The organism is Helicobacter sp. CaF467b (assembly GCF_022664765.1).
GTDB classification, from domain to species: Bacteria; Campylobacterota; Campylobacteria; order Campylobacterales; family Helicobacteraceae; genus Helicobacter_D; species Helicobacter_D colisuis.
The window spans coordinates 1,087,577-1,140,962 of sequence record NZ_JALAIY010000001.1; the positions used below are offsets into that span (position 1 = coordinate 1,087,577).

Genomic DNA, 53,386 nt, shown 5'->3' on the forward strand with positions numbered 1-53,386 from the left:
CCGCCTAGTAAAACCGCTGCACCTTTTTGCTCTTCTTTTAAATATTGACTAAGGGGAGTAATTTTTCCGCCATTTTGGCAATAAATCTCAAAAAACTCTCTTAACATTAACAAACCCTCTTTACTACAATTGTCCAATCCACTTCATTAAAACGCAAGGAATTTAACAATTCATTTCCACTTTTTGCTACAATATCCGCACTTTTTTGCACATTTTCAAATTCCAAGACTTCAAACAAAAAAATCCCTACTTCCCCCATTTCTAGCTGTGTTTTCAAGATCTCTTCCAAACGCCCTCCAAAATCATTCTTTAAATGCCTTAAATCAAAACGCTTCATCGGTCAATCTCTCCAAAAACAATATTTGTATTACCAATAATTGTTACCACATCTGCCAAATAATGTCCAGGCAATAAATCCTGTAAAACTCCAGTATGAAAAAAGCTAGGAGTTCGCATTTTTACCCTATAAGGATAAGGTTCTCCCTCAGATCTAATAAAAAATCCAAGCTCTCCCTTAGGCGATTCTGTTGGCACATATACTTCACCAACAGGGGGACGCATACCTTGTGTTACCAAAACAAAATGTTGCATTAATGAATAGTTTTGTGTCATAATTTGCTCTTTTGGTGCAGAAAAATAACGCACATCTTCACACATTAATAAAGAATCTGTCTCTTTATATTTTTCAATCAACTGATACAAGATTCTAATGCTTTGTCTCATTTCTTCCATATAAAGCAAATAACGCCCATAGCTATCATTACTATAACTCACTGGAATATCAAATTCCAATTCATTATAAAGCTCATAGGGTTCTTCTTTTCGTATATCCCACTCTATTCCACTACCACGCAACATAACTCCACTAAGACCCCAACTCTTTGCCATTTCAGGACTAACAACGCCCACATTTTCTAAACGCATTCTCCAAATACGATTCTCACTCAAAATCCCCTCATACAAAGCAATTTGTTTTGGCAAAGAATCCAAATATACCTTAAGCTTATCACACCAATCTAGCGGCAAATCTAATGGAACCCCCCCAATTCTAATACTTGAATGTGTCAATCTAGCCCCACAATAATCTTCAATCAAGTCAATTCCAAATTCTCTCTCTCTAAAACAATAAAGAAAAATACTCATCGCTCCAACATCAAGGGCGTGCGTGGCAAGCCAGAATAAATGAGAAATAATTCGATTAAGTTCCAAAAGCATTGTTCTAATCACTTGCGCCCTGCGAGGAACACTTACTCCAAGTAACTTCTCAACACTCAAAGCAAAAGCATAATTATTTGAACTTGCGGCAATATAATCCATTCTATCTGTTGTTGGCAAAAATTCATTATAAATCATATTTTCTGCCATTTTTTCCATTCCGCGATGTAAATAACCAACTTCTGGAGTTGCTTTAATAACTTTCTCACCCTCTAATTCCAAAATTAACCGCAATTGTCCGTGTGAACTTGGATGCTGAGGACCAAAATTTAACACCATCGCATTATCGCTAATTCTATCAAAAGCAACATTTTCATAAAAAGGCATTAGCTTATTTGGTTGTTGCATTTTATTTCCTTTTTTCTAATTGTTTGGAATTTTTAGGATCGAGTTTGGATACAAAAAGCACTCCATCTTCTTCTTGGTAGCAAATAGGCTTTTCTCTCTCTTTATTTCTATCAATCTCTTCTCCATAGCCAACTTCATAACCAAGTCGCGAGAATCTTGTCGTATCATAGCGATCAATTCTAGCTGAATCTCTTTGTTCCCTGCCAATAACCTCACGATATTCTTCACCAAAAATCGTATCCACTTCATACCATTGGGCGTTTTCATCACCTTGCAAAGGATAACTTTTTAAAAGCGGATGACCCACCCAATCATCTGGCATTAAAATTCGTTTTGGATAAGGATGATTTTGGGGTAAGATTCCAAACATATCATACATTTCTCTCTCGCTCCAATTAGCACTTTTAAAAAGCCCACTAACAGATTGGATTTTTTCGCCTTTCTTTAAGAATATTTTCACGCGCAATCGCCTCTTTTCTTTTATATTAAGCAATTGATAAAAAATCTCAAATCCTCCCTTTTGCTCCAAATAATCCATAGCACTCATTTCACTTAAAACTTCATAACCCAAAGCTTTTAATTTTTCCAAACATTCATAAATCATCTCCGCTTCCACCCAAACAATTGGAGTTCCACGCATTACATAAGCTTCAGCAACCCTGCAAACTTCCTCTAGAGCTTTTAGCTCTTTTAGCACCGATTCATCAGTGATATTTTCTTTAGGAATCTGCGGTGAAACATAAAAACGATCTTTGTAATAAACCTGCTTTTGTGCATTAGTTTTTGGCTTATATTCTCTCATTTTAATTCCCTAAATTAGCCGCTTTGGCATTTTTTTATGATTGGCTTTTTGTTTGCGGATTTTTTGTTGCAATACCATAAGGGCATATTGCAGTGTTTCAGGTCGCGGTGAGCAACCAGGCAAATAAATATCCACAGGAATGATTCTATCTACCCCTTGCACAGTGGCATAAGTGTTAAACATTCCACCCGTATTAGCGCAACTTCCCATAGAAATTACCCACTTAGGTTCAGGCATTTGATCATAAAGTCGCCTTACAAATTGTGCGTGTTTTTTGGTGACTGTTCCTGCAATAATCATCACATCGCTTTGTCTTGGAGAAGCCCTAAAAATCGTCCCAAATCTATCAAAATCATACCGACTAGCCCCCGTTGCCATCATCTCAATAGCACAACACGCAAGCCCATAAGTCATAGCCCACAACGAATTACTTCTACCCCAATTAACTAACTTATCCACACTGCTTAGCGCAATAGGAAGCCCCTTATGTCTTAAATAATCTACTTCATGCTCTGCCATTGCAATGCTCCTTTTCTCCATGCATAAACAAATCCCACAACTAATAACAAAAGAAACAAAATCATCTCAACAAAACCAAAAATACCCAAAATTTTAAAATCTACTGCCCAAGGAAACATAAAAATAATCTCAATGTCAAACAAAATAAACAATAACGCCATTAAATAAAATTGCGATGAGATTCGGTTAGGCTGCTTAGTAGGAGCCAATCCACATTCATAAGGGGCTAATTTCAGCTTTTGTGTATTTTTGCTTGCCATTTTTCTTCCTATAAAACGAGAAAGAAATGTCATAGTTAAAAAAAGAGCAAAAGTAAAAATAAAAATTACAAAAACACCAAAATATGGGTGCGCTACATCCAAATGAAACATTTACATTCCTTCTAAAAAATATCCTTTTATATTATCAAACTTTTCTTAAAAATAAGAACAAGAATCTATCTGTTTAACTTTTTTAAACACTAAAGTTTTGCCAATATTCTATTTTTTCTCAATCTCCACAAAAACACAGAAAACAAAAACACAAAAAATTAACTTTGATTATTTTAGAATACAGATAATTTAAGACTGCAAATAGTGCAATCTTATTTATTTTTTAGATTTAAAATGCTATCAATTTTATCTTGAACATCCCCGCTATATCCTATTTCTTCAGCTTTTAGCTTATCATTTTTAAGGATTTCAGGCACCACTTCTTGCCTTTGAATATTCTCTTGCAAAACTTCTAATTCAAAATTATGATAAGTATAAATCATTTGTGTAGATATTACACCTTTTAAGCCTTCAATCTTTTTTAATGTTCGTATTTCTTCATCAACACTACTTGATTCAATAGTAACAACAATCTTACCACTCTCATCTTTGTAATGACATTGTGTCTGTGGAATCTCTTCAATCTCCCCCCAAAGCCTTTGAATATCTCCCCCCTTACACATCACCACCAAACTTGAAACATTAAAATCTTCTATTTTCTCATTTTGCATACTTTTCCTTTAAGGCAATTTCCAAAACAAAATATTCTTTTCATCTTCAGCACTTATGATTCTTTTGTCATCCACAAAAATAATACTATTTAATAAGCTATTATGCCCCTGCAAAATAGCGACCTCTTCTTTGCTTGAAATCTTAAAAATAACAATATCGCTCATCTCATTTTTCATATAAGCCCCAAACTCTCCACTCGCACTTAGCCCTACACTATACACCAAAAACTCCGCTTCCTTAGCATAGCTTTGCGAATTCTTTAAATACACCCCTGCTTTTCTGTCTTGTCCTGCTGTAATCACAACTAGTCCATTTGAAGTAGAAGCCATCTTGGCTTCATAAACATTATCTTTATTTATTCCGCTTAATTCTTCCAAAACTTCTCCGCTTAAAACTTCCCCATAATACAAGATTCCAGATTCACAAGAAACAAGAAACTTTGTCCTATCTTTACTTAAAATAAAATCCGAAAAAGTCGCTTCTGAAAGCTGTTTTTGATAAATCACTTTTTTATCTTTTAAGTCATACAATACAATCTCATTACTCATTAATCCTAAAAAAATCCTATCTTTATCTACAAAAGCTGCTTTTTTGACATTTAAGACTAAAGGTAGTTTTTCCAGTTTTTCTTCAAAAATAAAAAGATTCTTTTTTCCATCACTCCCCTCGCTATCAATCAAGAATCGCTGATCAAAAAAATCCACAGAAAACACCTTAGGCGGATAAGAATCGCCAAAAAAATTACTAATATGGGGTAGCTCTATAAGGGTTTTTTGGGAAATATTTTGGAACTTAGAATCAAAGTTAATCTCCACCACTTCACCAAAATCTGTTGCCACAAAAAGTCTATTATCTATATAATTCATATCAATAATATTGTTTTTTAAACTTAATTGATAAAAGGGATTTACCGCAAAAGCACTCCCCAAAAACCACAAGAATAAAAAAATTATTTTTAGCATTTTCTTTCCTTTAGAGTAATAGCTTTAGTTGGACATACACCAAGACAAAACCCACAACCAATGCAATTTTTATTAATTACAGGATAAAACATTCCTATAAAATCAATGGCTTTTTGGCTCCCAAGCACACTTTGACAAACTTCTTTGCAAGTATAACACATCGTTTTATGATAACCTAAACATTGAAGTTCATCAATACATACTTCAAAATTCCAATGACTCTCACTCTCTTCTTTTAAAACTTCATTAGGACAAGCCTTTGCGCACTCACCACAAAGCTTGCACCCCTCCAAGCTAAAATCCACATAAGGAATTTCATCACACACCTTTATAATCCCTTTTTGACAAATTGTTTCACACGCTTCTACACAAGGCTTTTTGCAATCTTTGCACATTTTCTCAAAAAGAGATTTATCTTGATTATAAGGGGGGAGTGGAAGCCAAAAATCACTTTCCTTTTTCTTCCCACCTTTTAATAAAAAGCTAAAAAAATCTCTACGATTTTCTCTCACTTCACACCTTCATTTAAAACATCAAGCAAATTAGATTTTGTATTACTATTTTCTTGACGAAAATCAGCCTTAAAGTTATTTTCAACTAAAGGTGCTGCATTTACTTGTGTTGTGTGGCAAATCACACAATTAAAGCGATTCTCATCCATTTCCCCATGCAAGTCTTTATTATTTCTTAAATCATAGAAATGAGATTTAGGCATAGCTGTTGCTCCTACTGCTTCTGCAATCTCGGGCAAATGGCAACCCGTGCAAGAATTATTGTCTTTTGTAATAGGCAACATTCCATCAAGATTGTGTGAAATCATAGGAGGGGCATTTTCAAAAGCACGCTCAATTAGTTCTGATTCACCCGCTACCTTACCTTCATAATCATAAGCTTGAATTTGTGCTTCCTCATTAAAAAGTGTCGTTTTTCTCAAACCTATTTCTTCAGCAGAATAACCCTGCATACTTTTGCAACCAATAAAAGCTAAGGAGAGTGCGCTTACTCCCACGATCATTATTGTTTTAAAATTCATCTTATTTCCTTTTTTGCAAAATCTAAAAGATTAAATCTAAGGGCATTATCCCCACAAACTTCAATACACCTTCCACATCGAGTGCATTCTCCACCTATAACCTTTCCACTCTCTTTTCCAATCAATCCAAGTACTTGCTTTTCTGGACAAATCTTTTTGCATTCCATACAATGTGTGCAAGAATCCAAATCATATTTCACCTTCAAAAAAGCAAATTTACTTACTAGCGAGTAAAAAGCTCCAAGCGGACACAAATGACCACAAAATCCATGAGATACAACAAATAAATCCAACAAAAACACTAAAAGCACTGCAAAAGCTCCAAAGCCCATACCAAAAACAATTCCACGATGAATCATTCCAATAGGACTAATAGCTTCAAAAGCTGCCATTCCAAATAAGCTTGAGAGAATCAAAGTCAAAAACAAAACAACATAGCGTATTCTTCTGCTTAAATAAAGCGGTGCATAGCTGATATTTAAAACTCTGCGCAAATAATTTGCCAAATCCGTAACTAGATTCATAGGACAAACATAAGAACAAAAAGCTCTCCCAACAATCAAACCATAAAAGACAAGAATAATTAATCCACCCACTAAAGCATTGATTCCAACTATCGCTCCACTAAATAAAAGTTGCAAAATAGCAAAAGGATCACTCAATGGAATCATCTCAAAAAGCAAAGAGCCACTAAGATTGCCCTGCAAAATCTTAATCCCTGCATAATTACCCAAAACATATAAACACAATAAGCCAATTTGAGCAATGCGTCTTAAGACCAAAAAACGATACTTTTTCATCATAGCTCCCCACTATTAAGGTAATCTTGCACTTCTTGCAAATTCTCTTTATCTTTTTTTAAATGGTGCAATGTCGCATTTTCCAATCTCTTTTCATCTTGCCTTTCCCAGCCTTTAATGTAATTTGTGCCTACTGCTCCCAAAGCAATTTCCCTAGGCATTACAATAATGGCTGCATCTTGTGTTACACAGGCTTTTTCACATTTACCACAACCAGTGCAAACCTCACTTTCAACAACAGGTAGCAAGTAAGAATGCTTTCCAGTTCGCTCATTTCGTTTTAGCTCTAATTTAATCGCCTCGCCTATCAAAGGACAAGCGCGGTAACACGCATCACATTGAATCCCCCAATAAGCCACACAATGCTCTTTATCCACAATAGCCACACCCATTTTTGCTTTATTAATCTCCCATATTCCATCACTCTGCACCAACTTCGGCTCCAAGGCTTTTGTAGGACAAATAGCTACACAAGGAATATCAGGACACATCTCACAAGGAATCTCTCGTGGAATGAAATAAGGCGTTCCAATGGGCTTCCCACTTCCTGCGCTTGCAAGCTTTAGGGTATCAAAAGGACAAGCCTCAACACAAAGCCCACATTTAATACAATGCTTTAAAAACTCTTTTTCTTCTAAAGCACCCGGTGGTCGTAAAATAAGAGGATTAGCTTTGCTTTCCTTTAAAAAAGCACTCCAAACTAATCCACCCACCATTGTCATTGCGACTGCTTGTGCTGCTTGAATAAAGAAAACTCTTCTTGGATTTTTGTTCTCCATAGATTTTATGCCTTATAAATTTTCACTGCACACTTTTTAAAATCAGTTTGCTTAGAAATTGGGCAAGTCGCATCAAGACAAACTTTATTAATATACACCTTTTCATCAAACCAAGGCACATACACTAAGCCCATTGGAGGTCGATTTCTACCTCTCATATCCACTCTTGCCTTGACTTTTCCTCGTCTTGATTCAACCCAAACTGCATCATTTTGCTGAATACCTAGTTTCTCTCCATCTTCTGGATTCATATAGCACAATGCTTCTGGAACTGCACGATAAAGTTCTGGCACTCTCATCGTCATTGTTCCACTATGCCAATGTTCTAACACACGACCAGTACTTAGCCAAAATGGATATTCTGCATTTGGCATCTCTGGTGGATCCATATAAGGGCGGAAAAAGATTTTTGCTTTGTTTTTAAGCGAATATTTTTCACTTGTTTTGGGCGATTTTAAATCTCCCCTTGGCAATTCTTTTGCAAAAGCTCCATAGAAAGCAAACTCTCCATTATTTGCTTTTCTTGCATAATAGTCATATTTGCTATTAAATCTCCATTGTGTTTCTTTACCATCTACTACAGGCCATCTTAAACCTCTAACTCTATGATAAGTATCAAAATCCGCTAAATCATGTCCATGTCCGATACCAAATTTACGATATTCCTCCCAAAGATATTTTTGCACAAAAAATCCATAACCTTCAAAAACTTTGCCATCACTGCCAATTACTTGTCTTTTATCACCAAATACTTCAGAGTTCAATTCATTTTCCAATATTTTATCATCGGTTTTATAGCTTTTTGCTTCTTTGTTAGCATAAAGCACTTCATAAAGTGTTGTATCTTCACTATATCCCATTGCTTTAGCTTCTTCTAGCACATTTGGCAATGTAAGTTTATCATTGATTTTCTTTTCACCCCATACTTCTTTTAGAGTGAATCGTTTTGAAAATTCCATCATCTGCCAAGTATCGCTCATTGCATTTCCTTGTGGCAAGACTTGTTGTTTCCAATGTTGTGTGCGGCGTTCAGCATTTCCATACGCACCCCATTTTTCATAAATCATTGCAACTGGCAAAATTAAGTCTGCTACTTTTGCACTAATTCCCGGATAAGCATCTGAAACCACAATGAAATTATCCATTTCTCTAGCTGCTTTAATCCAATGATTTGCATTAGCAGTATTTTGCCAAGGATTATTAACTTGCACCCAAGCCCATTTAATCTTACCATCTTCTAAATTGCGCATAATTTGCATAAAATGCGCCCCAATTTGAGGATTGATAGTTCCACTTGGAAGTTTCCAAATTTTCTCTGTAATCTCTCTGTGTTTTTTATTTCCTACTACCATATCTGCTGGTAATCTATGTGAGAATGTCCCCACCTCTCTTGCTGTTCCACAAGCACTAGGTTGTCCTGTGAGAGAGAATGCACCACTTCCGGGTTTAGCTTGTTTTCCTAGCAACATATGAACCATATAGCTTTGCTCATTCACCCAAGTTCCTCTTGTGTGTTGATTCATACCCATAGTCCAAAAGCTAACGATTTTTCTATTTTTATCTACATAATAACTTGCTAGTGTTTTTAATTTTTCTTTAAAGGATTCTAAACTTTCTTTTGAATCACCTTTTGCAATTTTAGCAACAAAATCAAGCGTATAAGGTTCTAGGGCTGTTTTAAAATCTTCAAAGGAAATTTCCCAGTGATTCCCAGCACTAGCAGCGTGTTTATTTTCCATTACTTCACCTGCTTTCATACCCAAATAGCGTAAAGTAACTCCTTCATTCTCACTTAAAACTTTAGATTTCTCTTTTGCTGCTATATCAAGCTCTTTTGAATCGTATTTGGCGTGTTTAATATCTGTTCTCATACCATAACCAATATCAACAAAACCTGTTGTGAAAATACAATTCTTTTTCACAAAGTTCCAATCAATTGATTCTGGGTGATTATAAACAATCTCTCTTGCAATATAATTCCAAATAGCCAAATCCGTATGTGGAGTAAAAACAATCTCTGTATCTGCCAAATCTGAAGTGCGATTAGAATAAGGAGTAAGATTAACAATGCGCACCTTATTAGGTGAAGATAGTTTCCTATCAGTAACTCTAGCCCAAAGAATCGGATGCATTTCAGACATATTTGCACCCCAAGTTACAATAGTATCTGTTAATTCAATGTCATCATAGCAACCAGCTGGTTCATCAATTCCAAAAGTTTCCATAAATCCCACAACCGCACTTGCCATACAATGTCGAGCATTAGGATCAATATTATTACTTCTAAAGCCACCCTTGATGAGTTTTACTGCCGCATAGCCTTCTTGAATCGTGTATTGCCCAGAACCAAAAACACCAATTCCTGTTGGACCTAGCTCATTATAAGCTTCTTTGAACTTTTGTTCCATAACATCAAAAGCTCTTTGCCAACTCACTGGTTGGAATCGACCATTTTTATCAAATTCACCTTGTGCATTGACACGCAAAAGAGGTTGAGTTAATCTATCTTGCCCATACATAATTTTGGCATTAAAATAACCTTTAATACAATTCAAACCTCGATTTACGGGTGCTGCTGGATCGCCTTTGATAGCTACGATTTGCTCATCTTTAGTAGCAACCATAATTCCACAGCCTGTTCCACAAAATCGACAAACTGCCTTATCCCATTTCCAACCACCTTCAACTTCTTTTGCTATCAAAGCTTGAGGTGCTGGAACTGCAATACCTGCAACACTTGCCGCACTAACAGCTGCTGCTGTCTTCAAAAACTCGCGTCTTGTTTGCGCCATATATGCCTCCTTAATTTGCTTAGCATTTTTAATGCAAAAGAATTATAGCACTTAAGGAGGATAAAAGATTTGATTTAAGTCAATATATATATTTGTATATTTCGTATTTATGGGGGCTAAAAGCCCTTTTGGAATAAGAAAGATTATTTAATCATAAAGCGTCTTAAGGCATCTTCCACTTCTACTGGATTAGATTTGGAGATAAATTCATCAGCTTTTAAAGAACGCGCCATATCTTCATTGCTACTCCCACTCATCGAAGAATTAACAACAACAGGAATATTGGCTGTTAGTGGATTATTTTTTACCTGTTTAATAACCTCAAATCCACTTGCCTCTGGCATCTCTAGGTCGGTAATCACAATTCCTATTTTGGAAATATCTGTATCTTTAGCAAAAATATAATCTAACAATCTCTGTCCATTAGGGAAAGTTTTATAATTCACACCAAGTTTATTAAGAATATTTTGCATTGTTTTAATAACACTTGGAGAATCATCTGCTAATAAAACTTCATTACTTGTTACGATTTGTTTGATTTTATCAATCTCATCATTCTTCTCATCTTCAATCCATGGGAATACATCAACTAGCATTTTTTCAATATCCACCACTTGCACCAAGCGTCCATCAAAATAGCGTGTTCGGCTTACTAATTTGCTATTTAATCCGGAATTCCCAATGCCTGCACTTTGCTCTATCTCTGTCCATTTTTTGTTCAAAATCCGATCGGCTTCATAGATTCTAACACCCACCGTCCATTTAGAAAATTCACAAATCATGATGACTTCATCATCGCCCTCTTCTCGTTTAATTCCATAAGGCTCAAGGTTTTTTGTTTTATCTCTTGAATCATAATAAAACCATTTTTTCAAATCAATCAACGGAATAGTTAATTCTCTAATCGTAATCAACCCCTCTACCAACGAACTCCCCCCGTGAGAAACAATCGTAATTTCACCTCGGTATTTCACCACTTCACGAATCTTAAAAACATTCACTGCATATAAATCTTTATCTTTTTCTAGCCTAAAACAAAGAAGCTGTAATTCGTTATTTCTATGGAGATTGGTTATTTGATCAACATTTGATAGATTTGACATTTTAGCGCCTTACTTAAAATTTTATTTAATTATAACATAATTTAAAATAAGAAAATTACTGATTTTTGTAATATTCCCTAAAAGATTCACATTCTTTTAATAATTTTTCTTGCGAACCATGTGCAATAATTCTCCCACTTTGAAAGAAATAAATCGTATCAGCCAAAGAAACTGTAGAGAATCTGTGAGCAATGATGATTACGATTCTATCTTTGATAATCTCACTAAGCGCATCTCTAAATTCCTCCTCGGTTTTATTATCTAGCGCACTTGTGGCTTCATCCAAAATTAAAATCTCTGGATTCTTATAAAGTGCCCTTGCAATAGCAATCCTCTGTCGCTGTCCTCCACTTAGATTTGCCCCAAATTCTTCTAAAATCGTATGGATTCCATTAGGGAGCGATTCTACATAATCCAAAATTCTAGCTCTATGTAGAGCTTCTTTTACCCTTGTCTCATCTATGGCACTTCCATAAGCGATATTTTTTGCAATGCTATCATTAAAAATAAAAATTCTCTGTGTAACAATTGCCACCTTTGTTCTTAAACTTGCTTGAGTAAAATCTTGAATATTACAGCCATTAATATTTACACTTCCTTTATTTGGTTCATATAAACGCAGTAGCAAATTAACAAGCGAACTTTTACCCCCTCCGCTACTTCCCACTAAAGCAATACTCTCACCCTTGTGAATTGTAAGATTAATTTTACTTAAAGCTTGTTTTTCTCCATAAAATAAATCCACATCTTTAAAGATAATCTCTTTTACTCCATCTTGCAATATCTTGCTTCCATCTTTGATTTTGGCTTTTCTATCTAGCATTTCAAAGATTCTATCTCCTGCAGCAAAAGCTACTTGGATTTTAGCATAAAGACCACTTACGCGCTTAAAAGGAGTATAAAGCATAAAAAGTGCTGTTACAAAAGAGAAAAACGCCCCTGTGGAAATCTCATTATTAATAACCTTATGCCCCCCAATAAAAATCACCACAGCAATTGCGATTGCCCCTAAAGTTTCCATTAATGGCGAAGTTAATTCTGAAACACGCACCGTTTTCATGGAAAGGTTAAAAAGCTCCTTATTGTGTTTTGAAAATTCTTCTTTTTCTATGGTTTCTCCCGAACTTGCTTTAATAAGCTCAATATTATTAAAAATTTCTATTAATTTTGCAGACAAATCAGCATTTTTTTGTTGCATTTTTGTAGAAGCATAGCGCATTTTTCTTGCAATAAGCGCGATAGGATAAAGCGCTAAAGGCATAACTACGAGCCCATAAAAAGCCAATTCAGGACTTTGATAAATCACCACCCCAACAAGCCCCAATATAGTCAAGCTCTCTCTAATGCCTTCAATAAAGTAATTTGACACCGCACCCTGCACCGCTCCAATATCGCCAGTGATTCTAGAGATTAACTCTCCATTGCGATAGCGATTAAAAAATTCCATTTCAAAAGTTAGCATTTTACTTAATAAAATCTCTTTTAACCGCCTAACAATGTCTTGACCTACAAAACTCATATAATAAGTTTGTATATAAGCGCCAAGTCCCTTAGCAAAATAAGCTAAAACTACAAAAAAAGGCAGAATCTGCAACATAGTAATATCTTTTTTAATAAAGATATCATCTAAAACAGGCTTAACTAGGTATGCACTAGCACTACTTGCAGTTGCCACCATAATTGTCCCTACAATAGCATAAAAAAAATAAAGTTTATATTCCCTAATGTAAGGATAAAATCTTCTTAAAAAAATCTTCATTAAAAAATAATCCCATTTTGATTTTTATTTGGATTGTATCGCAAAGGTGATTTATCGGTATAATAAATCATTTCACCCTCTATCACTTGACTTCTCACACCCTCTGGTATTTTAAATTCTCGTTCCAATCCCGGATCAATTGTCAAAATCCGCTCAAAGAAATATGCAAAGGTTGATGCAGGTGCAATCCCCCCTGTTTCTCCAGCTCCCATTGCAGTATTGTCATCTTTACCATACCAAACCACTGCTTCGATGCTAGGTGAAAATCCACAAAACCACGCATCAACATTCTCATTTGTTGTTCCTGTTTTACCTGCAAGCTCAATTCCATTAACCTTAGCTCGTCTCCCTGTCCCATTTCTCACAGCATCTCTTAACATATCCACCACCAAAAAACTTTGTTGTGGAGTGTTTAAATCAGTTATTTCCTCTTGAAAATAAGTGGTATTTCCTTGATTGTCGATAATTCTATCTATTAATCTAGGCTCAATCACTCGACCATAATTAGAAAATACCATAAAATTTTTTGCCATCTCCAAAGGCGATGAACCAAAACTTCCAAGTGAAATTGTCAAGTCTTTTGGGACATTACTAAATCCATAATTTAAAATTTCCCCATAAATCTTATCAAACCCAACTTCCTCCACTAAGTTAATGGTTGCAAGATTTAATGATTTCCGCAAAGCTTCTTTTAAGGTTACATAACCATTGATATTAGGCGTATAATTCTTAGGTTGCCATTTTTTGCCCACACCACCATTTCTGTATTCGTAAGTTCTTGTAATATCTGGAATCCTATAGTTTTGTCCAAGTCCCGAATTCAAAGCACTAAGATACAAAAAAGGCTTTACACTACTGCCAATTTGTCTTTTACTTTGTGTTGCTCGATTAAAATGGCTTTTTTGATAATCCACACCACCAACTAATGCAAGAATCTTGCCTGTTTTATTTTCAAGCACAACAAAAGCACCATTGAGTTTTTCTTGTATTTTCTCATCATTTTTATGGCGAGATAAAATCTGCTCATATCCAAAAAGTAAAGATTCTTGGGCAATCTCTTGATAGTCCAAATCAATATTAAGATAAATTTTATAACCAGCACTTTTTAAATCAGCGACATCTTTTAGCTGCCGTTGCACTTCATCCACCACATAAGGAGAAATATTTTGTGTCAAAGTATCATCATACACTTTTGGAGATTCTGCAATACCTTTATCTAATTGCTCTTTACTAATCCAGCCCAACTCTTCCATTCTTTGCAAAACATTATTTGCCCTTGCCAAAGAAAAATCATAATTTTTTGTAGGATCATAAAAGCTAGGCGCTCTAGGCAAAGATACAAGAATTGCAATTTCTTTTAGCGTCAATTCATCCATTTCTTTACGAAAATATCCCTGCGAGGCAGTTTTGATTCCATAAAATCCATGCCCAAAATAAGTGTGATTCAAATAACGCTCTAAAATTTGTTCTTTGCTTAAAATTGTTTCTAATTGAAAAGCCAACAACACTTCTTTGAGTTTGCGCTCAATAGTCTTATCCCTTGTTAAAGCAACATTTTTTATAAGCTGTTGAGTAATAGTGCTACCACCTTCCACATAACCACCACTTTTGATATTCTTTAACATAGCGCGCATAATCGCATCTAAATTAACCCCAGGGTGTTCAAAAAACAAAGTATCTTCTATGGCTAAAAGCGCTTCAATAAGGCGCGGTGGAATCTCTTCAAATTTTGCATAAAAACGAAACTCTTTATCAAATAAATTAGCAATCAAACGCCCTTTTCTATCAAAAATCTGCGTTGTAATGGGAGGATTGTATTCCACAATCTTGTCAGTATCTTTATGAATTTCATAGTAGAATTGTGAAACAAAAATAATAATTGCAATAAAAGCGATAATGCATGAAGCAAAAAAGATTCTTAAAAAAATTTTCATTAAAATTCCATTTTAGACAAAAGATAAATATTTCAAAAAGATTCTAGCATACATTTTTTTAAGAAAAGTTTGCGCACTTCTAGGAGATAAAGCCCTCTATTTGTTTGTATTTTAGAGAATTTTTGTAATTTTATAGCCCATTCTAGAGTGATTTTTAATCAAATCATAATAAGTCTTTCTACGCAAATTATTGATGTGCATACGCAAAGAATCCATTGTCATTTGCTGCCCTCTCCAAACTTTTTTGCGGAATTCATCATAAGTTACTGGGAAATTTTCAGCTTTAATAAGCAATTCTAAAATGCGACATTCCCTTTCAGTTAATTCAAAAATTGCATAACCCTTCACAATAGACTTGTCTTTTCTGCGATAAAACACACCTTGCCCCAAATCAATCATTTGTTCTTTACAAAGCTGTTTGTTGATGGAAAGCAACAAAACAAATAACTCTTCTAAATCCACTACCTTTTTGATAAAATAAGCAGAATTTAGTCCAACAATTCGAGAAATCTTTTCTTCATCGCTATAAGCAGTCATAAAAATAACCGGAAATGTGGAATTAACTTTTCGCATTGACTCCACCATTGTAATGCCATCAATTTTACCTTCTAAATTAATATCTGTTATTACTATATCAACCACATTGTTTTTAAACAGCTTTAAGCCTTCTTCTCTATTGCTTGCAGTTAGAATTTTACGACACCTACGCTCCAATGGCATCTTCAATAAATCAAGCGCAATCTCATCATCCTCAACAATCAAAATCGTAAGACTACCAAGCGGCTCTAATAAATCTGGAGACATAATTTCTTTCTCCCAAAAGTTAATAAAATTAAGCTGGAAAAATGATACTAAAAAAGGCTTAAAATATCAACATTTACCCTCACAATTACAACAATTTTTTCCAAAAGTTTTCATAAATTCACAATATAGACAACTCACACTTCTTTTTGTGCAAACAATAGGAATTTCTTTCTTTTTTGCTTCATTGCGAAATTTTTTCATTGTATTGTGGTTTAAAAAATTAGTTAGCATTACCAAACAATCTGTATTTTGAGGAATATCTTTGTGATTAATGCTCTCTTTTCTAGCATCCCAATGTGTAACTTTTTTGCAACCAAAATTACTCAAAACAGCCCTAATAGAAGTAATTTCATCTCCACCGATAACCAAAATTGACATGATAAATCCTTATAAAATAAAAATTAACTAAATTTTTGAAATTTACACTCCTGTAATATAAAAATAAAATAATAATCATTATTATCTTAATAATTAATAAAAACAAATATCATTTTATTTTTGATTTAATGCTATGATTCTGCTATAATCCCTAAAATTCTGAATAAAACTATTTAAAAGGAATTAATTATGAAAAAATACAAAGAATCTCTTAAAACAATTATAGATAGATTGCATCTTTCTATCAAAAAAAACAACCTTAAAAACTCCAAACAAAGAGAGTATATCCTAAAAGTAATTTATGAGGATGGGGGACATTTAAGTCCTGAAGATATTTTTATTGCCATCAAAAAAACCTGTAAAAACGCTAGTATTTCCTCAATCTATCGCATTTTGTCATTTTTAGAAAAAGAAGGTTTTGTGCATTCTATTGAAGTAGATAAAAGTGGCAAACGCTATGAGATAGCAAGTGGTTTGCACCATGATCATATTATTTGTGTAGAATGTGGAAAAATTGAAGAATTCTGCAATGAAGAAATTGAGAATTTACAAATTGAAGTCGCACAATCCCACAAAACAAAGCTTGTAGGACACGATATGCTTTTGTATGTTGTGTGTGAATCTTGTCTAAAAAAATAATTTTATAGAGAGATTCTTATGTTTTAGAGATTACGCTCCCTAATCTCTTTTACAATATCCACTTCCCAAAAGAAATCCACCCAGTCTTTTGTTTCGCGCAAATAAAAATCCGGCTTAAAACTTGCTGTTGGTTTATAAAAAATAGATGCTGTTTTAAAGTCAATATTGGAATTAATTTCTTGTAAAATATTTTTAACCTTTATCATACTTGTGCCACTATCAATAATTTCATCCACTATTAAAACCCTTTGATTTCCATAAAGTTCTGGAATATTAGAAATTCTCACTTCTTGTTGCACTCTATTAAAAAATGAAGCTGCATTAATACTATATACCATTCGCAAATCCAATGCGATTCCCAAAAAATGAGCCATTGTCAAGCCACCTCTTGAAATTGCCACAATTCCATCGGGATTAAAATCAATTTTTAAAATCAATTCTTTTATATCCTCTTTAAACATCTCATAACTATAATATTGCATCATTTCCTCCTTAATAAATTTTAATCTCATTATACAAACTATCGCGTTCAACTGGAATAAAACCAGAATCTTTAATTTGTGAAATCAATTCATCTCTTAAAATTCCATTAGCACTCTTACTCCCCGCTGCACTTTGTATAGCTTCTTTTTGGATTGTTCCATCAATGTCATCAGCTCCAAACTCTTGCGCCACCAACGCAAGATTTAAACCTAAAGTCGCCCAATAAGCTTTGATATGGGGAATATTAGGAAGTAAGATTCGACTAATGGCGATTGTCTTTAAAATCTCTTGCCCACTAGGAAAGTTTTTAACTTTCAAAAAATTATTCTCTTTTTGATATACCAAAGGAATAAAAGCATTAAAACCTTGAGATTTTTCTTGCTGATGATAAAGACGTAATAAGTGATCAATTCGATGTTCTCTACTTTCAATATGCCCAAAAAGCATTGTTGCATTAGATTTTTTTCCCAAAGAATGCCAATACCCATGAATCTCAAGCCATCTTATTGAATCCACCTTTCCTTTGCAAATTTTTTCTCTAATTCCTTCATCAAAAATCTCCGCTCCACCACCAGGCATTGAATCTACGCCATTTTCAACCATAAGCTCCAAAACTTCTTGATAAGATTTATTAGAAATTTTGGACAAAAAATTAACTTCCGCGCCTGTAAGTGCTTTGATATGAATTTGTGGATATTTCTCTTTGATTGTTCTAAAAAGCTCTAAATACCATTCCAAATCCAACTTTGGATTGTGCGCACCTACAATGTGAATCTCCAATGCACCATTATTAACTGCCTTTTGAACTTGTTCTAACGCTTCTTTTTTGCTTAAAGTGTAAGAATTTGGATTCTTTCTATGTGCCGAAAAAGCACAGAATTTACAAATATCTGAACATTCATTAGTCGGATTTAAATGGCGATTGGAATTAAAAAAAGTCTTTTTACCAAAATACTCTTCTCTGATAGCTCCTGCCATTTTTCCCAAAGTAAAAATATCTAAATCATATAACTTTAATGCTTCTTTTGGAACTAAAAATGACTTTAATATTTCATTTTTACTCATTTTTTTCCTTTATCAGAGTTACCAAAAACTAAAATTTTATATAGAATTATACACAAAGTTTCTTGCTTTATTTAAAATAATAATAAATCAAAATAGATAATTCTATATAAAAATAATCAAATGCTAAACTTCCTAAATCATTAGCAAATTACATAAATTAAAAAATTATTTTTTAATCATCTTTTAACTCTTTGTTTTATAGAATTTTGGCTTTTACTAAAATTCTTATAAGGAATATCTATATGCCCACCAATGAACTTTTTTTAAAAGATAATACACTCATTACCTCCAAAACAGACTTAAAAGGTAAAATAACCTATGGCAACAAAGATTTTATTCACTATGGAGGATATAAAGAAGAGGAATTTTTAAACAAACCTCATAGTCTTGTTCGTCATCCACAAATGCCAAAAACAGCATTCAAACTTTTATGGGACTACCTTAAAGAAAAAAAGGAATTTTTTGCTTTTGTATGCAATCTCTCCAAAACAGGAAAAACCTATTGGGTCTTTGCCAATGTTACACCCTCCTATGATGAAAAAGATGAAGTGGTAGGCTATTATTCTGTGCGAAGACGCCCAAGCAAAGAAGGCGTAGAGACTATCAGTAAAATTTATAGCAAACTTCTTGAAATAGAAAAAACACAAGGGGTTAATCAAGCTATTCAATTCACTTTAAATTTCCTAAAAGAAAATAACATAACTTGGGATGAATTCATTATTAATTTGCAAAACAAAGGAAAAACAGGGGGATATAGATGAAAAATCTTTTAATTATTGCGATTATTTTAGGCATTGTGGGGTTGGCTTTAGAAGCTATTTTTGTTGGCTTATCCATCAATCTTATCACTTTTGGTGTTCTAATTATTCTTCTAATATTTATCTATTTCAAATCTGCAAAAAAATTAGATTTCCTTCAAAGGATTATTAAAATATCAGCACTTTGGCAACAAGGAAAATTTGAAGCAAGAATCATACATATCAAAGGAGACAATGACTTATGCACTTTTGCTAATAATATTAATAGTGTCATTGATAATCTTGAAGCCTTTATGCGTGAAATTTCTACCGCCATTCGATGTTCACAAGAAGGCAAATATTATCGCTTAGCCTTTCCACAAGGATTAAATAGTGCGTTTGCTGCAAATATTGAAAATATCAATAAAGCCTTAATGAAAATTGAAGAAAATGCCAAAGATAATCTTTCTAATTTCCTTGCCAAATCTTTAATGGATATGAGTTTAGGCAGTCAAAATGAAAATTTAACAAAAATTTCTTTAGATTTGGACAATGATATACAAAATATGAGCATTGTAGATGAAAATGTGACAAGTATCACAACTTCAGCAAAAAATTCACAAGAGGATGTTGTTTCTATCACCAAATCCATTGATGAACTTATGGAAATTATCAATGACAATTCTATCACTATCGAAAGTTTTGCCCAAAAATCAAAAGATATTGATTCTGTAGTTGAAATCATTAGTGATATTGCAAATCAAACTAATCTTTTAGCGCTTAATGCTAGCATTGAAGCAGCAAGAGCGGGAGAACATGGAAGGGGATTTGCAGTAGTAGCCGATGAAGTCAGACAACTTGCAGAAAAGACACATAAAGCCACTAATGATATTTCTATCGTGGTGCAAACTATGCAGCAAGAAATCGCTAGTATTCAAGACAATTTCAAACAAGTTTCAGAATTTGCAAACTCAACACATAATCATATTATGCATTTTAACTCTATCTTTAGCTATATGGAACAAACCACAAAAACGCTTAAAGAGGTTTTTGAAAACCTTTCCAATAAATTCATTTTAAGTGTTTCAAAATTAGAACACATTGTTTATAAATCTAATCTTTACTTGAGTTTTAATCTCAAAAAACAAACTTGTAATTTCGATGAAATCAACCCTATCTCCAAACATCTAGATAATCAAGAGAAAATTCAAGCAATCCACCTAGATATGTCATCTCTCAACAATGCAAAAGAAAAATTAACTCAAAATACAAACATTGCATTAGAAGAATTGAAAAAACCGCTTACCAAAGAAAGTGTTGATGCAATCATTCAAACTTTTGATGAAATTGAAGATGATTCTAAAAAAGTAATTAACCTTTTGCAAAATAACTAAAATCAATTACCTTTATGAAGCAATCCAGCTTCATAAAGGAAAATTGAACCCTCATAGGAAATATTTCTCATCACATCTTTTTTGGCATAGCTAAGATATAGGTTTTCTTTTGCACGTGTTACTGCTACATAAAAAAGTCTTCTTTCTTCTTCTAAACTTCCACTTTGATTCATTAATTTTTTATTAGGAAATCTCCCCTCCATTAAATCAACAATATACACTTCACTAAACTCCAAGCCCTTACTTGCGTGAATGCTTAACAAATTCACGCCCTCCCCTTCACTCATTTCACTAGAACCAAGCATCATAGCGTTTAAAAATCTTCCAATTTCTTGATAATGACTTGCCAAATCCCTCAACAAAAACATTTTTCTTTCAATTCTCTCTAGCGATTCTTGAAATTTTTCTTCACTGATTCTGCCATCTTTGTTTATTGAGCGCTCTTTTGCTAACTTTTGTGCCACCTTTTTAAAGATAGGTAATTGAATGATTTTACCAATCAAAAAAGCAGGTTTATCGCCCATATTAAAACTATTAAAAAAGAAATAAAGCGAATCGAGAAATTCAGCCCCCTCTTTAGTGAGCTTAGGATGGCTTAAAATAGAATTATGCTTAAAATCACTCTCCAAGTAGCTAAATCGCTCAACATTCCCCATTGCAAAAAATTCATCAAAAAGCCCCAATTGAGTATTTTGAGTGATTTTTTTATATGGCTCTTTGATATTTTGATTTGGCTTTAAAAGCCCCTTTATAGCATTGCCTTCACCCAAAATCAACAAAGCCTCATAAATATCCTTTGCCATAGCATTTCCAATCCCCTTAGCATGACTTAAAACATGGATAAAAGACATCATATCTTTAGGATTATAAAGCAATGAACAAAGGTTTAAAATATACGCCACTTCTTTAGAATCAAAAAAACTAACACCACCTTTTCTGCGTGTTGGAATCCCAACTTCCCTTAAACTCGCTTCAATTCCATCTGCACTAGAATTATTTCTAAAAATAACTGCCACATCCTTATAGGGACGATTAGAAAGTTTAATTTTATTGGCAATACCTTGATATTGTAAAAATAATTCATCATAAACAAGCAAAGTTGGCATTCCAAAATTTTGTGTTTTAACAACTTCCAAAGTTTTAGGATAGATTCTAGGGTTTTTTTCAATCACGCGATTAGCGAGGTTTAAAATCGGAGCTGTTGAGCGATAATTTTTTGTTAAACTATAAATATTTCCATTGGGATAGCGATCTTTAAAACTCCCAATTATGCTAATATCTGCACCATTAAAGGCATAAATACTTTGATCATAATCTCCCACACAAAAAATAGATGGGGGGTTAAGGGTTTGCAAAATCGAATCTTGTAATGGATTAGTATCTTGGTATTCATCAACTAAAATCTCTTTAAAGCAAAGCTTATCTTGCGCTACCTCTTCTTTATAAAAAAGCAGTAAATCATTGTAATCAGCATAATGATATTCTTTTTTAAGATTCTTAAATTCTTCCCAAACATCCAAATAAATCTCCACATAAGGCGCTTGTTCTGAATTTCTATTTTGCAACCAAGTTAAAAAATCATCGCTTATTGTTGCATTTTGAAACAGAGAAAAAATATCATATAAATAATTCGCTCCATAAGGCGGAGTTTGAGAGATATGTGTAAATATTCTTTTATCATAAAGACTCTTAAAAAGCACCTTAAGCTCTCTTGGTTGTTTTAAAATGATTGAATTTTTATTTTTCAAATAACGATAAGCCACCGCATGAAAAGTGCCCGCTTCAATTTGTTTAACAATTTTAGAATCAAATCTCAATTCCAGTCTGTTTAGCATCTCTTGTGCGGCTTTATTGGTAAAAGTAAGTAGCAAAATTTCATTAGGCAAAATCCCACTTTCCAAAAGATGAGAGATTCTGCCTACAATTGTAGAGGTCTTACCAGTCCCTGCTGAAGCAATGATGAGATTATGCCCACTAGGAGCTAGTGATGCTTCCCTTTGTTGATCATTAAGCTTAGAGAGAGGCAATCTAAATTATTCTTTAATATAATCTTTAATTGATTCTGCTACACCAAAATTTGGGTAATCTTTTGCTGTTAGAATCACTTGCGCTAAAGTGTGATTGTCATAGTTTAAAATAATTGGCGCTAGGAAATTAATGCGAATTTCAGTTTGCTTTTCTCTCACAAACACACAAAAAACTTTTACTTTAGAATCTGTTTTCATATCCAACAAAGCTTGAATACCTGCAGGAACTTCAAAAGAATACTCTCGCACTTTATAAGGGTTAATTAAAAGCAATTCAGTATCTCTTCCTTTCAATGACAAAAATGCCAAACTTCCATCATCAATCTCAGCAAACTCCACTTCATTTACATCTTCAAATCCTAAAATATGAGATTTAACAATAAACTTTTCACCTTTCATATCAAACTCCTTTTGTAAATTAATTTTATCATTTTACCACTTTTTTAACTCTAAAAACTCAAATTCCATTTATAAAGTTCTAGTTTTTTGGTAAAATTCAAAATTTATTTTTCATTAGCAAAAACTATTCCAACTTTATATCATTAACAAAAGGGCTTTTATGCAGGAAAAAACAAATACCACCTACAACCCCAAAGAAATTGAAGAGCAATATTATGATTTTTGTGAAAAATCTGGCTATTTTGAAATCAATGGCAACGCCACTATACAAAAAAATCAAAACTTTTGTATCATGCTACCACCCCCAAATGTTACAGGAAGTCTTCATATTGGACACGCGCTCAATCATACACTTATAGATATTATTGTCCGCTATAAACGAATGGATGGGTATAAAACACTTTGGCAAGCAGGGCTTGATCATGCCGGAATCGCAACACAAAATGTTGTAGAAAAGCAACTTCTAGCACAAGGCATCAAAAAAGAGGAATTAGGAAGGGAAAAATTTATACAAAAAGTATGGGAGTGGAAAGAACAAAGTGGGGGAGCAATATTAAAACAAATGCGCAAACTTGGAAGTTCTCCTGCATGGAGCAGAACCCGCTTTACTATGGATGAGGGTTTGCAAAATGCTGTTAAAGAAGCTTTTGTAAAACTTTACAATGAAGGCTTTATTGTGCAAGGAAAATACCTTGTTAATTGGTGCACACACGATGGTGCTTTATCAGATATTGAAGTTGAATACAAAGAAAACAATGGAAAACTCTACCACTTACGCTATTTTTTAGAAGATTCTAAAGATTATATTATCGTGGCTACAACGCGTCCAGAAACCTACTTTGGGGATACTGCTGTTATGGTCAATCCACAAGATTCCCGCTACAAAAGTCTCATTGGCAAAAAAGTAATACTCCCACTCCTTAATAAATCCATTCCCATTATTGCTGATTGCCATGTTGATATGGAGTTTGGAAGTGGTGCTGTTAAAGTAACTCCCGCACACGATCCAAATGACTATGAAGTTGGGAAAAGACATCATCTAGAACAAATTACTATTTTTGATAAAAATGGAATCTTAAATGAGTTTGCTGGTGAATTTAAAGGGTTAGAAAGACTAGAAGCACGCGAAAAAATTATCACCAGACTCCAAGAATCAGGCTTTATTGAAAAAATTGAAGATTATAAGAATCAAGTGGGACATTGCTATCGCTGTGGAAATGTTGTAGAGCCTTATATTTCTAAGCAGTGGTTTTTAAAAAAAGAAGTAGCAGCAAAAGCCATTGAAAAAATCAATGCCAATGTAAGTAACTTTTTCCCACCACAATGGAAAAATAATTACAATGCTTGGATGAGAGAATTGCGCGATTGGTGTATTTCAAGACAACTTTGGTGGGGACATCAAATTCCTGTGTTTTATTGTAATTCTTGCAATCATCAATGGGCAAGCACAAATCCACAGACCAAATGCCCACAATGCCAAAACACACAAATTCATCAAGATCCAGATGTGCTTGATACTTGGTTTAGCTCGGCTTTGTGGCCTTTCTCTACGCTTGGATTTGGAAATGGAGAATGGGGAGAGGGCACATTGTGGCAAAAAGATGACTTAAGAGAGTTTTATCCTAATTCTCTTTTGATTACAGGCTTTGATATTTTATTTTTTTGGGTAGCTAGAATGTTAATGATGGGAGAACACCTTCTCTCTAAACTACCTTTCCCAGATATTTATCTCCACGCCCTAGTCCGTGATGAAAATGGACAAAAAATGAGCAAAAGCAAGGGCAATGTTATTGATCCTTTGGAAATAATTGAAAACTACAGCGCTGATGTTTTACGATTTACTCTAGCAATTCTTTGTGCGCAAGGTAGAGATGTAAAACTCTCAAGTAATCAGCTTGAAATTAGTAAAAATTTTACCAATAAACTTTATAACGCTGCTAACTTCTTGCTTCTTAATACACAAAATTTCCCCAATCTCTCTGAAATAGGAGAGCTAAAAACTCCACTAGGGAAATATATGGCAGAACTTCTAAGCAACACCACAAAAGAAGTGCGAGGCTATCTTGATGCTTATCGCTTTAATGATGGAGCAAATGCACTCTATCGTTTCTTGTGGGGAGAATTTTGCGATTGGGGTATTGAGCTTGGCAAAGCTGATAAAGATTCTATTGTAGAATTAGGTGCAATCTTTAAAGAATCAATGCTTTTATTGCACCCTTATATGCCTTTTATTAGCGATTACTTGTGGCACAAGCTTGATGGTAGCACCCTAGAAGAAAGCGGATCTATCATGATTAAAAACTATCCAAACTTCCATTATCAAAACACACAAAATTTCAAAACCTTTGAATTAATTTTAGATTCTATTGTTTCTATTCGCCGCGCTAAAACCACTATCGATCTAGCCAATCAAAAGATTCCAAAAGCCTACATTAAAGGAAGCTTTATTCTACCACAAGATTTCATTCAAACCTTTAAAAATTATGTTTGCAAACTTGCTAAGGTTGAAGAATTAGAAATCACAACAAAAAAAATACCTCATTGCGTTGTGGATATTACACAAAATCTTGAATCTTATCTCCCTACAAAAGATATTGATTTAACACCAATTATCACAAAATTACAAAAACAATTAGAAAAAACCCAAAAAGAAATAAGTAAATTACAATCTATGCTAAATAATGAAAAATTCCTTGCTAATGCACCACAACAAGTGCTCAAAAGCAATCAAAAAGCCCTTGTTGAACAACAAGAAAAATTTCAAAAAATACAGCTAGAATTAAATTCTCTACAAAGCTAGTGCTTGTAGAGATTTTGATAAATTCTTAACATTGCAATAAAAAGTGCTGTAATAGCAGGACCCAATACAATACCCCAAAATCCAAAACTAGATAATCCTGCAATAATAGCAAAGAAAATTAACATTTCATTAATTTTCACTGGAGTTTCTATTAAAATTCGATTAATAAATGCAATCATAAAAGGCTTCACTCCATTATCTGCAAGAGTAGCAATAACAATGATTGAATACAAAGTGATAACTATGGCATTTGTCATATTCCCCAAATATATTTCATAACACACAACTGGAAGCCACACTAAAGTCCCACCCACCACAGGAATAAGCGAAGCAAATCCATAAAAAACACCCAAAAGAATTGAATCGTAACGATAAAAAGCCATTAAGATTCCAAAAAGCACACCTTGTAAAACCATAGATAAGATCGATGAATAAAACACTACACTAATAACTGCACTGACTTCATCATAAAGAGTTTTAATCTGCTGCTTTTCAATGGGAATAATCTCTAAGCAATATTTTCCTAAGGCATTGCCATAATAATAAAAGAAAAACAAAAACACAATAATAAAAACAGCATCACTTAAAAAATAAGCACTATTTGCAGAAATTTTTGCAACAATACTAAGTGCTTTTTTGAAAAATTCTGCCCAATTAATACTATTAACACTTGCTAATAAATCATTAATTTGTTGCTGAAAGACTACAGGTAAATACTCCAAAAAATCCTTCCCTGCAACTGATATTTTTACTTGCATATCTGTAAAAAATTGTTGCAAACTAGCCAAATCTATATTACCCACAAAGGAAGCTAGATTAATTGCCACATAAAAGATGGGAACAAAACATAAAATAAGCAAAAGCAAGGTCATTAATAGCGAAGTTAAAAAAGTGGATTTTATTTTTTTGAAAATAATTTGAAAAATATTATGTGTTGCAATAAATAGCAAAAATGCTATTAAAATATTCATCAAAAAGGGAGAATACAGCTTAAGCAACGCAATAAGCGTTAAAATAAAAGCTGTGAAAAAAAAATAAATCCCCTTAAAAGATTCTTTCATTATTTCTCGTTATTCATTACATTTTTGGGTGGATAAATAAAAACACTCTCTCTAATTACTTCAATTTTTTCTTCGGAATCAAGCGCATATGCCCTAATCTTTAGAGGAATATGAGTATCTTTTTCAGAATCTTTGGCTAAATTTTCATCTGTATAAAGCACTACAACTTGCTTAAGTTTCTCACCAGATTTAATATAAAATGGCTTAGATGGGCGTTTAATCTTTATCATATCATTACCCTCTATTTCAAAATAAAATTCATATCCATTGCGATTAGTATTTTGGAATAAAAAGATATAAGAATTTTCCACTCTATAATTATCTCTCATTGTATAAAGCTCACTGCGGTTAATATTTAAAAGCATACTCTCTTTGGTTGAACTCATATACAAAAGCCCTACTAATACAATCACTAATGCTGCAAGATAAGCAATGGTTTTAAATCGCATATATCGAACTTTTTGCTGTTTTTCAATAGCTTGTGGGCTTGTCCAAGAAATCAAGCTTGGTTTGCCTAGTTTTGTCATAACCTTGGTGCAAGCATCCGAACATTCCAAGCAATTAATGCATTCTAGTTGCATACCTTTTCTAATATCAATATGCGTTGGACAAATCTTCACACAGGCTTCACAACCAGTGCATTCAGCATTTGGAGTTTCTGGCTTTTTCCATAATTTAATCCCCTTAGAATCAAACACAACTCCACCACGCCTATAATCATAAACTGCCATAATAGTATCATTGTCATACAAAACACTTTGCACACGACTATAAGGACACATATAAATACAAAAATTCTCTTTAATAAAAATAATATCTGCAATCAAAAAAATCGTGATTCCAAGCCAAAACATATAAAGATATTTATGCTCTAATGGATTTTGAATATAAGCAAAAAAATCACTAGGAGGAATAAAATACCACATAAAATTAGCTGCTATAATCAATGCTAAAATTACCCAAATCCCAAAAGCGACTATCTTTTTAAGCTTATTTATTCCCAAAGACATATCCGGATCTATTTGGCGATTCTCCATTCTTTTGCGCAACCCTAAAATCTTTGTCTCCAATAAATCTCGATACAAAACCCTAAAAATCGTTTGAGGACAAGCCCAACCACACCACACACGACCTGCAAGAGTTGTCAAGAAAAAAATTATCAAGAAAAGCAAAATCAACAAAAATGGCATTAAATACAATTCTTGCATATCAAAAGCAATGCCAAAAAGATGCAATTGTTTGTGATCAAAAGAAAGAAGAAAAATTTGATTCCCATTAATCTTAATAAAAGGAATACAAAGGACCATGATAGTGGTTATAAGATAAACCCAATAACGCTTTTTGTGATAAAAATGCGCTTTAATATTTGATTGTAACTCCATAGAGACTCCATTGTTTTTGCGGATATTATACTACAATTTCACCGCAAAACGCGCTAAAAATATTTTTAATTTAATATATAACCTTTTATGAAAATAGCTAGAAATCTTGCAAATCAAACTATTTTTAGATAGAATACTATTCCTAACAAAATTTTATATGTAAGGTGGTGATTTAGATGCCAGGAATAAAAGTAAGGGAAAATGAATCTTTTGATGATGCTTACAGAAAGTTCAAGAAACAAGCCGATAGAAATCTTGTTGTAACTGAAAGTCGCGCAAGAAGATTCTTTGAACCAATGACTGAAAAGCGTAAAAAGCAAAAAATTAGCGCTCGCAAAAAAATGCTAAAACGCCTTTATATGCTTAGACGCTACGAATCAAGGCTCTAATTTAACTTAACTTTTGGGAATCTCCCAAAAGTTGTACTAATTGATTTCTTTTAAACTCCAAAAATTCCATTCAGATCTTCTATCAATCTTTTTTAATATTTTATGGAATGCTATTTGCTTTTATTTTTACATATAAATTTCTAGTCTCAAGGAAATAAAATGAATATAACCGATAAAAATAGTTCAATGTGGGGTCTCTTAAGCCAATCGTACGATGCGCAAAATAACAATGCGAACAATAACATTTCAGGCTATTCTAATCCATTAAAAAGTGATTCTGTTTTTGGCACCCAAAAAGTCTCCAAAACAGATTCTAGTTTATTTAACCAAGAAGGCAACTTCTATGCACCAAGCCAAATACAAGATACGCTAGAAATTAGTCAAGAATTATCTAGCATTCAAAATTTTGCGACTAATTTTTCAGGGAATCTAGAAGAACTTGGAGATGCTATGCTTGAAAATAAACTTCTCAATAAGGAAGAAAAAATGGGATTTGATATTCTCTCCAAGCTCAACCCCAATCTTGATTCCAAAACCACTCAAAATCTATTAGATAACTCAAATTTAAGCGATGAAAATCGTAATTTACTTGCTAATGTGGATAAAAAAATTAGCGCTGTTAGATACTTTGGAGGATTTTAATTTCCTCCTTTGTTTTTTGGCATTTTATACATTAAACCTAAAATGCATCACATCTCCGTCATTCACTACATAATCCTTACCTTCAACTCGCATAGCACCAGCTTCTTTAGCCTTAGTTTCTCCACCATACTTGATAAAATCTTCATAAGCAATAACTTCAGCCCTAATAAAACCTTTTTCAAAGTCATTGTGAATAACACCAGCTGCCACAGGAGCTTTATCTCCTCTATGTATTGTCCAAGCTCGCACTTCTTTTACACCTGCTGTAAAATAGCTAATAAGTCCAAGCTTAGAAAATCCCAAATGAATCACAGAATCTAAACCGCTCTCTTTAATTCCTAGCTCATTTAAAAATTCTTCTTGCTCTTCATCACTTAATCCCACTAATTCTTCTTCGATCTTAGAACAAAGCTTGATTACCTCACAACCATTTTCCTTAGCATATTCACGCAAACTCTCTACCATCTTATTATCTTGTCCAAGACCACTCTCATCAACATTAGCACCATAGATAATTTCTTTGTTAGTCAAGAATCGCAATTCTTTATCCAAAGCAAAAAATCTTTCATCTTTATCCTGAAAGCTTCTTACAGGATTTCCTTGTTCAATATGCGCTAAAAGCATTTGCGAGATTTCTAGCATTGCCTTTGCTTCCTTATCAGTTCCACTTTTAGCCATTCGTGTTAGCCTCTCAATGCGTTTCTCCAAAGTCTGCATATCTGCAATCAAAAGCTCTGTTTCAATAATCTCAATATCGCGCAAAGGGTCAATACTTCCCTCTACATGTGTAATATTAGAATCCTCAAAACACCGCACAATATGTAAAATCACTTCTGTTTCTCTAATATTAGCTAAAAATTGATTACCAAGCCCCTCTCCCTTACTTGCACCCTTTACTAAACCTGCAATATCCACAAATTCCACCACTGAATGCTGAATGCGTTCTGGATTTACAATTTTAGCTAACTCCTGCAGTCTTTTATCAGGAACTGGCACAACAGCTTTGTTTGGTTCAATAGTACAAAAAGGATAATTTGCTGCTTGAGCATTTTGTGTTTTAGTTAATGCATTAAAAGTCGTTGATTTGCCAACATTAGGCAACCCCACAATCCCAATTGATAATCCCATTTTTATCCTTTATTTTACTTTACTTTTGATAAATTCTACACATGCGCGCACTCCAATCCCACTTGCCCCAAAAGGATTCACCCCCCAAGCTTTCTCCACATATGCAGGACCTGCAATATCTAAATGCAACCACTTATCCTTAAGCGATTCTTCAACAAATTCTCCTAGGAACATTCCAGCAGTAATTGCACTTCCATAACGACTTGATGGAATGTTGCATAAATCTGCAACTTCAGATTTTAAAAGTTTCCTTAAATAAGGGTTAAAAGGCAAGATTCCTGTTAATTCTCCAACCCTAAAGGCTACTTTGGCAAACTCCTCTTGAAGTTTTTTATTATACCCCATAATTCCACTTGTATAATCGCCCAATCCTACAACACAAGCTCCTGTTAAAGTCGCTAAATCAATGAGAAAATCCGGCTTTAAATCACTTGCAAAACTCAAACAATCTGCTAAAACCAATCTTCCTTCTGCATCTGTATTGCGCACTTCAATTGTTTTTTGATTCCTAGCCCTTAAAATATCATCAGGCTTATAAGCATTACCTCCAATCATATTTTCAGCCAACCCTAAAATTCCATGCACTTCTGCTTTAATTCCAAATTTTGCTACAGCTTCTAAGATTCCAATAACTGCACACGCACCGCTTTTATCGGCTTTCATTGTTGTCATATAATCACCAGGCTTCAAGCTAAGCCCACCACTATCATAGGTAAGCCCCTTGCCCACAAAAACAAATTTAGGCAATTTTTGTCCTTTGATATCCTTTGGTTTATAGCTTAAATGCACCAAATAAGGCTTATGCACACTTGCTCTTGCAACTGCCAAAAACGCTTCCATTTTTTCTTTTTTTAAAAACTCTTCATTATAGATTTGACATTCAAAGCCTATCGATTTTGCAAGATTTTCTGCGTATTTTGCTATATATTCTGGAGTAGCTTGTTGAGGCGGTGTATTAATCAAATCTCGAGTGTGATTTATACTTGTAGCCAAGATTTCTGATTCTAAAATCTGCTCTTGTAAAATCTTTTCATCTAATTTATTCGAATTTAGATAAACCTCTTTGAGAGTTATTTCATTTTTCTTGCTTTTAAATTCTTCATAACTATAAGCTCCAAGCAAGATTCCAAGGCATATTTTTTTAATCTCTTCTTCTTTTTCTACTTCTATAGAAATCGATTTGATTTTCATTTTTTTTAAACTACAAATCGCATTGGCAATCGCATCGCTTAGGGCATTAGGAAATTCGTAATCATACTTTTCTAATCCTATAAAAAACTTCTTACTTTGACCAACTAAGCAACTCCCTTCGCCCTCAAAACCATAAAACTCTAATTCCTTTTTTTCATCTTTGCTAAGATCTTTTGGAATCACTCTGTCCTTTAAAAGTATGATTTTTACTTCCCCTTGTTTTTGACTTGCTATGATTTTCATTTTTTCTCTCCTGTAATTTTTCGCTCCACTTTTTGCGTAACTTTATGTAAATAATAATAAATACCACCTCCAAGCAGAATTGCAAAAGGAATAGCAACATAATAATGCTCTTTACCATAATTTACCAATGCCAAAAGCTGCTCTCCAAAAAAATAAGCCAATAAAATTGTAATAGCAGCCCACACCATCGCACTAACAAGATTAATGAGAGCAAAAGTTTTAGCACTATAGCGTGTTACTCCAATACTCATAGGAATGATTGTTCGCATTCCATATAAATATCTCTGCGCAAAAATAATGGGCCAACCATAACGCTGTAAAAGTAAATGCGCAAAGGCAAACTTTCTTCGTTGAGTTTTAAGTTGTTTGTAGATAAATTGCTTATTATATCGCCCAATATAAAAATAAATCTGATCTCCCACAAACCCACCAAATCCAGCTACTAAAATTGCAATGGGAATTGTCATATGTCCAGTATGGCACATAATTCCTGCCATAATAAGCCCAAGCTCTCCTTCTAAAATACTCCAGAGAAACAAAATAATATAACCATACTCTTGAATCCATTGCGTAAATAATGCTTCCATTTTAAAAATCTTTAAATAAAAATTTTTGGATTCTATCAAAACTTTGCTTAATAAACCCAGTTATATAAATTACCCAAAGAGATTCTATTAATGCAAGTAAATTGATATTTTTTCTATATGAGAGATTTTGTTTTAAAATGCCATTAACAATAAATTTCACACATTTTTTCTCCATAAAAAATTATTCTATTTTAATGTAAAATAGCATATAATCAATTTTAGACTGGTTTTTATTTAAGTTTTTTAAAAATACAATTAGTCTTAATTTCAATTTATGTAAAGGATTCAAAAATGAAAAAATATGTGTTTTTGCTATCAGCTGCCTTTAGTTTTCTTTGTGCAAATGGAATTGACACAGAGAGTGTAAAAGTGGAATTTGAAGGCTATAAAACTTCAGAAATGGTAGGCACAAAGGGTGTCTTTAAGACTGGTAAATTCATGTTTGGAAAAGATAATTCTTCTATTAGCTCACAACTAAAAAATGCCAAGGCAGTGCTTTCTACAAAAGATATAGATATGCACGATGATAATGGCATCATTACTACAAATATTGTCCAGACATTTTTTGAGGTTTTAAATGCTAATTCAAACATTCATGTAAGTTTTGAAAATGTAGTTGAAGGTAAAGATATGGGCGTAATTACTGCTAAAGTAACCATCGGAAAGGAAAGTGACCTAGTTCCTATGACCTATAAAATTAACGATGGCAAACTTGTGGCAAAGGGAGATCTTGATTTGCATGCCTTTAAAAATAGTAGCAAAGCCTTAAAAGCATTAAGCGATGTTGCACCAGGACACAAAGGCATAAGTTGGCCTCTAGTTGAAATTGTTTTTAGTGCCGATATGAAATAACAAAACCTTAAGTAGATTTTTTATCTACTTAAGAAATAATGATTTTATTAATCGCTTTGAAACTCTAAAGCAATAGAATTAACACAATGTCTAGTATTTTTAGCAGTAAATCCCTCTCCCCTAAAAATATGCCCCAAATGCCCACCACATTTTGCGCAAACAATCTCTATTCTTCTGCCATCGCTATCAAGTTGCTCTCTAACTGCTCCTTTAATACAAGAATCAAAGCTAGGCCAACCACAACCTGAATGAAATTTATCTTTAGATTCATATAAAGCGCTACCACATTGTTTGCAACAATAAATCCCCTTTTCAAAAAAATTCTCATATTTTCCACTAAAAGGTGCTTCAGTGCCTTTATGGAGAATTACCCTTTGCTCTTGTTCATTTAGTTTTTTATACATTTTCATCCTTAAATTGCAAAATATTTCGCTTCTTTATGTGGAACAATCAAAGCCGAAGTTGTTGCCTCAGGACTCATTTGATAAGTTTCACTAAGTATAATGCCAAATTCTTGTGGTTTTAATAAATTAAACAAGCCTTTATTTAAAGCTAAATCAGGACACGCTGGGTAACCAAAAGAATATCTCTCTCCCTCTTTCTCTCCTAATCCAAGCTCACGCCTTACTCTTTGATGCACAAAATCAGCCAAAGCCTCTGCTAACTCCACACCCAAGGCATGTGTGAGATAGTATTTATGGTATTGATTATCTTTATAGAGTTTTTCTTCAAAAGGTGCTAAGTTTAATCCACTTGAAACTAAATGCAAGGCACAAATATCACCTTCTTTATTAAAATAATCCCCTAAACACAAATAAGGTTTTTTAGTGCTTCTAGGAAATAAAAAAGATTCTGCATTACTAAAATCTGCACGATCGCTTAATTCCAAAATCAAACCCTCTTTTTTATCATCAGGAATCCTAGTGCGCGTATGATAATAACCATAAAGCACCACAGGAGCAAAAATATTTTTTTCAATAAATTCATTTTTTAGGGACTGAAAAAGTGGCTCTAATTCCTTTTCTTTAAGCTTTAAATATTCCTCTTTTTTTAGCTTACTATAACCCCATCGGTGTTTAAAGAGCAAGTCTTTATCAATAAACTCAAAAATGCTTTGAATCTCATCGTTACTTAATTTTAAAGCTTTTCTTCCAAAAAATGGTGGATTGTAGCTTTGATAAGAAAAAGTCAATTCACATTCCATAGGGTAAAAAATCTCTTGTTTTACTTCTTCTAACTTTTCTAGTTTTTTTGCCATTCTTTGCTCTAGCCTAGAATCTTCACTTTTTCCCTTTTGAGAGGGTAATGTAATATCACTAAAATCTCCACTTTGAATAATCTGCATTGCCGCCACACTATCAAAGGCATCTTTGCAATAAAAAATGATTCCATCATAATTAGGGCGACAATACTCATCTACAAAGTTTCGATTCAAGGCTGCTCCACCAAGCATAATAGGAATTGTGATTCCAAATTTTTTTAATTCTTCTAAATTTTCTTTCATAATCAAAGTGGATTTTACAAGCAACCCACTCATACCAATACAATCCACTTTTTCTTTTTTAATGACTTCTAAAAATTTCTCCAATTCTGCCTTAATGCCAATATTAATCACATTAAATCCATTATTGCTTAAAATAATATCCACAAGATTCTTGCCTACATCATGCACATCGCCCTTAACCGTCCCAATCACTATAGTTGTTTTATGTGTATTAGTTTTTTTAGGCAAAAATTCATTAAGATAATCCACGCTTTTTTTCATTACTTCTGCACTTTGCAAAACAAAAGGCAACTGCATCTCACCATTTCCAAATTTCTCGCCCACTACTTTCATCGCATCAATTAATATTTCATTGACAATTACTTCAGGATCAATCTCATCTTTTGCGCTTGGTAGAATCTTTTGCATTGCGCTTAAATCCCCTTCAATGAGATATTTTGCAATTCTCTCTTGTATGCTCAAAGAAAAATCCTCTTCTGTTTTTTCAAAGCCTAATCCAGATTTTTTTTCAAAATGGCTAATAAAATCATATAAAACCTGCGGACTTTTTTGAGTGTTAAAGATTAAATTCTCACAAACTTCTATATCCTCACTCTCCAATCTTGCATAAGGAATAATATGCGCAACATTTACAATAGCAGTGCTTAAGCCCTTTTTGATTGCATGATGCAAGAAAACAGAATTAAGACAAACCCTACCCTCTTTACTTAATCCAAAAGAAATATTAGAAAGCCCCAAAGTGCTTCCTGCTTTAGGAAAAAGCTTTCTAATTTCTGCAATAGCTTCTAGCGTTTCAATCCCTGCTGTGAAATATTCCTCATCTCCACTACCAATAGTAAAGGTGAGTGGATCAAAGATAATGTCTTCTTCTCTTAAATGATGAATCTCAATAGCTCTTTGCATCATTCTTTTGGCACACTCTACTTTTCTCTCTTTAGTTTTACACATTCCTTGCTCATCAATGGTTAAGCACACAAGCACGCAACCAAACTTTTTAGCTAAACTAGCCACTTTATCGAATTTTTCAATACCATCTTCTAAATTTGCTGAGTTAATAATGCAACGCCCACCAATTAGCTTTAAGCCAATCTCTAAAGCATTCACTTGCGTAGAATCAGGCATTAAAGGCAGAGGGATTTTTGTGGCATATCGCATAATAAGCTCTTGCATATCTTTACTTTCATCTCTACCAGCAAATGCCACACTCACATCAAGCACATGCGCACCCCGCTTGACCTGCTCATTCCCAACGCCTAAAGCTCCCTCATAATCTTCTTTTAAAAGCAATTCTCTAAAGGCTTTAGAACCTGTTGCATTTGATCTCTCACCTATAAGCAATGGTGCAGGTTCTTGCGCCAACTCACAAGCTCCAAACAAGGAAGCTACACTTGGTTGATATTTTCCTTGTGGAGAAAGTGGAATCTTGCCTCTTGTTTTAGCAACAAGAGCTGAAATATGGCGTGGTGTTGTCCCGCAACAACCTCCAAGCAAAGCAACTCCAGCAATATTCAAAAAATCACTCTCAATCTCACTAAACTCCTCTGCTTCCATAGGATAATAAGTTATTCCGCCTTTATTTTGTGGTAATCCTGCATTTGCATGAATAGAAATAGGAAATTTACTAACCCTGCTTAATTCTGTTAAATATTTTTTAGCTAAATCTGGACCCAAACCACAATTAATCCCTAAAGAAAAAATCTCAAAAGGCTCTAAAATATAAAAAAGAGTTGCAATGTCTGTTCCAATAAGCATAGTTCCATTTGTTTCAATTGTGGCTGAAACCATAATGGGCAAATTCTCATCAATTTCTTTAATAGCGTGCAAGGCTGCTTTAATCTGCAAAGGATCTTGCGCGGTTTCTAAAAGCACCAAATCCACATTAGCCTCCTTAAAGCCTCTTACAGCTTCACAATAGCCCAAAAACATAGAATCATAATCAATATGCCCTAAACTTGGTAACTTTGTCCCAGGTCCCAAAGAACCTGCCACAAATAGGGCATCTTTTTGATTCTCCAATGGCGTGTGTGCTTTAATACAATCCTTTGCTAATTGCACGCCAATTCTAGCAATCTCCCTAGAGTGCTCTTGCATTTCATATTCAGCCAACACCCACTCCATAACCCCAAAAGTATTACTCGTAATAATATTAGCACCTGCTTGAAGATAGCTTGTATAAACTTCTTTAACTACTTCAGGGCTGAAGAGATTCAAAGCTTCTGTGCAACCTGCCAAACTCTCTCCTTTGGCATTTTTGCCCCATTCTACCTTTTCTTTTTTTTGAATCTCTGTCCCCATTGCTCCATCAATAATTAAAACCTGTTTCTTAACAATCTCTTGCAATCTTATTTTCATTATTTTCCCTTACTTTTTGTGCTTACTTTTTTGAGCCAAATCCAGATTCCACCAAATAAAATAAAAATAAATATTGGCGCTAAATATGGATATTGTCCTAGCAAATCCATTCCCCCAAGAATCACCTCTCCTAAAAAATACCCAGCAAGTCCAATGCTAACACCCCATAATATCGCACCCAAAGCATTATAAAGGCTAAATTTCATAAAGCCGTAATTTGTTAGCGCCACAGCAAAAGGAACAAGCGTTTTTAGACCATAAATATATTTTTTGACTATCAAAATAATTGAGCCATATTTTCGCATCAATAAATGAATGTAAGCGAGTTTTCTCTTATGTTTTGAGAGATAAGGCATCATTCCTTGCTTTTGATAACGCGCCAAATAAAAAAGCAATAAATCACCCAAAAAATTTGCCACAATTGCCACTGCGATACTTGCTATTAAATCCATTTTACCCGCATAACTTAGCACAGCAGCTCCAACAAGCGCCACAAATCCACCGCCTAAAGAATACAAAAACAAAATTACATAGCCATATTTCACAATTAAATCAATCGTTTCTTGCATTTTTTCCTCATACTTTTTAAATCAATTTTAAATTATAACAAATCCTTATTGTTTTTAGTGAATACTAAAAACAATTCTTATCATTTTAATAATCCACGCGACTCAAAAATAAGCCATTAGAAGGTGCAGGGACACTAAAGATTTTCTCACCAAGAAGTTGTCTCTTTAAATCCTCTATTCCCAAATTCCCCTTATCAATTTCAAGCAAAAATCCAACCATAAGCCTAATTTGTGAGCGCAAAAACCCATTTCCCCAAAAAGAAATCAAATAAAAATCTCCTCTTTTTACAAGCTTTGCGTGAAAAATCTCTCGCACACTACTCTCACACCCACTACCACCATTTTTCATAAAAGCCCCAAAATCATAAACGCCCCTAAAAGCATTCAAAGATTCTTGCACCAATAATGGATTTTTCAAAGGATAAAAATGTGAAAACAAAACCCAAAAAGGTGAATACTTTTGAGAAAGCACATAGCAATACCCTCTTCTCTTTACACTAAAGCGCGCATGAAATCCGCTCTCTACTTGCCAAATTTGCTTAATTTTAATCCTAGGATAAAGTTTTGTATTTAAAAGCTGTTTTAATCTATCAAAATCCCTATGAAACTCTGGAATATCAACAGAAATAACTTGCGCACTAGCATGCACACCCTTATCAGTTCTCCCACTCCCCACACAAAGATCAAAAATCCCAATGCTTCTAAAAACTTCTTCTAAGACTCCGCAAATTGTAACTTGATCCTTTTGTCGCTGAAAACCAAAAAAATCTCCGCCATAATAAGTAATCCGCATTGCAACTTTTATCATCTAATAATACTTTTTAATCACTCTCTCAAAAAGCAAATAACCCAACAAAAGCCATATTATTGGAAATATAAACATTCCTAAAAGCGGTAAATAATTTGCCATTAAATACATTAATGCATAAAAAATCCCAATCACTCCCATTGCTTGTAAAATAGTATAATTTTTTTGATAACGCGGATTTTTTATTCCCAAAAGCGGAAAGAAAAATAAACTAACTAGTGGAAAACAAGACATTATAACATACATACTTAAATTTCTTAAAGTCTTTTTTTGTCGTTCATTTTCATAAAAAGCCCTCTTCCAATAACCAATCACTCCCAAATCCACTTCATCAATAGCAGTAATGCTACTACGAATTATCAAAGTATCAAACAAAATCTTCTCAACAAAATCTTCCTTAGGGCGATAAATCGATCCTTTTTCTAAAATTGCCTCCACAACCCCCATTTGATTAACAATCTTTGCATTATCCGAAAAGATCATTCCGCCTTCTTTGGCAAAAGACAATAAAACAATATCTTCATAGCTCAAATCTTCCTTACTCTTTTGCACATACACAAGCCAATCTCCAAGCTTCTGCCCAAATTCTCCTGCTTGAAGATTAATATTAATGCTATTTTTACGCTCTTCTAAAAACTGCCTATAGGCTGTATCACTTAAAGGAGTTAAAACCAAGGAAAGAATAAAAAGTGAAAAGCTCACTAAAATAGCAATGGGTAAAAAAATCTTAATAATTCTACTTGGATTCATTCCCAAAGCAAATAAAACTGGTAATTCATAATCAAAAGAAAGCCTTGAGAGAGAAAGCGTGCAAGCCACAAAAAAACTTAAAGGTATCACAAAAAAAATCATTAATGGCAAAGTATAAAAATATAAAGAAAGTAGCTCAAAAAAGCTAATTTTCACAACAAAAGTAACACCCGCAATGCGAATAAAAATCACCACAGAAGCAATGAAAAATAACACAAAGAAAATAGGAAAGAAAATTTGTGCAAAGCTATGGAATAAATAATTTTTGATTCGCAAAAAATATCCTAATTTAAGTTTTAAAAGTCCATATTTTACACAAAATACTCTAAAAATTTACAAAAAACATCAAAAGATTATAATACATATTTTAATAAAACCGCACTACAAAATCCCAAAAACAAAAATGGCACAAAAGGCAACATTGATTTTTTGCTTAACAAAATCCATATAAGCCCATAACAACTCCCAATCACAATAGACAATCCCCCCAACAAAACACCCAAACTCGCTCCAAGTGTTCCAAAAACAACAATATCGCCCTCCCCCATCACTTCTTTTTGCAATAAACTCCCTATAAACAACCGCAAGAAACTTGCAAACCCCATAAACAAAAGTGCATTTAGGCAAGATTCAGCAAAAAGCTTTTCAACAAAAAAAGATTCCCCAAAAAACCCACCAAAACAAATTGCCAATGCAAGATTGAAAAAATTTAAACTATCAGGTATTTCTAAAAACTGCCAATCTATCACACTTAAAACATAAAAAAATAAAAATAAGAAAAATCCAATCACACCCAAGATTCCAAAATAATAAAAACTAAAAACTCCAAAAACTCCACCCAAAACTTCACTAAGCAAATACCACTTAGGAATCTTCTCATTACAATAGCGACATTTGCCACCTAAAATCAGATAAGAAACAATAGGAATTTTATCTGCAAAATAAAGATTTTTCTTACACTTAGAACAAAAAGAAAAAGGTAAAACAATACTCATATTTTGTGGAATCCTAAAAATCAAAACATTAGCAAAAGACCCAAAAATAGCACCTAAAACAAAAGTAAAAACAATCTCCATACAACCAACCTTAAAATATGCTACAATTTTACATTAATTTTTGGGGATTTCATGCAAACAATTGCAGTTTTTGGCGGCTCTTTTGATCCGCCACATTTAGGGCATTTAAAAGTCATACAAACTATTTTTAATTCCTTAGAAGTGGAGAGACTTTTTATTGTCCCTGCTTTTTTAAACCCCTTCAAAAGCCAATCCCTTTTTTCCCCGAAGAAACGCCTAGAGTGGATTAAGATTTTAGTTCAAGATTTAACTTTACCCATCACACTTTTAGATTTTGAAATCCAACAAAACAAGCCAACTCCAACCTATGAAACAATAAACTTCATTCAACAAACCTATAAACCAAAAAAAATCTACCTCATCATTGGCGCAGACAATCTAGAGAATCTCCCTAAATGGTATCATTACGAAAAATTAAAAAATCAAGTAGAATTTGTTATAATTCCAAGATTAAATTACAAAATTGATTCTAATTTTAAAATTTTGCCTATGCAAACTATTTCCATTAGCTCAACACAAGTAAGAAATTCTTTGCAAAAGCAAGATTTTAAGATTCTAAAATCAATTCCAAAAGCTATTGCTCAAGATATTTTAAAGGAATTCCATTGCAAGAAAATAGACAACTAGTTATAGAAAATATCATACAAATCCTAGAAGATAAAAAAGGCGAAAATATTGAAGTCTTTAATTTAAAAAATACTGATTATTTTGTAGATTATGTTATCATCACAACCGCTTTTGTAGATAAACACGCCCTTGCCTTGCTTGATTCATTAAAAAAAGATTTAAAACAAAAAGATGAAACTTTTTTCCATGTTGATGAAGAAAATCCAGAATGGATTGTTGCAGATTTAGGCGATATTATTGTGCATATTTTCACAGAAAATCAACGCAAAAAATTTAACTTAGAAGAATTTCTCTCTAAAATGGCAACACAAAAGAATCAAGAATCTTAAAAAAAGCTACTTGCAATCTAAGATTCTAGTTTCTTATAAGCTTTTTAATCTTAAGTCAATTAGGCTTTGTTATCTTTATAAACATTTAATGCCGCAAAACTTTGCGAAGTTGGCATCATCTCTAAAGTATTAATATTTACGTGTTTTGGCAAAGTTGCCACCCAAAAAACTGCCTCTGCAACATCTTGTGGTTTAAGTGCATTAGAATCTTTATAAAGTGCTTCTACTTGCTTTATATCCCCTTTAAATCGCACCAAAGAAAATTCACTATCACTAGTAAGTCCAGGTTCAATATCGCTTACTCTCACATTTGTTCCTGCTAAATCTGCTCTCAAATTAAGCGCAAATTGTCGCACAAAAGCCTTACTTGCCCCATAAACATTACTCCCAGGATAATGATATCTACCAGCAATCGAACCTATAGTAATAATATGACCGCTTTTTCTCTCCACCATTTGTGGCAATACAAGATGCGTTATGTATGTCAAAGCCTTAATATTTACTTCAATCATCTGATCCCAATCTTCAATATTACATTCACTTGCTCTCTGAAGTCCTAATGCTAATCCTGCATTATTCACTAAAACATCAATTTCTTGATATTCTTTAGGTAGTGATTTTAATCCTAATTTCAAGGCTTCTCTATCGCAAATATCACAAACTATTATTGCACAATTCCCAATTTCTTTTTGTAATGATTCTAATTTTTCTTTGCGTCTTGCTAGAGCAATTACCTTATGCCCATTTTTTGCAAAAATCTTTGCAATCTCTCTACCAAAACCAACAGAAGCTCCTGTTACTAAAACAACCATTTTACACTCCTTTTTATTGAATTTTACATTGCTGTATTAATTTAAAATGCTCAGAAATCTCTTTTTCTTTTTGAATATCCTCTTGCGCAATTTCACCTATAACCATTTGAGCATTTTTGCAATCATTAAGTTTATAATAACCCCACGCTAAAGAATCTAAAAAGTAAGGATTCTTTGGTTCTTGCTTCAAAGCTTCTTGCACACATTGCATCCCTTTTTTTATATCCAAACTATGATCAATTAGCAAATATCCATAATAATTCCAATATAAAGCATTATTGGATTTTTTTACCACCTCTTCAAATTTATTAGTTACTTGCCTTAAAAGTATTATGTTATTGCGATTCTGCGCATTTTCATAAATCAACATTGCTTCTAAGGCAAGATAATCTACATTACCATTTTCTGCATAGAGTTTTTGCAATAGCGCTATAGCCTTTTTATGTTCTTTTGTAAGGCGATAAATTTCCAATAAAAATTCATCTCTTGATTGAATATTTGGATTTTGCTCCAAAAATTTTCTTGCTTGATTAAAATAATTACCTTTAAAATAAATCTCTAAAACAAAACGAGCATATTTTGAATCGTGAGTTGCTTTATAGAGATTTTGATAGATTCTTGCTGCATCAAGAACTTTTTTCTCTTCTAAATAAACTAAAGCTAGTCTCTCTCCAATATTTTGTGAAATTCCATATTTTTTAATATGTTCTTCATAAACTCCAATTGCTTTATTTTTATCTTTCAAAAAAAGTAAATAAATTGAAGCGAGTTTATTAGCAATCTGTTCATTTCCACTTAGCAAATAAGATTCTCTTAAATAGGCAATAGCTTTTTGATAATCATTTTGCAAAAAATAAATCGAAGATGCAATTTCTAAATTTTGAGCGCTTCTATCTTGTTTGAGTAGGTCTTGAATCTCTTGATTAGCTGCTCTAAAGTCTCCCATATTCCCTAAAATCTCAATCAATACTTGCTGCATTTCCTCATCTTTAGGGTATTTTTTTTGGTATTCCAAAGCTATTTTTTTAGCCTCATTCCACTCTTCTTTAAGCATTAAGATTCCAATGATTTCTTTTAAATAGGCTTTATCTTGTGTTAATTCATAAGCCTTAGTTAGATTTTCTTTAGCTAAATCATGAAGCTTTAAATCCAAAGCTGCATAAGCTTGCATAATATACATATCTTCTAAATTTTCAATTTCTTTGTAAGTGTTATTAGAAAAATCAATTTGCATTTTAGGCAAACAACCCACCAAAACTAAAAACAAACAGATTCCACTTACCAAAATAATTAAAATTTTATTTTTTAATAACACCGATACATTCCTCTATCAAAGTTTCAAAATTTTCTTTATAACAATCCCAAAATGGAAATTTGATGCATTGTTTTGGGCGATTCTCGTAAATTTGACATTGTCCTTTTGTTTCATCAAAAAAGATACAGGCATAACCTTCTCCTTTTGCTTCCTTTTTTTCAATTAAAGAATAACGATAGCCAACCTTTTTAACATATTTTAGAGCAAAACTCTCAAAATCCATTTGGAGTGATTTTGCTATTTTTTGAATTTCATTTGGAGTTACAAAAATATAACCACTTTCTCCCTTGCAACATTTTCCACCGCACTCTTGACATTTTGTGAAATCAAAATCAAATAAAAATCCCTCTGCCTTTAGCATTTAATACTCCAAGTATGAGCGCACTTATAAATTTCTTGCACTTCTTTTGAAAATTCATTATTCCAATGCGTTAAAAGAGGAGGCAAGATTCGCATCTGACTTTTAGAATTCTTTTTTGCCCTACAAAGTAGCAGTGTTGCTTCCTCGCTCTCTCTAGGATGCACATAGCGCACCACAATGGGTCTAATTTTAAATTCAAATAATATACCAAAAACCTTAAAACTTTCCCTGCTATCATAGCAAAAAATAAATTCCCCTTGCGGTTTTAACAAGGTATTTATTTTTTTAACCATAGCGCTAAAGGGTAAATTTTCTTCATATCTTGCAAGGCAAATATCACTATTTTTACTTCGAATCACGCCATTATGATAAAAGGGAGGATTACTAAGAATATAATCAAACTTCAAATCTAAAAAATCATATTCTAAAAAATCCCCGCCTATCAAATTAGCTCTAATTTTATTTACTCTAAGATTATGTTGGCACAGCTCTAGCATTTTGGGATTTTTCTCAATCATAGCTAAATTCATTTCCACTTCTCTTGCACAAAGAAGTCCAAGCACACCACTACCAGAACCCACTTCCAAAACCTGCTTTTTAGGCTTAAGAGATTTTAATGCAAAATCATACAAAAATAAAGTATCACTATTATAACAATATCCCTCTTTGGGCTGATAAATTTGCATTTAGATTCCTGAAATAATAAGAGTAAAGCCACTATTAAGCTCTTTAAAAGAGATCATTTGGGCTGTAACTTGATAGGTTATTTGATAATTTATATCATTTATTCTTTGTTCATAGCCTTCATTAAAAACCACTTTATTTTTCCCTCCTAAGATCTCTTTGCCTTCTAAAATAGCTTTAAAATCCAATTCCAATAACCCATCATTGCCAAAAAGTTTTCTAGTTATCGTATTTTTTGCATAACATTGTTGATTAAGGCAAATACGATTCTTAAAAACCAAAAATTCTAAAAGTAAATGCCCTGCATTAAAAATTTCCAAAGAAATGTCGCCATTAGAATAAGATTTTATCAATCCCGCATCATAGAATCGAAAATCTTTTGTAGAAAAAAAGATAATTTTAGGAGTAGTTTTCTCTAGGCTTAAAGAGGGCTTAGCACACCCCCCAAGCACTACAAGTAATAAGAAAATTAAAAATTTTCGCCTGTTAAAATACGATACCATCTTTTTCCATCAAGCTTTAATTCCATATTAACTTGGCACAAACCATCTTTATAAATAGTCTCGATAATTTCAGCATTTCTAATCACTGCCATTACTTTAGTTTTTACCGTAGAGTTCTTTAATACCATATCTCTAACGGTATCTTGTGCATTTACTCTGATCCCATACATTTTCTCACCAATCTGTCTATATGCATCAACAATTGCCGCTCTTTTAGCTAAGGCTAAGGCTTGTGCAGGAGAAAGTGTTGATTCTGGAGCAACACCCATACCTATTGCGCTAATTTCAATAATACTAGAAGGTGTGATAATAGGTGCATTTGGAATCACAATATCATCGCCACCAACTTCTATACCTTGTAAATTTGTTGGCACATTAGAATTTCTATTTGTCTGCAAACTTACATTGCCAATAGGGCTAACTTCAGTTGTTGTAGTTGTAGCTGTATTAACTTGCGCAGCAAACAAACTTGTCCCAAAAAGCATTCCTGCTAAAACTAATGAAATCGTTTTTTTTGTTACCATTTCAATCCTTTGAATTTTATTTAAAATACATTACCCTATAAAGCAATCTGCGTTCCAATTATTGTTTCCCTTAGATTCTCCACCATTTTTTCCATTGCCTTACCATACAATTCTCCTGCTTTTCTCCAAAGATCTTCCATATTATCATAAGGCAAATGCAAACTACCCAACACCAAATGATAAAGAAAATGACTTAAAGTCCCTCCAAATAAAATCCCTATAAAAGCATTTTTCTGGGAAGTTTGTGCGATTACCTCAAAGATTTTATCTACCGCACTAAAAAGACTTTTTTTGTTACTTACTTTTGCTTTAAATAAATCTCCAATTGTGTTTTTAAAAGCAAGAATCTCAAAAATATAAAGCTGAGAATCTCTAGTATAAAATTTCTCTGCTTTAGGATCTTTAAAAAGTGATTTTAGTTGCTCCAAAGCCTCCTTTTTGTTGATTTCTTTTAGCTCAAAATCTTCATAATGTATGGGAGTAGCCCCTTGAATATAAGCACCATCATTTAAGTTTAAAATATTAAAAGGCTTAAGGGTTCTAAAGGCTTCTTCTAGCGCATTTCTCGAGAGAGAATAAAGAGCATCTGAATAAATATCCTCACTAAAATTACCCCTTACTTGATAAGCGCCTTGTGGAATCTCTTCTTTTTCTTCTCCATAATAAGAATTTTTGGCATGTTTCTTAGCGCCCTTTTTATACCCACAATCAAGCCCACACAAAATTACATCACTACCTAAATAACTCGCCAAAGAGGCTCCAGCATTCCCCACTAGCGGTGCTGTAAATTTGACTTTAAATTTGGGCTCATTTAAATTTGCAGCACTAGAACCATCTCTTTCAAACAAATAAATTTCTTTTGCTAATTCTTTAGCTTCTTTAGTTAGCACTGAAGCACAAAGCAAGGGAATATCACCAAGTGGAGCTTCCCTTAAAACCTCCCCCAAATAATGATGCCTTTCAATTTCAATTTGAAAATCTGGTTTGATTCCAGCAGCCAAAAGTGGTTTTAGCGCTGTTCCACAACTAAAAAGAATCATTTTATTTTGATTAGTCTTAATAAAAGGGAGTAAATAATCTAAACTTGGTCCATTAGCAATCACGCAAATAGGAGCATTAATGCGTTTTGGCTCCACTAACATAGGCAAAAGTGGAAAACTTTTTTTATTTCTAATTCCTATCATTTCATCCTCATAAGTCCCCCAACCCCTAAGAGATTGCAAGTGCAATTCATGCACAATAGATCGAGCACTCATATTAAGAGGAGTTTGATACATCATTAATTCTAAACGCATCACAGAAGTGCTGATTCTTCGCATCAAAAAAAAGCTTAGAGCATAATCTTTTTTCATCAAGCTTTCAATAAAAATGTATCCACCCTTATTTTCTGTCTTGTAAAATAAAGTTGCAAAATCTACAAAAAAACAAGCAATTCTAAACAAATCTAGTGATTCTTCAAAAATAAAAAAATTGTTAAATTTATTGTATTTCTCCACTAATGCTTGCAAGAAGATTCCACCCCCAAGCCCAAAAAGACTAATATTGGGCAAAAAATCTGAAGGCAAGTGGTAAGAATCAACACCGCCATTTTGGGCTACAAAATCCAAAATTCCATTAACCAAAATTGAACTATAAGGAAAATCTTCATTCATTATAGAAATATCGCTACCATAGATACGATTCCACTTTTCATTAATTGGCGGATTAAAGGCACAATTTTTATGCACCAAAAGCATCGTTGAATAACCCTTATCTAAGGGAAACATCAAAGAGTTATTAAGTGTGCTAATGATATTTAAGCCTTCTTTACCAATGTAGAGCTGATATTCTTTAAAGGGCTCTTGCAAAGCTGCAAAAAGATTAGGATAATTAGCTTGAAAAAAATTCAAATTTTCCTTAAATCTTTGAGAGCAAAATGCTTCAATCTCCTCACAACTACTCTTTTCTAAAAATTCTATAATTCCCATTCTTTACTCATTTGAAGATTATTTTACTTTAAAAACTTTATATTTTCTTGACAAATTCATAACAATAATTTTGTTATAATACAACATAGTTTCTAAAAAATACAATTTTACACTATAAATATTAAGGCAATCAATGCTTTTAGAATTTTTAAAACACCCAAAGCACACAGGCTCTCTTTATTCTAGTTCCCAAGCCCTAAGTCAAGCTATAGTTAGCAACATAGATCTTCAAAACGCAAATTACATTGCCGAAATTGGTCCAGGCTTAGGCGCTTTTACTCAAAAGATTCTCAATCTCAAATCTAAAGAATCTCATTATTTTGCCATTGAAATTAATCCTCACTTTGTTAAAAAACTCCAAGAAAAATTTCCCCATATTGAAATAGAACACAAAAATGCCAACAGAATCCTTTCAATTATGCGCAATAAAGATATTCAACATCTTGATGTTATTGTCTCTGGAATTCCCTGGAGTTTGCTTAAATCAAAAGAACAAGATTTGCTTTTAAAAAATATTCATCAAGCCCTAAAAAAGGGAGGAAGTTTTTCTACCTTTGCTTATGTGCTCCCCACTCCTAAAGCCTTAAGCTTTAAAAAGAAACTTCGAAAATACTTTTCTCATGTCAAAACTTCCCCTATTATTTGGAATAATCTACCACCTGCTTTTGTTTATTATTGTAAAAAGTAATTTTTCTTAGTTTTTTAAATTTTAAAAGACTATAATTACACTTTTAAATCTTTTCAAAGGTGTCTAATGCAAAATTTTAAAATTTTTAGTGGGAATGCGCATCGTGAGTTTTCCGAGAAAGTCGCAAAAAGTCTTGATGTGGAATTGTCTAATGCTGAAATTACGCGTTTTAGCGATGGAGAAATTAATATTAGGCTTTGTGAGAGCGTAAGAGGAAAAGAAGTCTTTGTGATTCAGCCCACTTGTGCGCCCACTAATGATAATTTAATGGAGCTACTTATTATGGTTGATGCACTCAAAAGAAGTTCTGCGGGTTCTATTAATGTTATTATGCCTTATTTTGGCTATGCAAGACAAGATAGAAAGGCTGCTCCAAGAGTGCCAATTAGCGCAAAATTAGTCGCAGATTTGTTGCAATGTGCTGGAATCACGCGCCTTATTACAATGGATTTACATGCAGGGCAGATTCAAGGCTTTTTTAATATTCCTGTGGATAATCTCTATGGTTCTATTGTGTTAAAAAATTATGTTGCTTCCAAAAACTTCCCAAACCCAATCATTGCTAGTCCTGACATTGGCGGAGTAGCTCGCGCAAGATACTTTGCAAAACTTTTAGGGCTAGAAATTGTTATTGTAGATAAAAGACGCGAAAAGGCAAATGAAAGTGAAGTGATGAATATTATTGGAAATGTAGAAGGCAAAAATGTCATTTTAATTGACGATATGATTGACACTGCAGGGACTATCATAAAGGCTGCAGAAGCTTTTAAGAAAAATGGTGCAAGTAGTGTGATTGCATTAGGCACACACGCAGTTTTTAGCGGTCCTGCTTACCAAAGAATCCAAGAAAGCTCCCTTGATGAAATTATTATTACAGATACTATCCCCCTTAAAGAAAAAATAGAAAAAATTAAAGTCGTAAGCGTAGCACCTTTGTTTGCTGAAGTTATTAGAAGGATCAATCACAATGAAAGCGTTAATTCACTTTTTATTTAAGCTTTTTCTTTGCTACTTTATTTTGGGAGTTTCACTCAATGCTGCAGAATCTAAAAAGATTCAAGCCATTTTAGAAACAACTTCAGGAAAAATTACTCTAGACTTATTCCCAGAAGTGGCGCCAAAAGCTGTGGAAAACTTTGCAACACACATTAATAATGGATATTATAATGGCACAATTTTTCATCGCACGATTCGCAAATTTATGATTCAAGGTGGCGATCCAACAGGAACAGGCAGTGGTGGAGAATCCATTTGGGGAGAAGATTTTGAAGACGAAATTGCTCAAGGCTATGCCTTTGATAGAACGGGGATTTTAGCTATGGCAAATTCAGGACCAAATACCAATGGAAGTCAATTCTTCATCACCACCACAAGAACACCCCATTTAAATGGACTACACACAATCTTTGGAGAAATTAGCAAAGACAATCAAGAAGAAAGCTTCAAAACTCTAAGAAAAATTGAGTATTCTCCCACTAATTCTCAAGACAAGCCCCTCAAAGAGCAAAAAATTATTAAGGCTTATATTATTCAATAATCCACAAGAAAGCCTAAATAATTCCCCTATTTAAGCTTTCTTTTATAAAGCAATAAGATTCCCATTATCACAGCAAAAAACACAATTTCTATCAAGAGATTTTGATAATTTTCCATTTTAAACATTCAATAAAAGATTTTGTAAAATTTTATCACTTTTAAGCAAATTCTCTCTCTTAGAAAACTCCAAAGAATCTAAATAATTTTCATCTTGTAAATCTCTAGCGACTTCTAACCATTCTTTGATTTCTTCTTTATTAGTTACAACTTTTGCTTGTGATTCTTGAGATTCTTTTACCTCATCTTTTTTTTCTTGCTTTGGCTCTTTTGTTTCTTCTTTAGCACCCAAATTTAGCAAAATATTATTAAGCGATTCCTCAATATTTTCAACTTCAAGATTGAATTTTTGTATCACAAAAATATCTAGACTTTTAGAATCTTTGCTAGTTTGAAAAAGCATAATTTCATTTTTATCCCCCATAATTTCATTAAGACTTAAAGCACCATCTAAGTTACTATCTTGCGAGATAGAATGATTAATATAATCTCCCAAATTATCAATAAAACCAACTTGTTCTAAGAACTTCATTTGTTCATCTACACTACCTGGAATCTGCTCAGCTATAGAATGGTATTGCCCATCTTTTAAAGAAACAAGGCTATTTAAGTGAATTCCCTCTTCTAAGCTAATTTTTCCATCACCATCTACATCGCCCTCTAAATAACCCATACCATAAGCAGCATCATAATACCAACCCTTTACATAATCACTTGCTACTTCTAAACTTCCAAACTTTTCATTTAGTTTTTTAGCGTTTGCTTCACTTAAAGGAATAGCAACCTTTTTCCCGCTTACCTCATCAATAAAGCTTATTGCATTCTCCCCCACACTCTCCTCTGCATTGATTTCTAGAGGATTATAAGCATTTTTGACCTCTTCACTCACATTTTGTGGAACTTTAGAACTTGTTTGAACAAGTGTTTTTTCAAAAAAATTCCCCACAGAAGTGGAAGTTGCCATTGTAGATTCTTGATTTTTACTTGTAAGACTTTCCTTAATCTCTTGCCTGATTTTTTCTTTTTCTTTAGCCTTACTTGCCTCATATGCTATTTTATCAAGTGTTGCTAGATGTTGGTTATTTTGCATTTCTTCATCTAAGGCAAGTGGATTTGGGATTGCATTTTTAGAATCAAATACACTATTTTTTGCTGCTTCTTGCGATTCTCCTCCCTGCCCTAACATTGATAATGCACTAGACTGCCCCTCTTTGGCACTCTCTAAGCTATTTTTCAAAGCCTCTACATTAATTTCTTTGGCAATTTTAGGCGAAATACTTCCGTTTTGCTTAAGTTGCGAAATCGCCTCCTGCATTAATTTTTGTTTCTCAAAATATTTATCTTGACTTGAAGTTGTGCTTAGTCTTTTGTTTTCTTTGCTTCTTGAAGCCCAATTTTGCTGAATCTCTTGTGAAAAAGTTACACCTTTAATATAAGAAGAATAATTTCCTCGTGCATCAATATAATACATTGTTTTCTCCCAAATGTTACTCTATCCTTGAGAAAGAAATTTCGTTCCTATGGCATTTTACAAGCAATTTTTATTCCTTATTTAAAAATTATCTACCTTTAATTTTTTTAACTTTATAATTCTACTTTTATTTCAAAATTTTAGGATTTAAGTGCAAACACTTCAAAGGGCATTACTTTTACAAAAACTTTATTTATTAAAATCCATTGGTTTTGATTATTGTAATTTGCAATTCCAAAAACCCTTACAAACTCAATTCCCAAGCCAAAGCCCAAAGAATCTTAATCAAATCATCAAAGAATGCCAACTCTGCCCACAAAAACTCTCCCCACCACACACAGGACTTTGCAATCCACGCTCAAAACTGCTTTTTTTAACTATGACGCCTCTTTTAGATTTGCAAATGCGCTTTGTCTCTAAAGGTGCGTTAATGTTAAAAAAAATTATCGAAAATGTCTTTGCACTCCAATTGCAGGAAGTCTCCATTCTCTCACTTCTTAAATGTGAGATTCCCAAAAATACACAAGATAAATGCGCTAAAAACTGCATGGGCTATTTCCTTAAACAATTAGAATTTTCTCAAAGCAAAATCATTGTAATTTTAGGCGAAGAAGTCTATAGCGCCCTAACTCAAGACAAAACTCCCTACAAAGACATACAAGGCAAATTACTCAAATGGAACGGCTTAAAACTTTTTCCGACCTTTTCACTCACCCAGCTCTTAAGGCAACCAGAGCTTAAAATACAAGCTCATAAGGAATTTTTAACCCTTAAAAAGGATTTCTATGAAAACAATTAATAAAATCTTATTGCTATGGCTTTTACCAAGCCTTATTTTTGCAAGTGGAAGATACCCATCACCTCTCCCCACTCCTAGCACAGAAATTTTAAATATTGAAACCCAAAAATGCAACACAAGCTGTTTGGAGAGATTATTAGAACAAGGACAAGTCTTTTCTTTTATTGCTAATTTCACACAAGACAACCAAAATCAAACCCTACTTGAATCGCTTAATGCGCTAATGAGTGCTTTAGATATTTCTCAAATTCCTTATTTTGAAAATTCCAAACAATCATTTTTTAATATCGCACTTTTATTTTCTCGCAAAGACATTGGTGCTTATTCAGCCTCAACTACTAATGTGATTCTAAGTTATCTACTGCACCAAAACAAGCCCTTTAACTTCGAAGTCTTTGATAGCAAAAGCGAATCTGCACAAGATCTGCAAGTTACTATTGATGCGATTCACTCTAAAGGTTACCGACAAATCATCGCAATTCTAACTTACAATGGCGCTAATAATCTTAACACACTTAAAATTCAAACCCCTATTTTTATACCCAGTGTGCATTCCTCTCAAATCACAACCACCCCACTTCCAAACATTATCTATGGGGGCATTAGCTATGAAGAGCAAATCCAAGAACTCTCCAGATTTAATCCACAAAGCAAAGCGGCTAGTTTTTATGATTCTAGCTACATAGGCAATCAAATCCACCAAAGCGTCTTAAAATATAATCCCAACATTGTTTATTCAACTGCTTTTAATCTTAAAGATAATTCCAATTTTACAAAAACCGCAAGAACGCTCAAGCCCTTACTAGAGCATTCACGAATTTTTCTTAATACACCTGTGATTAATTCAAGCATTGTCCTTTCACAACTCACTTATTATAGTATCGCAACTGAAGGTGTCTATTCCACACAAATCAACTACAGCCCAACACTTCTCTCCATCACACAACCCAAAGATAGAAAAAAAATGTATATTGCAAACTCAATTCAACCTTTAGATGATTTACTAAGCGAAGAGAGTAAAATGCTTAATGCGGATTTAGAATACGATTGGATTAATTACGCCACTGCTTTTGGGATTGAATATTTTTATCGCAAAAATACCCCTAGCGCAAAGGATTATTTCAAAGAAAATATCAAGGACAATCAAGTTCAATATAAAATTGAAATCCTATCGCCCATTAACAATCGCTTTGTAAATTCTAATGCTTCCTTTTAAGCTTAAGATTATTCAAAAGCGCAATTACAAAAACCTAAGAATGTCTTTTAGAGATTCTTCTACCTTGCTAATTAGCGCCCCAAAACACTTTACCAAAAAGAGATGTTTAGAGTTTTTAAAGCAAAATCAAAGCTGGATAGAAGAACAACAACAACTTTGGAATCAAAGGCTAAATCTAAAGCTACCTAATCATCAAATATTTCTTTTT

At 33.3% G+C, this 53,386-nt stretch carries 55 protein-coding genes; 15 read left to right on the top strand and 40 right to left on the bottom strand.

The window, feature by feature from the left end:
- Window positions 1-106: 106 nt before the first annotated feature.
- From MKD52_RS05545 to MKD52_RS05625, 17 genes are all read right to left on the bottom strand, one after another.
- A complete protein-coding gene (locus tag MKD52_RS05545; protein WP_112056617.1) occupies window positions 107-337 on the bottom strand; it encodes an NADH-ubiquinone oxidoreductase subunit E family protein in 231 nt (76 codons plus the stop codon).
- Window positions 334-1,563: an NADH dehydrogenase (quinone) subunit D gene (gene nuoD / locus MKD52_RS05550; protein WP_242099551.1), complete on the bottom strand. Its 1,230-nt coding sequence runs from the start codon at window positions 1,561-1,563 to the stop codon at window positions 334-336. The genes MKD52_RS05545 and nuoD overlap by 4 nt, the downstream gene beginning before the upstream one ends.
- 1 nt (window position 1,564) lies before the next feature.
- Window positions 1,565-2,365 carry an NADH-quinone oxidoreductase subunit C gene (locus MKD52_RS05555; RefSeq protein WP_242099552.1) on the bottom strand — a complete coding sequence of 267 codons (801 nt, stop codon included), beginning with the start codon at window positions 2,363-2,365 and terminating at the stop codon, window positions 1,565-1,567.
- Between the two features lie 9 nt (window positions 2,366-2,374).
- Window positions 2,375-2,884 carry an NADH-quinone oxidoreductase subunit B gene (locus tag MKD52_RS05560; protein ID WP_181566520.1) on the bottom strand — a complete coding sequence of 170 codons (510 nt, stop codon included), beginning with the start codon at window positions 2,882-2,884 and terminating at the stop codon, window positions 2,375-2,377.
- Window positions 2,866-3,255, bottom strand: a complete 390-nt coding sequence (locus MKD52_RS05565) for an NAD(P)H-quinone oxidoreductase subunit 3 (RefSeq protein ID WP_112056613.1) — start codon at window positions 3,253-3,255, stop codon at window positions 2,866-2,868. Before MKD52_RS05565 ends, MKD52_RS05560 begins: the two co-directional genes overlap by 19 nt.
- A gap of 212 nt (window positions 3,256-3,467) precedes the next feature.
- Window positions 3,468-3,866 carry a chaperone NapD gene (locus MKD52_RS05570; protein ID WP_242099553.1) on the bottom strand — a complete coding sequence of 133 codons (399 nt, stop codon included), beginning with the start codon at window positions 3,864-3,866 and terminating at the stop codon, window positions 3,468-3,470.
- 9 nt (window positions 3,867-3,875) lie between these two features.
- Window positions 3,876-4,829 (bottom strand): nitrate reductase, encoded by a 954-nt coding sequence (locus MKD52_RS05575; protein WP_112056611.1) that lies wholly within the window; start codon window positions 4,827-4,829, stop codon window positions 3,876-3,878.
- Window positions 4,823-5,341, bottom strand: a complete 519-nt coding sequence (locus tag MKD52_RS08670) for a 4Fe-4S binding protein (protein ID WP_242099554.1) — start codon at window positions 5,339-5,341, stop codon at window positions 4,823-4,825. Before MKD52_RS08670 ends, MKD52_RS05575 begins: the two co-directional genes overlap by 7 nt.
- Window positions 5,338-5,862: a nitrate reductase cytochrome c-type subunit gene (locus MKD52_RS05585; RefSeq protein WP_112056609.1), complete on the bottom strand. Its 525-nt coding sequence runs from the start codon at window positions 5,860-5,862 to the stop codon at window positions 5,338-5,340. The genes MKD52_RS08670 and MKD52_RS05585 overlap by 4 nt, the downstream gene beginning before the upstream one ends.
- Window positions 5,859-6,665 (bottom strand): quinol dehydrogenase ferredoxin subunit NapH, encoded by an 807-nt coding sequence (gene napH / locus MKD52_RS05590; RefSeq protein WP_112056608.1) that lies wholly within the window; start codon window positions 6,663-6,665, stop codon window positions 5,859-5,861. The genes MKD52_RS05585 and napH overlap by 4 nt, the downstream gene beginning before the upstream one ends.
- Window positions 6,662-7,441, bottom strand: a complete 780-nt coding sequence (gene napG, locus MKD52_RS05595) for a ferredoxin-type protein NapG (protein ID WP_242099555.1) — start codon at window positions 7,439-7,441, stop codon at window positions 6,662-6,664. Before napG ends, napH begins: the two co-directional genes overlap by 4 nt.
- 5 nt (window positions 7,442-7,446) lie before the next feature.
- A complete protein-coding gene (gene napA / locus MKD52_RS05600) occupies window positions 7,447-10,233 on the bottom strand; it encodes a nitrate reductase catalytic subunit NapA (RefSeq protein ID WP_242099556.1) in 2,787 nt (928 codons plus the stop codon).
- A 143-nt stretch (window positions 10,234-10,376) separates the two neighbouring features.
- Entirely contained in the window at window positions 10,377-11,336 is a 960-nt protein-coding gene (locus MKD52_RS05605) for a chemotaxis protein (protein ID WP_112056605.1), read from the bottom strand.
- Window positions 11,337-11,391: 55 nt separating this feature from the next.
- Window positions 11,392-13,095: an ABC transporter ATP-binding protein gene (locus MKD52_RS05610; RefSeq protein WP_242099557.1), complete on the bottom strand. Its 1,704-nt coding sequence runs from the start codon at window positions 13,093-13,095 to the stop codon at window positions 11,392-11,394.
- Complete coding sequence (locus tag MKD52_RS05615; RefSeq protein WP_242099558.1) at window positions 13,095-15,029, bottom strand: PBP1A family penicillin-binding protein; 1,935 nt, start codon at window positions 15,027-15,029, stop codon at window positions 13,095-13,097. The genes MKD52_RS05610 and MKD52_RS05615 overlap by 1 nt, the downstream gene beginning before the upstream one ends.
- A 111-nt stretch (window positions 15,030-15,140) precedes the next feature.
- On the bottom strand, window positions 15,141-15,833 hold the full coding sequence (locus tag MKD52_RS05620) for a response regulator (RefSeq protein WP_112056602.1): 693 nt from the start codon (window positions 15,831-15,833) through the stop codon (window positions 15,141-15,143).
- A 66-nt stretch (window positions 15,834-15,899) separates the two neighbouring features.
- Window positions 15,900-16,211: a DUF2325 domain-containing protein gene (locus MKD52_RS05625; RefSeq protein WP_112056601.1), complete on the bottom strand. Its 312-nt coding sequence runs from the start codon at window positions 16,209-16,211 to the stop codon at window positions 15,900-15,902.
- Between the two features lie 189 nt (window positions 16,212-16,400).
- On the opposite strand from MKD52_RS05625, the gene MKD52_RS05630 reads away from it, so the two are divergent.
- The gene (locus MKD52_RS05630) at window positions 16,401-16,850 is read left to right on the top strand and encodes a Fur family transcriptional regulator (protein ID WP_112056600.1); all 450 of its coding nucleotides are present in this window, start codon (window positions 16,401-16,403) and stop codon (window positions 16,848-16,850) included.
- 23 nt (window positions 16,851-16,873) lie between these two features.
- Here the strand turns inward: MKD52_RS05630 and MKD52_RS05635 are convergent, their stop codons facing one another.
- Entirely contained in the window at window positions 16,874-17,332 is a 459-nt protein-coding gene (locus MKD52_RS05635) for a phosphoribosyltransferase family protein (protein ID WP_242099559.1), read from the bottom strand.
- Between the two features lie 10 nt (window positions 17,333-17,342).
- Window positions 17,343-18,398 (bottom strand): aminofutalosine synthase MqnE, encoded by a 1,056-nt coding sequence (mqnE, locus tag MKD52_RS05640; protein ID WP_242099560.1) that lies wholly within the window; start codon window positions 18,396-18,398, stop codon window positions 17,343-17,345.
- Window positions 18,399-18,640: 242 nt separating this feature from the next.
- Between mqnE and MKD52_RS05645 the strand changes: the two genes are divergently transcribed.
- Window positions 18,641-19,159: a PAS domain-containing protein gene (locus tag MKD52_RS05645; RefSeq protein ID WP_242099561.1), complete on the top strand. Its 519-nt coding sequence runs from the start codon at window positions 18,641-18,643 to the stop codon at window positions 19,157-19,159.
- A complete protein-coding gene (locus MKD52_RS05650) occupies window positions 19,156-20,529 on the top strand; it encodes a methyl-accepting chemotaxis protein (protein WP_242099562.1) in 1,374 nt (457 codons plus the stop codon). The genes MKD52_RS05645 and MKD52_RS05650 overlap by 4 nt, the downstream gene beginning before the upstream one ends.
- 2 nt (window positions 20,530-20,531) lie before the next feature.
- Here MKD52_RS05650 and MKD52_RS05655 read toward each other — a convergent pair whose 3' ends face one another.
- Together MKD52_RS05655 and fliW are read right to left on the bottom strand one after the other, a co-directional pair.
- Window positions 20,532-22,556 (bottom strand): ATP-dependent helicase, encoded by a 2,025-nt coding sequence (locus tag MKD52_RS05655; protein ID WP_242099563.1) that lies wholly within the window; start codon window positions 22,554-22,556, stop codon window positions 20,532-20,534.
- A 6-nt stretch (window positions 22,557-22,562) separates the two neighbouring features.
- The gene (gene fliW, locus MKD52_RS05660; RefSeq protein ID WP_112056595.1) at window positions 22,563-22,955 is read right to left on the bottom strand and encodes a flagellar assembly protein FliW; all 393 of its coding nucleotides are present in this window, start codon (window positions 22,953-22,955) and stop codon (window positions 22,563-22,565) included.
- A 160-nt stretch (window positions 22,956-23,115) separates the two neighbouring features.
- Between fliW and MKD52_RS05665 the strand changes: the two genes are divergently transcribed.
- Window positions 23,116-25,755: a valine--tRNA ligase gene (locus MKD52_RS05665; protein ID WP_242099564.1), complete on the top strand. Its 2,640-nt coding sequence runs from the start codon at window positions 23,116-23,118 to the stop codon at window positions 25,753-25,755.
- Here the strand turns inward: MKD52_RS05665 and MKD52_RS05670 are convergent.
- Both MKD52_RS05670 and ccoG read right to left on the bottom strand, forming a co-directional pair.
- Complete coding sequence (locus MKD52_RS05670) at window positions 25,752-26,816, bottom strand: AI-2E family transporter (RefSeq protein WP_242099565.1); 1,065 nt, start codon at window positions 26,814-26,816, stop codon at window positions 25,752-25,754. The two genes, MKD52_RS05665 and MKD52_RS05670, sit on opposite strands and share 4 nt — an antisense overlap.
- Window positions 26,816-28,198, bottom strand: coding sequence for a cytochrome c oxidase accessory protein CcoG (ccoG, locus tag MKD52_RS05675; RefSeq protein WP_242099566.1), 1,383 nt, complete (start codon window positions 28,196-28,198; stop codon window positions 26,816-26,818). Before ccoG ends, MKD52_RS05670 begins: the two co-directional genes overlap by 1 nt.
- A gap of 176 nt (window positions 28,199-28,374) precedes the next feature.
- On the opposite strand from ccoG, the gene rpsU reads away from it, so the two are divergent.
- Both rpsU and MKD52_RS05685 read left to right on the top strand, forming a co-directional pair.
- Entirely contained in the window at window positions 28,375-28,587 is a 213-nt protein-coding gene (gene rpsU / locus MKD52_RS05680; protein ID WP_005020782.1) for a 30S ribosomal protein S21, read from the top strand.
- A 159-nt stretch (window positions 28,588-28,746) separates the two neighbouring features.
- The gene (locus MKD52_RS05685) at window positions 28,747-29,229 is read left to right on the top strand and encodes a hypothetical protein (RefSeq protein WP_242099567.1); all 483 of its coding nucleotides are present in this window, start codon (window positions 28,747-28,749) and stop codon (window positions 29,227-29,229) included.
- A gap of 24 nt (window positions 29,230-29,253) precedes the next feature.
- Here the strand turns inward: MKD52_RS05685 and ychF are convergent, their stop codons facing one another.
- The 3 genes from ychF to MKD52_RS05700 are packed head-to-tail and all read right to left on the bottom strand — an operon-like array spanning window position 29,254 to window position 32,378.
- A complete protein-coding gene (gene ychF, locus MKD52_RS05690; protein WP_242099568.1) occupies window positions 29,254-30,357 on the bottom strand; it encodes a redox-regulated ATPase YchF in 1,104 nt (367 codons plus the stop codon).
- Between the two features lie 9 nt (window positions 30,358-30,366).
- Complete coding sequence (locus tag MKD52_RS05695; RefSeq protein WP_242099569.1) at window positions 30,367-31,791, bottom strand: leucyl aminopeptidase; 1,425 nt, start codon at window positions 31,789-31,791, stop codon at window positions 30,367-30,369.
- Entirely contained in the window at window positions 31,788-32,378 is a 591-nt protein-coding gene (locus tag MKD52_RS05700) for a DedA family protein (RefSeq protein ID WP_112056588.1), read from the bottom strand. The genes MKD52_RS05695 and MKD52_RS05700 overlap by 4 nt, the downstream gene beginning before the upstream one ends.
- Window positions 32,379-32,669: 291 nt before the next feature.
- Between MKD52_RS05700 and MKD52_RS05705 the strand changes: the two genes are divergently transcribed.
- Window positions 32,670-33,230 carry a hypothetical protein gene (locus MKD52_RS05705; RefSeq protein ID WP_242099570.1) on the top strand — a complete coding sequence of 187 codons (561 nt, stop codon included), beginning with the start codon at window positions 32,670-32,672 and terminating at the stop codon, window positions 33,228-33,230.
- A 47-nt stretch (window positions 33,231-33,277) separates the two neighbouring features.
- Here MKD52_RS05705 and MKD52_RS05710 read toward each other — a convergent pair whose 3' ends face one another.
- The 6 genes from MKD52_RS05710 to MKD52_RS05735 all read right to left on the bottom strand — a co-directional run bounded on the left by MKD52_RS05710 (window position 33,278) and on the right by MKD52_RS05735 (window position 40,289).
- A complete protein-coding gene (locus MKD52_RS05710) occupies window positions 33,278-33,634 on the bottom strand; it encodes a methionine-R-sulfoxide reductase (RefSeq protein ID WP_242099571.1) in 357 nt (118 codons plus the stop codon).
- An 8-nt stretch (window positions 33,635-33,642) separates the two neighbouring features.
- Window positions 33,643-37,086 carry a methionine synthase gene (gene metH, locus MKD52_RS05715; protein ID WP_242099572.1) on the bottom strand — a complete coding sequence of 1,148 codons (3,444 nt, stop codon included), beginning with the start codon at window positions 37,084-37,086 and terminating at the stop codon, window positions 33,643-33,645.
- Entirely contained in the window at window positions 37,086-37,655 is a 570-nt protein-coding gene (locus MKD52_RS05720) for a DedA family protein (RefSeq protein ID WP_242099573.1), read from the bottom strand. Before MKD52_RS05720 ends, metH begins: the two co-directional genes overlap by 1 nt.
- An 85-nt stretch (window positions 37,656-37,740) precedes the next feature.
- Window positions 37,741-38,463, bottom strand: coding sequence for a tRNA pseudouridine(38-40) synthase TruA (truA, locus tag MKD52_RS05725; RefSeq protein WP_242099574.1), 723 nt, complete (start codon window positions 38,461-38,463; stop codon window positions 37,741-37,743).
- Window positions 38,464-39,489: an LptF/LptG family permease gene (locus MKD52_RS05730; RefSeq protein WP_112056583.1), complete on the bottom strand. Its 1,026-nt coding sequence runs from the start codon at window positions 39,487-39,489 to the stop codon at window positions 38,464-38,466.
- A gap of 77 nt (window positions 39,490-39,566) precedes the next feature.
- Window positions 39,567-40,289, bottom strand: a complete 723-nt coding sequence (locus MKD52_RS05735; protein WP_242099575.1) for an A24 family peptidase — start codon at window positions 40,287-40,289, stop codon at window positions 39,567-39,569.
- Between the two features lie 51 nt (window positions 40,290-40,340).
- Here MKD52_RS05735 and nadD point away from each other — a divergent pair, with 51 nt between their 5' ends.
- Window positions 40,341-40,916, top strand: coding sequence for a nicotinate (nicotinamide) nucleotide adenylyltransferase (gene nadD / locus MKD52_RS05740; protein ID WP_112056581.1), 576 nt, complete (start codon window positions 40,341-40,343; stop codon window positions 40,914-40,916).
- A complete protein-coding gene (gene rsfS / locus MKD52_RS05745) occupies window positions 40,895-41,245 on the top strand; it encodes a ribosome silencing factor (RefSeq protein WP_112056580.1) in 351 nt (116 codons plus the stop codon). The genes nadD and rsfS overlap by 22 nt, the downstream gene beginning before the upstream one ends.
- Before the next feature lie 59 nt (window positions 41,246-41,304).
- Here the strand turns inward: rsfS and MKD52_RS05750 are convergent, their stop codons facing one another.
- Genes MKD52_RS05750 through MKD52_RS05780 form a run of 7 tightly spaced genes read right to left on the bottom strand, consistent with a single transcriptional unit; the run spans window position 41,305 to window position 47,411 of the window.
- Window positions 41,305-42,057, bottom strand: coding sequence for an SDR family NAD(P)-dependent oxidoreductase (locus MKD52_RS05750; protein WP_242099576.1), 753 nt, complete (start codon window positions 42,055-42,057; stop codon window positions 41,305-41,307).
- 13 nt (window positions 42,058-42,070) lie between these two features.
- Window positions 42,071-43,372: a hypothetical protein gene (locus MKD52_RS05755; protein ID WP_242099577.1), complete on the bottom strand. Its 1,302-nt coding sequence runs from the start codon at window positions 43,370-43,372 to the stop codon at window positions 42,071-42,073.
- Complete coding sequence (locus tag MKD52_RS05760) at window positions 43,356-43,733, bottom strand: YkgJ family cysteine cluster protein (RefSeq protein WP_112056577.1); 378 nt, start codon at window positions 43,731-43,733, stop codon at window positions 43,356-43,358. The genes MKD52_RS05755 and MKD52_RS05760 overlap by 17 nt, the downstream gene beginning before the upstream one ends.
- Window positions 43,727-44,419, bottom strand: a complete 693-nt coding sequence (locus MKD52_RS05765; protein WP_242099578.1) for a methyltransferase — start codon at window positions 44,417-44,419, stop codon at window positions 43,727-43,729. Before MKD52_RS05765 ends, MKD52_RS05760 begins: the two co-directional genes overlap by 7 nt.
- Complete coding sequence (locus tag MKD52_RS05770) at window positions 44,420-44,920, bottom strand: hypothetical protein (RefSeq protein ID WP_112056575.1); 501 nt, start codon at window positions 44,918-44,920, stop codon at window positions 44,420-44,422.
- A complete protein-coding gene (locus MKD52_RS05775) occupies window positions 44,887-45,444 on the bottom strand; it encodes an LPP20 family lipoprotein (protein ID WP_112056574.1) in 558 nt (185 codons plus the stop codon). The genes MKD52_RS05770 and MKD52_RS05775 overlap by 34 nt, the downstream gene beginning before the upstream one ends.
- A 35-nt stretch (window positions 45,445-45,479) precedes the next feature.
- Complete coding sequence (locus tag MKD52_RS05780) at window positions 45,480-47,411, bottom strand: 6-hydroxymethylpterin diphosphokinase MptE-like protein (protein ID WP_242099579.1); 1,932 nt, start codon at window positions 47,409-47,411, stop codon at window positions 45,480-45,482.
- 133 nt (window positions 47,412-47,544) lie between these two features.
- On the opposite strand from MKD52_RS05780, the gene MKD52_RS05785 reads away from it, so the two are divergent.
- The 3 genes from MKD52_RS05785 to MKD52_RS05795 all read left to right on the top strand — a co-directional run bounded on the left by MKD52_RS05785 (window position 47,545) and on the right by MKD52_RS05795 (window position 49,636).
- Window positions 47,545-48,099: an rRNA adenine N-6-methyltransferase family protein gene (locus MKD52_RS05785; protein WP_112056572.1), complete on the top strand. Its 555-nt coding sequence runs from the start codon at window positions 47,545-47,547 to the stop codon at window positions 48,097-48,099.
- A gap of 66 nt (window positions 48,100-48,165) precedes the next feature.
- The gene (locus tag MKD52_RS05790) at window positions 48,166-49,095 is read left to right on the top strand and encodes a ribose-phosphate pyrophosphokinase (RefSeq protein WP_112056571.1); all 930 of its coding nucleotides are present in this window, start codon (window positions 48,166-48,168) and stop codon (window positions 49,093-49,095) included.
- Window positions 49,067-49,636 carry a peptidylprolyl isomerase gene (locus MKD52_RS05795; protein ID WP_242099580.1) on the top strand — a complete coding sequence of 190 codons (570 nt, stop codon included), beginning with the start codon at window positions 49,067-49,069 and terminating at the stop codon, window positions 49,634-49,636. The genes MKD52_RS05790 and MKD52_RS05795 overlap by 29 nt, the downstream gene beginning before the upstream one ends.
- 117 nt (window positions 49,637-49,753) lie before the next feature.
- Here the strand turns inward: MKD52_RS05795 and MKD52_RS05800 are convergent, their stop codons facing one another.
- Window positions 49,754-51,163: a hypothetical protein gene (locus MKD52_RS05800; RefSeq protein ID WP_242099581.1), complete on the bottom strand. Its 1,410-nt coding sequence runs from the start codon at window positions 51,161-51,163 to the stop codon at window positions 49,754-49,756.
- Between the two features lie 151 nt (window positions 51,164-51,314).
- Here MKD52_RS05800 and MKD52_RS05805 point away from each other — a divergent pair, with 151 nt between their 5' ends.
- The 3 genes from MKD52_RS05805 to MKD52_RS05815 form a co-directional block, all read left to right on the top strand.
- Complete coding sequence (locus MKD52_RS05805; protein ID WP_242099582.1) at window positions 51,315-51,962, top strand: uracil-DNA glycosylase family protein; 648 nt, start codon at window positions 51,315-51,317, stop codon at window positions 51,960-51,962.
- Window positions 51,949-53,178 carry a hypothetical protein gene (locus tag MKD52_RS05810; RefSeq protein WP_242099583.1) on the top strand — a complete coding sequence of 410 codons (1,230 nt, stop codon included), beginning with the start codon at window positions 51,949-51,951 and terminating at the stop codon, window positions 53,176-53,178. The genes MKD52_RS05805 and MKD52_RS05810 overlap by 14 nt, the downstream gene beginning before the upstream one ends.
- The coding region (locus tag MKD52_RS05815; protein ID WP_242099584.1) for a YgjP-like metallopeptidase domain-containing protein at window positions 53,165-53,386 on the top strand (222 nt) is incomplete at its 3' end. The genes MKD52_RS05810 and MKD52_RS05815, both read left to right, overlap by 14 nt.

What these genes read in the sequence shown, in the direction of transcription:
- MKD52_RS05565 (WP_112056613.1), bottom strand. Translation starts at nt 3,255, where the DNA reads ATGTTTCATTTGGATGTAGCGCACCCATATTTTGGTGTTTTTGTAATT.
- MKD52_RS05645 (WP_242099561.1), top strand. Translation starts at nt 18,641, where the DNA reads ATGCCCACCAATGAACTTTTTTTAAAAGATAATACACTCATTACCTCC.
- MKD52_RS05710 (WP_242099571.1), bottom strand. Translation starts at nt 33,634, where the DNA reads ATGTATAAAAAACTAAATGAACAAGAGCAAAGGGTAATTCTCCATAAA.
- MKD52_RS05575 (WP_112056611.1), bottom strand. Translation starts at nt 4,829, where the DNA reads ATGCTAAAAATAATTTTTTTATTCTTGTGGTTTTTGGGGAGTGCTTTT.
- MKD52_RS05795 (WP_242099580.1), top strand. Translation starts at nt 49,067, where the DNA reads ATGAAAGCGTTAATTCACTTTTTATTTAAGCTTTTTCTTTGCTACTTT.
- MKD52_RS05705 (WP_242099570.1), top strand. Translation starts at nt 32,670, where the DNA reads ATGAAAAAATATGTGTTTTTGCTATCAGCTGCCTTTAGTTTTCTTTGT.
- rpsU (WP_005020782.1), top strand. Translation starts at nt 28,375, where the DNA reads ATGCCAGGAATAAAAGTAAGGGAAAATGAATCTTTTGATGATGCTTAC.
- MKD52_RS05775 (WP_112056574.1), bottom strand. Translation starts at nt 45,444, where the DNA reads ATGGTAACAAAAAAAACGATTTCATTAGTTTTAGCAGGAATGCTTTTT.
- MKD52_RS05635 (WP_242099559.1), bottom strand. Translation starts at nt 17,332, where the DNA reads ATGCAATATTATAGTTATGAGATGTTTAAAGAGGATATAAAAGAATTG.
- MKD52_RS05760 (WP_112056577.1), bottom strand. Translation starts at nt 43,733, where the DNA reads ATGCTAAAGGCAGAGGGATTTTTATTTGATTTTGATTTCACAAAATGT.
- MKD52_RS05605 (WP_112056605.1), bottom strand. Translation starts at nt 11,336, where the DNA reads ATGTCAAATCTATCAAATGTTGATCAAATAACCAATCTCCATAGAAAT.
- MKD52_RS05800 (WP_242099581.1), bottom strand. Translation starts at nt 51,163, where the DNA reads ATGTATTATATTGATGCACGAGGAAATTATTCTTCTTATATTAAAGGT.
- MKD52_RS05810 (WP_242099583.1), top strand. Translation starts at nt 51,949, where the DNA reads ATGAAAACAATTAATAAAATCTTATTGCTATGGCTTTTACCAAGCCTT.
- ychF (WP_242099568.1), bottom strand. Translation starts at nt 30,357, where the DNA reads ATGGGATTATCAATTGGGATTGTGGGGTTGCCTAATGTTGGCAAATCA.
- MKD52_RS05630 (WP_112056600.1), top strand. Translation starts at nt 16,401, where the DNA reads ATGAAAAAATACAAAGAATCTCTTAAAACAATTATAGATAGATTGCAT.
- MKD52_RS05735 (WP_242099575.1), bottom strand. Translation starts at nt 40,289, where the DNA reads ATGGAGATTGTTTTTACTTTTGTTTTAGGTGCTATTTTTGGGTCTTTT.
- napG (WP_242099555.1), bottom strand. Translation starts at nt 7,441, where the DNA reads ATGGAGAACAAAAATCCAAGAAGAGTTTTCTTTATTCAAGCAGCACAA.
- MKD52_RS05665 (WP_242099564.1), top strand. Translation starts at nt 23,116, where the DNA reads ATGCAGGAAAAAACAAATACCACCTACAACCCCAAAGAAATTGAAGAG.
- napH (WP_112056608.1), bottom strand. Translation starts at nt 6,665, where the DNA reads ATGATGAAAAAGTATCGTTTTTTGGTCTTAAGACGCATTGCTCAAATT.
- MKD52_RS05620 (WP_112056602.1), bottom strand. Translation starts at nt 15,833, where the DNA reads ATGTCTCCAGATTTATTAGAGCCGCTTGGTAGTCTTACGATTTTGATT.
- napA (WP_242099556.1), bottom strand. Translation starts at nt 10,233, where the DNA reads ATGGCGCAAACAAGACGCGAGTTTTTGAAGACAGCAGCAGCTGTTAGT.
- MKD52_RS05545 (WP_112056617.1), bottom strand. Translation starts at nt 337, where the DNA reads ATGAAGCGTTTTGATTTAAGGCATTTAAAGAATGATTTTGGAGGGCGT.
- MKD52_RS05585 (WP_112056609.1), bottom strand. Translation starts at nt 5,862, where the DNA reads ATGAATTTTAAAACAATAATGATCGTGGGAGTAAGCGCACTCTCCTTA.
- MKD52_RS05685 (WP_242099567.1), top strand. Translation starts at nt 28,747, where the DNA reads ATGAATATAACCGATAAAAATAGTTCAATGTGGGGTCTCTTAAGCCAA.
- MKD52_RS05610 (WP_242099557.1), bottom strand. Translation starts at nt 13,095, where the DNA reads ATGAAGATTTTTTTAAGAAGATTTTATCCTTACATTAGGGAATATAAA.
- MKD52_RS05720 (WP_242099573.1), bottom strand. Translation starts at nt 37,655, where the DNA reads ATGCAAGAAACGATTGATTTAATTGTGAAATATGGCTATGTAATTTTG.
- MKD52_RS05770 (WP_112056575.1), bottom strand. Translation starts at nt 44,920, where the DNA reads ATGGTATCGTATTTTAACAGGCGAAAATTTTTAATTTTCTTATTACTT.
- nadD (WP_112056581.1), top strand. Translation starts at nt 40,341, where the DNA reads ATGCAAACAATTGCAGTTTTTGGCGGCTCTTTTGATCCGCCACATTTA.
- MKD52_RS05570 (WP_242099553.1), bottom strand. Translation starts at nt 3,866, where the DNA reads ATGCAAAATGAGAAAATAGAAGATTTTAATGTTTCAAGTTTGGTGGTG.
- MKD52_RS05790 (WP_112056571.1), top strand. Translation starts at nt 48,166, where the DNA reads ATGCAAAATTTTAAAATTTTTAGTGGGAATGCGCATCGTGAGTTTTCC.
- MKD52_RS05700 (WP_112056588.1), bottom strand. Translation starts at nt 32,378, where the DNA reads ATGGAAGCATTATTTACGCAATGGATTCAAGAGTATGGTTATATTATT.
- MKD52_RS05625 (WP_112056601.1), bottom strand. Translation starts at nt 16,211, where the DNA reads ATGTCAATTTTGGTTATCGGTGGAGATGAAATTACTTCTATTAGGGCT.
- MKD52_RS05765 (WP_242099578.1), bottom strand. Translation starts at nt 44,419, where the DNA reads ATGCAAATTTATCAGCCCAAAGAGGGATATTGTTATAATAGTGATACT.
- mqnE (WP_242099560.1), bottom strand. Translation starts at nt 18,398, where the DNA reads ATGAGTAAAAATGAAATATTAAAGTCATTTTTAGTTCCAAAAGAAGCA.
- ccoG (WP_242099566.1), bottom strand. Translation starts at nt 28,198, where the DNA reads ATGGAGTTACAATCAAATATTAAAGCGCATTTTTATCACAAAAAGCGT.
- MKD52_RS05750 (WP_242099576.1), bottom strand. Translation starts at nt 42,057, where the DNA reads ATGGTTGTTTTAGTAACAGGAGCTTCTGTTGGTTTTGGTAGAGAGATT.
- MKD52_RS05615 (WP_242099558.1), bottom strand. Translation starts at nt 15,029, where the DNA reads ATGAAAATTTTTTTAAGAATCTTTTTTGCTTCATGCATTATCGCTTTT.
- MKD52_RS05780 (WP_242099579.1), bottom strand. Translation starts at nt 47,411, where the DNA reads ATGGGAATTATAGAATTTTTAGAAAAGAGTAGTTGTGAGGAGATTGAA.
- MKD52_RS05555 (WP_242099552.1), bottom strand. Translation starts at nt 2,365, where the DNA reads ATGAGAGAATATAAGCCAAAAACTAATGCACAAAAGCAGGTTTATTAC.
- nuoD (WP_242099551.1), bottom strand. Translation starts at nt 1,563, where the DNA reads ATGCAACAACCAAATAAGCTAATGCCTTTTTATGAAAATGTTGCTTTT.
- MKD52_RS05695 (WP_242099569.1), bottom strand. Translation starts at nt 31,791, where the DNA reads ATGAAAATCATAGCAAGTCAAAAACAAGGGGAAGTAAAAATCATACTT.
- metH (WP_242099572.1), bottom strand. Translation starts at nt 37,086, where the DNA reads ATGAAAATAAGATTGCAAGAGATTGTTAAGAAACAGGTTTTAATTATT.
- truA (WP_242099574.1), bottom strand. Translation starts at nt 38,463, where the DNA reads ATGATAAAAGTTGCAATGCGGATTACTTATTATGGCGGAGATTTTTTT.
- MKD52_RS05670 (WP_242099565.1), bottom strand. Translation starts at nt 26,816, where the DNA reads ATGAAAGAATCTTTTAAGGGGATTTATTTTTTTTTCACAGCTTTTATT.
- fliW (WP_112056595.1), bottom strand. Translation starts at nt 22,955, where the DNA reads ATGAAAGGTGAAAAGTTTATTGTTAAATCTCATATTTTAGGATTTGAA.
- MKD52_RS05785 (WP_112056572.1), top strand. Translation starts at nt 47,545, where the DNA reads ATGCTTTTAGAATTTTTAAAACACCCAAAGCACACAGGCTCTCTTTAT.
- MKD52_RS05560 (WP_181566520.1), bottom strand. Translation starts at nt 2,884, where the DNA reads ATGGCAGAGCATGAAGTAGATTATTTAAGACATAAGGGGCTTCCTATT.
- MKD52_RS05650 (WP_242099562.1), top strand. Translation starts at nt 19,156, where the DNA reads ATGAAAAATCTTTTAATTATTGCGATTATTTTAGGCATTGTGGGGTTG.